At 64.2% G+C, this 57671-nt stretch carries 51 protein-coding genes and 3 tRNA genes (2 of these 54 running past the window's edge); 9 read left to right on the top strand and 45 right to left on the bottom strand.

Annotated features, from left to right (window positions below; genetic code table 11):
* Both ACFY5D_RS18355 and ACFY5D_RS18350 read left to right on the top strand, forming a co-directional pair.
* Nucleotides 1-1408, top strand: the 3' portion of a protein-coding gene (locus ACFY5D_RS18355; protein ID WP_387533202.1) for a hypothetical protein. 116 nt of this gene lie to the left of the window's left edge; only the last 1408 of its 1524 coding nucleotides appear in the window; its start codon lies off the left edge, out of view; it ends in the stop codon at nt 1406-1408.
* A 279-nt stretch (nt 1409-1687) separates the two neighbouring features.
* A complete protein-coding gene (locus ACFY5D_RS18350) occupies nt 1688-3196 on the top strand; it encodes an SGNH/GDSL hydrolase family protein (protein WP_387533199.1) in 1509 nt (502 codons plus the stop codon).
* 200 nt (nt 3197-3396) lie between these two features.
* Here ACFY5D_RS18350 and ACFY5D_RS18345 read toward each other — a convergent pair whose 3' ends face one another.
* The 6 genes from ACFY5D_RS18345 to rpsB all read right to left on the bottom strand — a co-directional run bounded on the left by ACFY5D_RS18345 (nt 3397) and on the right by rpsB (nt 8447).
* Nucleotides 3397-3981 carry a DivIVA domain-containing protein gene (locus ACFY5D_RS18345; protein ID WP_387533197.1) on the bottom strand — a complete coding sequence of 195 codons (585 nt, stop codon included), beginning with the start codon at nt 3979-3981 and terminating at the stop codon, nt 3397-3399.
* 139 nt (nt 3982-4120) lie between these two features.
* Nucleotides 4121-5053, bottom strand: a complete 933-nt coding sequence (locus ACFY5D_RS18340) for a phosphatidate cytidylyltransferase (RefSeq protein ID WP_387533194.1) — start codon at nt 5051-5053, stop codon at nt 4121-4123.
* Entirely contained in the window at nt 5053-5610 is a 558-nt protein-coding gene (frr, locus tag ACFY5D_RS18335; protein ID WP_209995866.1) for a ribosome recycling factor, read from the bottom strand. Before frr ends, ACFY5D_RS18340 begins: the two co-directional genes overlap by 1 nt.
* A 97-nt stretch (nt 5611-5707) precedes the next feature.
* Nucleotides 5708-6451, bottom strand: coding sequence for a UMP kinase (gene pyrH / locus ACFY5D_RS18330; protein WP_387533191.1), 744 nt, complete (start codon nt 6449-6451; stop codon nt 5708-5710).
* A 174-nt stretch (nt 6452-6625) separates the two neighbouring features.
* Entirely contained in the window at nt 6626-7465 is an 840-nt protein-coding gene (tsf, locus tag ACFY5D_RS18325) for a translation elongation factor Ts (RefSeq protein ID WP_387533188.1), read from the bottom strand.
* A gap of 130 nt (nt 7466-7595) precedes the next feature.
* Entirely contained in the window at nt 7596-8447 is an 852-nt protein-coding gene (gene rpsB / locus ACFY5D_RS18320; protein ID WP_387533186.1) for a 30S ribosomal protein S2, read from the bottom strand.
* Nucleotides 8448-8869: 422 nt separating this feature from the next.
* On the opposite strand from rpsB, the gene ACFY5D_RS18315 reads away from it, so the two are divergent.
* Complete coding sequence (locus ACFY5D_RS18315) at nt 8870-9400, top strand: M23 family metallopeptidase (protein ID WP_387533183.1); 531 nt, start codon at nt 8870-8872, stop codon at nt 9398-9400.
* A 93-nt stretch (nt 9401-9493) separates the two neighbouring features.
* Here the strand turns inward: ACFY5D_RS18315 and ACFY5D_RS18310 are convergent.
* From ACFY5D_RS18310 to ACFY5D_RS18245, 14 genes are all read right to left on the bottom strand, one after another.
* Nucleotides 9494-9567, bottom strand: a tRNA-Ile gene (locus tag ACFY5D_RS18310).
* Nucleotides 9568-9688: 121 nt separating this feature from the next.
* Nucleotides 9689-10876: a glycosyltransferase gene (locus ACFY5D_RS18305; RefSeq protein WP_387533180.1), complete on the bottom strand. Its 1188-nt coding sequence runs from the start codon at nt 10874-10876 to the stop codon at nt 9689-9691.
* A 90-nt stretch (nt 10877-10966) separates the two neighbouring features.
* Nucleotides 10967-11878: a DMT family transporter gene (locus tag ACFY5D_RS18300; RefSeq protein ID WP_387533177.1), complete on the bottom strand. Its 912-nt coding sequence runs from the start codon at nt 11876-11878 to the stop codon at nt 10967-10969.
* Nucleotides 11866-12504: a CDP-alcohol phosphatidyltransferase family protein gene (locus tag ACFY5D_RS18295; protein ID WP_387533175.1), complete on the bottom strand. Its 639-nt coding sequence runs from the start codon at nt 12502-12504 to the stop codon at nt 11866-11868. The genes ACFY5D_RS18300 and ACFY5D_RS18295 overlap by 13 nt, the downstream gene beginning before the upstream one ends.
* A gap of 113 nt (nt 12505-12617) precedes the next feature.
* Nucleotides 12618-13463 carry a phage holin family protein gene (locus ACFY5D_RS18290; protein ID WP_387533172.1) on the bottom strand — a complete coding sequence of 282 codons (846 nt, stop codon included), beginning with the start codon at nt 13461-13463 and terminating at the stop codon, nt 12618-12620.
* Nucleotides 13464-13665: 202 nt separating this feature from the next.
* Nucleotides 13666-13738: transfer RNA gene (locus ACFY5D_RS18285), tRNA-Asn, on the bottom strand.
* A 170-nt stretch (nt 13739-13908) separates the two neighbouring features.
* The gene (locus tag ACFY5D_RS18280) at nt 13909-14982 is read right to left on the bottom strand and encodes a glycosyltransferase family 4 protein (RefSeq protein WP_387533169.1); all 1074 of its coding nucleotides are present in this window, start codon (nt 14980-14982) and stop codon (nt 13909-13911) included.
* A 64-nt stretch (nt 14983-15046) separates the two neighbouring features.
* Nucleotides 15047-16729 carry an ABC-F family ATP-binding cassette domain-containing protein gene (locus ACFY5D_RS18275; protein WP_387533168.1) on the bottom strand — a complete coding sequence of 561 codons (1683 nt, stop codon included), beginning with the start codon at nt 16727-16729 and terminating at the stop codon, nt 15047-15049.
* Nucleotides 16730-16844: 115 nt separating this feature from the next.
* On the bottom strand, nt 16845-18269 hold the full coding sequence (locus ACFY5D_RS18270; protein ID WP_387533165.1) for a lipase maturation factor family protein: 1425 nt from the start codon (nt 18267-18269) through the stop codon (nt 16845-16847).
* Between the two features lie 147 nt (nt 18270-18416).
* A tRNA-Asn gene (locus ACFY5D_RS18265) sits at nt 18417-18489 on the bottom strand.
* Nucleotides 18490-18555: 66 nt separating this feature from the next.
* The gene (dnaG, locus tag ACFY5D_RS18260; protein ID WP_387533162.1) at nt 18556-20430 is read right to left on the bottom strand and encodes a DNA primase; all 1875 of its coding nucleotides are present in this window, start codon (nt 20428-20430) and stop codon (nt 18556-18558) included.
* 139 nt (nt 20431-20569) lie between these two features.
* On the bottom strand, nt 20570-21853 hold the full coding sequence (locus tag ACFY5D_RS18255) for a deoxyguanosinetriphosphate triphosphohydrolase (protein WP_387533159.1): 1284 nt from the start codon (nt 21851-21853) through the stop codon (nt 20570-20572).
* A gap of 8 nt (nt 21854-21861) precedes the next feature.
* On the bottom strand, nt 21862-23058 hold the full coding sequence (dusB, locus tag ACFY5D_RS18250) for a tRNA dihydrouridine synthase DusB (RefSeq protein WP_387533156.1): 1197 nt from the start codon (nt 23056-23058) through the stop codon (nt 21862-21864).
* Between the two features lie 214 nt (nt 23059-23272).
* Nucleotides 23273-23830, bottom strand: a complete 558-nt coding sequence (locus ACFY5D_RS18245) for a YceI family protein (protein ID WP_387533153.1) — start codon at nt 23828-23830, stop codon at nt 23273-23275.
* Nucleotides 23831-24058: 228 nt separating this feature from the next.
* Here ACFY5D_RS18245 and ACFY5D_RS18240 point away from each other — a divergent pair, with 228 nt between their 5' ends.
* The 4 genes from ACFY5D_RS18240 (at nt 24059) to ACFY5D_RS18225 (ending at nt 31540) form a co-directional block, all read left to right on the top strand.
* A complete protein-coding gene (locus ACFY5D_RS18240) occupies nt 24059-25081 on the top strand; it encodes an LLM class flavin-dependent oxidoreductase (protein ID WP_387533150.1) in 1023 nt (340 codons plus the stop codon).
* Between the two features lie 37 nt (nt 25082-25118).
* The gene (locus ACFY5D_RS18235) at nt 25119-25580 is read left to right on the top strand and encodes a hypothetical protein (protein ID WP_387533147.1); all 462 of its coding nucleotides are present in this window, start codon (nt 25119-25121) and stop codon (nt 25578-25580) included.
* A 1-nt stretch (nt 25581) separates the two neighbouring features.
* A complete protein-coding gene (locus tag ACFY5D_RS18230) occupies nt 25582-27210 on the top strand; it encodes a DUF5671 domain-containing protein (protein ID WP_387533144.1) in 1629 nt (542 codons plus the stop codon).
* 427 nt (nt 27211-27637) lie between these two features.
* Nucleotides 27638-31540, top strand: a complete 3903-nt coding sequence (locus ACFY5D_RS18225; RefSeq protein ID WP_387533141.1) for an endo-alpha-N-acetylgalactosaminidase family protein — start codon at nt 27638-27640, stop codon at nt 31538-31540.
* Nucleotides 31541-32045: 505 nt separating this feature from the next.
* Here the strand turns inward: ACFY5D_RS18225 and ACFY5D_RS18220 are convergent.
* From ACFY5D_RS18220 to ACFY5D_RS18185, 8 genes are all read right to left on the bottom strand, one after another.
* Entirely contained in the window at nt 32046-33038 is a 993-nt protein-coding gene (locus ACFY5D_RS18220) for an Lrp/AsnC family transcriptional regulator (RefSeq protein WP_387533138.1), read from the bottom strand.
* Nucleotides 33039-33095: 57 nt separating this feature from the next.
* Nucleotides 33096-34343, bottom strand: coding sequence for an amidohydrolase (locus tag ACFY5D_RS18215; protein ID WP_387533135.1), 1248 nt, complete (start codon nt 34341-34343; stop codon nt 33096-33098).
* A gap of 43 nt (nt 34344-34386) precedes the next feature.
* Nucleotides 34387-35118 carry a hypothetical protein gene (locus ACFY5D_RS18210; protein ID WP_387533133.1) on the bottom strand — a complete coding sequence of 244 codons (732 nt, stop codon included), beginning with the start codon at nt 35116-35118 and terminating at the stop codon, nt 34387-34389.
* Between the two features lie 25 nt (nt 35119-35143).
* On the bottom strand, nt 35144-35875 hold the full coding sequence (locus ACFY5D_RS18205; RefSeq protein ID WP_387533130.1) for a DUF5058 family protein: 732 nt from the start codon (nt 35873-35875) through the stop codon (nt 35144-35146).
* A 1094-nt stretch (nt 35876-36969) separates the two neighbouring features.
* On the bottom strand, nt 36970-37887 hold the full coding sequence (locus ACFY5D_RS18200) for a GNAT family N-acetyltransferase (protein ID WP_387533127.1): 918 nt from the start codon (nt 37885-37887) through the stop codon (nt 36970-36972).
* 4 nt (nt 37888-37891) lie between these two features.
* Complete coding sequence (locus ACFY5D_RS18195; protein WP_387533124.1) at nt 37892-39277, bottom strand: glycine--tRNA ligase; 1386 nt, start codon at nt 39275-39277, stop codon at nt 37892-37894.
* A 191-nt stretch (nt 39278-39468) separates the two neighbouring features.
* Complete coding sequence (locus ACFY5D_RS18190; protein ID WP_387533121.1) at nt 39469-40461, bottom strand: DMT family transporter; 993 nt, start codon at nt 40459-40461, stop codon at nt 39469-39471.
* Complete coding sequence (locus ACFY5D_RS18185) at nt 40458-41438, bottom strand: DMT family transporter (RefSeq protein ID WP_387533118.1); 981 nt, start codon at nt 41436-41438, stop codon at nt 40458-40460. The genes ACFY5D_RS18190 and ACFY5D_RS18185 overlap by 4 nt, the downstream gene beginning before the upstream one ends.
* 144 nt (nt 41439-41582) lie before the next feature.
* On the opposite strand from ACFY5D_RS18185, the gene ACFY5D_RS18180 reads away from it, so the two are divergent.
* Entirely contained in the window at nt 41583-41810 is a 228-nt protein-coding gene (locus ACFY5D_RS18180) for an RNA-binding S4 domain-containing protein (protein WP_209995825.1), read from the top strand.
* A 32-nt stretch (nt 41811-41842) separates the two neighbouring features.
* Here the strand turns inward: ACFY5D_RS18180 and ACFY5D_RS18175 are convergent, their stop codons facing one another.
* The 3 genes from ACFY5D_RS18175 to ACFY5D_RS18165 form a co-directional block, all read right to left on the bottom strand.
* A complete protein-coding gene (locus ACFY5D_RS18175) occupies nt 41843-42193 on the bottom strand; it encodes a GntR family transcriptional regulator (protein ID WP_387533115.1) in 351 nt (116 codons plus the stop codon).
* Nucleotides 42190-43251, bottom strand: coding sequence for a hypothetical protein (locus tag ACFY5D_RS18170; protein WP_387533112.1), 1062 nt, complete (start codon nt 43249-43251; stop codon nt 42190-42192). Before ACFY5D_RS18170 ends, ACFY5D_RS18175 begins: the two co-directional genes overlap by 4 nt.
* A 106-nt stretch (nt 43252-43357) precedes the next feature.
* The gene (locus ACFY5D_RS18165) at nt 43358-44014 is read right to left on the bottom strand and encodes an alpha/beta hydrolase (protein WP_387533109.1); all 657 of its coding nucleotides are present in this window, start codon (nt 44012-44014) and stop codon (nt 43358-43360) included.
* 203 nt (nt 44015-44217) lie between these two features.
* On the opposite strand from ACFY5D_RS18165, the gene ACFY5D_RS18160 reads away from it, so the two are divergent.
* Entirely contained in the window at nt 44218-45060 is an 843-nt protein-coding gene (locus ACFY5D_RS18160; RefSeq protein ID WP_387533106.1) for a tyrosine-type recombinase/integrase, read from the top strand.
* Here the strand turns inward: ACFY5D_RS18160 and ACFY5D_RS18155 are convergent.
* The 14 genes from ACFY5D_RS18155 to ACFY5D_RS18090 form a co-directional block, all read right to left on the bottom strand.
* The gene (locus ACFY5D_RS18155) at nt 45057-45311 is read right to left on the bottom strand and encodes a hypothetical protein (protein WP_387533103.1); all 255 of its coding nucleotides are present in this window, start codon (nt 45309-45311) and stop codon (nt 45057-45059) included. The genes ACFY5D_RS18160 and ACFY5D_RS18155 overlap by 4 nt on opposite strands.
* Nucleotides 45298-45525 (bottom strand): hypothetical protein, encoded by a 228-nt coding sequence (locus ACFY5D_RS18150; protein ID WP_387533101.1) that lies wholly within the window; start codon nt 45523-45525, stop codon nt 45298-45300. Before ACFY5D_RS18150 ends, ACFY5D_RS18155 begins: the two co-directional genes overlap by 14 nt.
* Before the next feature lie 12 nt (nt 45526-45537).
* Complete coding sequence (locus ACFY5D_RS18145; protein WP_387533098.1) at nt 45538-46068, bottom strand: LysM peptidoglycan-binding domain-containing protein; 531 nt, start codon at nt 46066-46068, stop codon at nt 45538-45540.
* Nucleotides 46069-46213: 145 nt separating this feature from the next.
* Nucleotides 46214-48214: an SGNH/GDSL hydrolase family protein gene (locus ACFY5D_RS18140; protein WP_387533095.1), complete on the bottom strand. Its 2001-nt coding sequence runs from the start codon at nt 48212-48214 to the stop codon at nt 46214-46216.
* Between the two features lie 7 nt (nt 48215-48221).
* Entirely contained in the window at nt 48222-49481 is a 1260-nt protein-coding gene (locus tag ACFY5D_RS18135) for a hypothetical protein (RefSeq protein WP_387533093.1), read from the bottom strand.
* Complete coding sequence (locus tag ACFY5D_RS18130; protein ID WP_387533090.1) at nt 49481-51631, bottom strand: hypothetical protein; 2151 nt, start codon at nt 51629-51631, stop codon at nt 49481-49483. The genes ACFY5D_RS18135 and ACFY5D_RS18130 overlap by 1 nt, the downstream gene beginning before the upstream one ends.
* Before the next feature lie 121 nt (nt 51632-51752).
* Nucleotides 51753-52076 carry a hypothetical protein gene (locus tag ACFY5D_RS18125; RefSeq protein WP_387533087.1) on the bottom strand — a complete coding sequence of 108 codons (324 nt, stop codon included), beginning with the start codon at nt 52074-52076 and terminating at the stop codon, nt 51753-51755.
* A 5-nt stretch (nt 52077-52081) separates the two neighbouring features.
* Entirely contained in the window at nt 52082-52465 is a 384-nt protein-coding gene (locus tag ACFY5D_RS18120) for a hypothetical protein (protein WP_387533084.1), read from the bottom strand.
* A 3-nt stretch (nt 52466-52468) separates the two neighbouring features.
* Nucleotides 52469-52891 (bottom strand): hypothetical protein, encoded by a 423-nt coding sequence (locus tag ACFY5D_RS18115; RefSeq protein WP_387533081.1) that lies wholly within the window; start codon nt 52889-52891, stop codon nt 52469-52471.
* A gap of 12 nt (nt 52892-52903) precedes the next feature.
* A complete protein-coding gene (locus tag ACFY5D_RS18110; protein ID WP_387533078.1) occupies nt 52904-53281 on the bottom strand; it encodes a hypothetical protein in 378 nt (125 codons plus the stop codon).
* Nucleotides 53278-53574 carry a hypothetical protein gene (locus ACFY5D_RS18105; protein WP_387533075.1) on the bottom strand — a complete coding sequence of 99 codons (297 nt, stop codon included), beginning with the start codon at nt 53572-53574 and terminating at the stop codon, nt 53278-53280. Before ACFY5D_RS18105 ends, ACFY5D_RS18110 begins: the two co-directional genes overlap by 4 nt.
* 2 nt (nt 53575-53576) lie before the next feature.
* Nucleotides 53577-55175: an HK97 family phage prohead protease gene (locus ACFY5D_RS18100; RefSeq protein WP_387533072.1), complete on the bottom strand. Its 1599-nt coding sequence runs from the start codon at nt 55173-55175 to the stop codon at nt 53577-53579.
* Nucleotides 55172-56236, bottom strand: a complete 1065-nt coding sequence (locus ACFY5D_RS18095; protein ID WP_387533069.1) for a phage portal protein — start codon at nt 56234-56236, stop codon at nt 55172-55174. The genes ACFY5D_RS18100 and ACFY5D_RS18095 overlap by 4 nt, the downstream gene beginning before the upstream one ends.
* 206 nt (nt 56237-56442) lie before the next feature.
* Nucleotides 56443-57671, bottom strand: the 3' portion of a protein-coding gene (locus ACFY5D_RS18090; protein ID WP_387533066.1) for a hypothetical protein. 241 nt of this gene lie beyond the right edge of the window; the window shows 1229 of its 1470 coding nt (coding positions 242-1470); its start codon lies beyond the right edge, outside the window — the gene reads right to left on this strand; its stop codon occupies nt 56443-56445.

Raw genomic sequence — 57671 nt, 5'->3', positions numbered from 1 at the left:
CGCCGCTGTGTCGCCGGCTTCCGCAACTAGCGCGGAATCGAAGAGGATTGTCACCTCGATCAACGGCAAGACCGGGGAGATCCTTGTAACGGAGTCCACCGATGCCGGCACGGCCGCTTTCATAGCGGATCCGGAGTCCCTGACCCGGACCGCGCTTTCCGAGGTGATTACCGGCTTGTCGGATCGCGGGGACCAAACGGGGTCCCCCGCCGAAGATGCCGACGAGACGGAACCGCTCCGTGCTGATGACTGGGTCGGGCGCATCGGGGCTAGGCTGGCCATCCCGACCCCGGACCCCATAACCAACGCGGGTGAAGCCGTACACCCCTCCGTGCTCTGTTTCCCCGAAAAGTGGAACGGGTACCGCTATTGGATGGGAGTCACCCCATACGCGGGTGGCCATGACAAGTATGAGGACCCGTGCATCCTGGCATCCCACGACGGGGACAAGTGGGTGGTACCCAAGGGGCTGACAAATCCCCTCGACAACGCGCCGGGCCGTCCCCAATACAATTCCGACCCCAACCTCGTATTCCACGACGGGAAGCTTCATCTTTTCTGGCGCTACCTCGACAAGAAAGCCACCGGAAGGGAGGAGAATATTTTCCTTCGCACCAGCACAAACGGTGTGGAGTGGACGCCCAAGGTGAAGGTCTACGGCTCCGACAAGAAGGTGCGCAGGCTGGTCGCCCCGTCCTTCCAGTTTGTCGATGGCGATTGGCACATGTGGGCGGTGGACATTGTCCCAGCGCGCAAGCCCCTGGTGCACCTGACCGCCGCTAGCCCCACCGGCGACTGGTCGATCCCCACGGTGTGCTCGGTACCAGTCAAGAACCGCAAGACCCCATGGCATGTGCACATCAAACGCATCGGAGACCAGTACGTGGGCTTGATGAACGACACGCTCGTCGGGGGCAAGGGCGCAAGGAAAGGCGACCTGTACCTGATCACTTCCAATGACGGCAACACCTGGAAGCGCAGTTCAAAAGCCATCATTCCGCGCAAGGGCCCGCACCACGACAACCTCTACGCCTCGACGTTCATCTGCACCCCCCAAGGGATCGACGTTTGGTACTCGGCGCGGCTCAACGGCCCACCCTACGTCTGGTCCATACTCCGTACACGCTTGATGCAGCGTGACGGCGGGACGCCCTACGCGACGGCGGCCGGGAGCGTGAAGCTCGGGACCGTGCCCGGAAATGGCGGCTCCGCCGAAAGGCACATCGCCTTCCCGCCAGGCTTGTTCACCAAACCCCCAACCGTCACAGCCACTTCGGACAACGGCCGTGTCAATCCGGGCACTTCAGGCGTTTCCAAGGCCGGATGCACTCTCAAGGGCTTCAATTGGACCGGCGTCCATGCCGCCGCGCCCACGCTGCATTGGACCGCCATCCAGATGAGCGACTGATGACCACGCTGGTCGGTTCCGGATCAATGACAAGCGCTTCCAACGGCTGGAAGCACTCCCCCGTTCCGTTGCAGCCAAGCACCCACGCCAGCGGCCAACACGTCTGCCGGTCCGTGGTCCACTCATGTTCCGGTCACGCACGACATTCATTTTCAGTGAATGTCTTTGCTGACCACCGATCCCACCTATTGTGATGCAATAATGACGGGCCGAGGGTATAAAGAGTTGATTAGGACCAAAGCTCGGGGAACATTCTCGATCAATAGCTAGGGGGGTCCCGTGATCAGGAAGCGACGAAACGACTCGGTTTCAGGCGAGCCGGACACCCATGTCCAGACGCCTGCCAGCACTGCGCGCCGCACCATCCTGGCCATTCCGCTCCTTGCAGCCTTGGGAGCCGCAGCTGCATCGCCGGTTGCCGGAAGCACCGTCGAACAGACCATGGGTGCCAAGACTTCCACATCGTCTGGTAACCCAAACGCCTTGGGCCAGACGGCACTGACCGAGGCATTCGCAGAACGGTTGGATCCGACAAAGAACCCTGCCCTGGGTGTCCTGCTTGCGGCATACACGCGAGCCCCAACCGAACCGATCACGGTCGTGGCGCTTGGGTCGTCGACGACTGCAGGCGTCGACGAGATTCCCGCGGACAGGTGGGTCAACAAGCTCTGCGCAGCAATGCAGTCACGGTATGCATCGGGTCCAGGTCGCGACTCGACCACCGGGAACCTGACCAGCCCGCGCAACACGCTGCCAGGGATCCACTTCTACAACGGCGGCTTGCCGGGCGCGAGATCCAACACGTACCTGAACGCCGCAATGGTCGGCCAGATCACGGCATTGGCTCCGAGCATCATCACGCACATGGTCGGGGCGAACGACGCGAAGGACGGCACCCCGGCCGCCACGTACCGGGAATACATGATCCGGTCGCTCGACGCCATCGACGCGGTGCTTCCGCAGCCACACGTGCACATCCTGATCCACGCGCATGAGCGCAGCGACCAGGACCTGACGGCACGCTGGAACGAGTACCGCGGGGTGTTGCAAGGCATCGCACAAGAACGCCCACGCAATGTGGCGCTAATTGACATCTCGCGCGGCTTCGAGTCGATCGGATTCCCGAAGAGCGACCCGATGGATTTCCTCAAGGACGACCGCATCCACCTGACGCCGGCGGGACACGACTTTGCAGCCCGCATCCTCTCCCAGGAACTCATGACGGCAGCACGCAACGTCCGAACCCCCATCTCGGATTCATTCGCCCGCGCCAACGGACCCCTCGGATCCGCCGATTCAGGACAACGATGGATCGGCACGCCCGGGTCGCTGTTCACGGTTTCCGGCGAAAAGGTCTCAATCGCCGTCGCCGGCAGCGCCATCGCCGACTCGTCGTTTTCCAACGTCGATGCATCCATGACCATCACGCATACCGGGGCAGACAACAATCCCGCCGGCGTTCTGGTGAGGGCCGACGCGGTGACCGGCGCGGGCATCGGCCTGTTCATCACGGCCGGAACGGGGCAGCAGGTTTCCCTCCACGTCAACGACGGGGCAACCAACCTTGAGATCTGGCGCGAGCCCAGGGCCGTTGCACCGGGTGATCACGAGGTTCGCTTGGTTGTCGTCGGAAACACCTGCGTCGCGTATCTGGACGGGGCCCTGGTGAAAGCGATTTCCCTTCCGGCCAGCGCGGCCGCGTTGGCCGGCAATACGGGAGCGGGCTTCGGCTGCGGAGCCTCCACGCCTGTGGTCGCCTTCGGTCGGTTCGTCGTGCGTGAGTCCTAGCGGCATTGGTCAATGGCCGGGGCGCTACCCCGGGTCGAGAAAGACCGAGCCGCCCATGTCGGGTGGCGCGGGATCCTTCGCCGGTGTTCTGCCGGGGCCAACGGCAGGCTCGCGTGGGCCGAAAGCGGCCAGACACCCGAAACCAGAAAACGCCAGGACCCGATCCGGGGTCCTGGCGTTTTCAGTGAAACAGGTTCAAGCTAGTCGATCGAGGCCATGAGTTCCACGACCCGGTCCAGAAACGCATCCACCTGGGATTCCTCGTAACCGTTGTCGCCCTCGGCACGGCGGAATTCCGCGCGGCGCACCGCGTCGACGCTCATCGGGACGTCCTTCTCAAAGTAGTCGATGAGCTGGGAGCAGAGCATGTCCACGTCCTGGACGTTGTAGCTGGAGGCATTCGCCCGCGACGGGCGGCGGAAGCGCTCCCCCGGACTGCGGTGCAGGCGGCCGCGGAGGATCGCCGAAAGCCGGCCGACCTGCTGCAGCCAGGCGTCCTCGCCATTGGTCTGGATCAGGGCATCGCGCTCACGCTGGGCGAACACGTCCTCGAGACGATCGAGCGCCGCATCAACCTCGCGGGCACTGTAGCCGCCGCGCTGGGCCGGGAAAACCGTCCGCCGAACCATGTGGCTGGTGACGATCGAATCGTCGTCCCCATCGCCGTTGAAGGTGGCGCGGGCGCGGGCGAGGAACACATCCACCTGTTTGGTGTTGTAACCGAACTCTTTCTCCGCCACATGCTCAAATGGGGCGGGGGCCGGCTGTGCCTTGTCCTGACTCACAATGCTTTCCTTGATCTTGATAATGCGTGCCGGAATCGACCGGCACTTCGGTGCTTGGGCTGGGCGTACAGGCAACGAAGTCCGAAGGCTTCCTGCCCGCACCCCTCATTACATTCTAGGGATTCTTTGGCGCCGGCGCTTACAGCACACCGGGCATGAGGAAAATGCCCAGGACGTATGCGACCGGGATGGCGAAGACCACGGAATCGAGCCTGTCCATCACCCCGCCGTGCCCCGGCAGGATATTGCTCATGTCCTTGATGCCGAGTTCCCGCTTGACCATGGATTCCGCAAGGTCACCGGCGGTTGATGCGGCCACAGTGGCGACTGCCAGCGGAATGCCCATCCACCACGGCATGCCAAGCAGGAAGACCGATGCCAGTATCCCGACGATCGTCGCTCCACCCACCGACCCGGCAAATCCTTCCCAAGACTTCTTGGGACTGATTTTCGGGGCCATGGGGTGTTTTCCGAAGAGCACGCCAACCAGATACCCGAAGGTGTCATTGGAGACAACCAGCAACAGGACCGTCGTTACCTTCAGGTAGCCCTTGTCTTCGTTGAAGACCAGGACCGCGAAGCTCAGCAACAACGGCACCCAGACCAGAACCAGGATTCCGGTCATGACCGAAGCCACCGATTTTGCTGGCCCCTCGAAGATCCGCCATAGGAAGACCAGGAGCGCGCTGGCCGCGAAGGCCAAACTCAGAGCTTCCAGCCCCCCGTAGTATGCCGCGAACGGCAGCGAAAGGCTCGCAACTGCCAGCGGCACCAAGGGCGTATGGACCCCGGCGTGGTCCAAGGCCCGGGAAATTTCCCAGCAGCCAATGCCCGCGAAGGCGGCGACGGTCGCAACGAAGGCAACCGGCAACCAGAACAGGCCTGTGAGGACCAAAGCCAGAAGAATCAGGCCCACGGCAATCGCCGCGGGTAGATCGCGCCCAGCTTTGGACCCCTTGACTCGTTTGGCGCTCGCGGAACGTCGGGTCACAGGTTCAAGCCCGCCGGTTTCCGGCGAAGGCTCCGGAAGGGCCCCGGAGGTTCCTTCGCTCGGCTCGGTGGGATTGGACATTAGACTTCCAGCAGCTCGGTTTCCTTGCGCTTAAGCAAATCATCGATGCTGTCGGTGTGCGACTTGGTCAGTGCGTCGAGTTCCTTTTCGGCACGAGCGCCGTCGTCCTCGCCAACTTCGCCGTCCTTGACCAGCTTGTCGATGCCGTCCTTTGCCTTGCGGCGCAGGTTGCGCAGTGCGACCTTGGCGTCTTCGCCCTTACCGCGAACGACCTTGACGTATTCCTTGCGACGTTCCTCGGTCAACACCGGCATGATCACGCGGATGGTCTTGCCGTCGTTCGACGGGTTGGCTCCAACCTCGGAATCGCCCAGGGCCTTCTCGATTTCGCGCAGGGCGGTCACGTCGTAGGGGGTGATCAGGATGGTGCGGGCATCAGGGGTGGCGAAGGAAGCCAGCTGCTGCAGCGGGGTCGGGGAACCGTAGTAGTCCACCATGACCTTGGCGTACATGCCCGGGTGGGCGCGGCCGGTGCGGATCGCGGAGAAGTCTTCCTTCGCGTTTTCGATGGTGCTGTCCATCTTGTCGGCTGCCTCGACGAGGATATCCTCAATCACGTTCTACTCCTTTGAGTTCGGCCAGCTTGTGTACGGTGACCGGTAATTTCTTGGCTTGTGAACAATCCTATGTCACGCCGGGAGATCCCGGCGGGCACTAGATGGTGACGCGGGTGCCGATCTTTTCTCCGAGGATGGCACGGGTCACGTTTCCGTCGCCCTCCATGCCGAAGACCATCATTTCCAGGTTGTTGTCCTTGCACATGGTCATTGCGGTCTGGTCCATCACGCGAATGTCCTTGATCAGCGCCTCCTCGTAGGTGAGGTGCTCAAGCTTGGTGGCGGTCGGGTCCGTCTTCGGGTCGGCGGTGTAGACGCCGTCAACACCGCTCTTGGCCATCAGCACCACGTCGGCGTCGACCTCGAGGGCGCGCTGGGCGGCAACCGTGTCGGTGGAGAAGTATGGAAGGCCTGCGCCTGCGCCGAAGATGACCACGCGGTTCTTTTCCATGTGGCGGATGGCGCGGCGCGGGATGTAGGTCTCGGCGACCTGGGCCATGGAGATGGCGGACTGCACGCGGGTGTCGACGCCGGCCTGCTCGAGGAAGTCCTGCAGGGCCAGGCAGTTCATGACGGTGCCGAGCATGCCCATGTAGTCAGCGCGGGAGCGGTCCATGCCGGATGCCGAAAGCTCGGCGCCGCGGAAGAAGTTGCCGCCGCCGACGACGATTGCGACCTCGACCTTGCCGACGGTTGCAGCGATCTGCTCGGCGATGCCGCGCACGGTGACCGGGTCAACACCGAGCTTGCCTCCGCCGAAAACTTCGCCGGAAAGCTTCAGCAATACGCGCCGACGACGGGTCGGGGTGCTGGTTTCGTTTTGCTCGAGTGTTGCGTCCATGGGTGTTCCTCCTGCTTGCGGGTCAGCGTCGCCCGCATTGATGCGTTTACTTGGGACACACCTACGGATGTGCCCCTTGGCTGGCAGGGAAAAGGGGCGGCCACCAGATGGTGGCCACCCCCTTTACCTTGGTTGGCAAGGTCTAACGTGCGTTGACCCGGCCGGTGTACTTAGTTAGGAGCCTACGCGGAAACGTGCGAAGGCGGTAGCGGCTACGCCGGCTTCCTCAAGCACCTTACCAACGGTCTTCTTGGCGTCCTTGGCGAATGCCTGGTCGACCAGAACCTGCTCCTTGAAGAAGCCGGTCAGGCGTCCTTCAACGATCTTCGGCAGTGCAGCTTCCGGCTTGCCTTCGGCGACTGCGGTCTCCATGGCGATGCGGCGCTCGGACTCGACGATTTCGGCGTCGATGTCGTCGCGGGAAAGCACGGTCGGTGCCATTGCAGCGGTGTGCACTGCAACGTCGTGTGCAACGGTGGCTGCGGCTTCGCCGGCGCCGTCCACTGCAACGAGAACACCAACCTGTGCCGGAAGATCCTTGGAGGTCTTGTGCAGGTAGGCATCAACCGATGCACCTTCAACACGGGACAGCTTGCGGACGATAACCTTTTCGCCCAGTACTGCGCCCTCTTCGGTGACGACGTCGGCAAGGGTCTTGCCCTCAACGTCGACGGCCAGAAGGGTTTCCAGGTCGGCTGCTGCAGAGGAAACTGCAACGTCCAAGACCTTGGCGGCCAGGGCGATGAACTTGTCGTTCTTTGCAACGAAGTCGGTCTCGCAGCTCAGCTCGATCATGACACCAACGGTGCCGTCGATGACCTTGGCGGCAATGAGGCCTTCCGAGGTCGAGCGACCTTCGCGCTTGGTAGCGCCCTTCAGGCCCTTGATGCGGATGAGCTCCATGGCCTTCTCGGCGTCGCCGTTGGCCTCGTCGAGAGCCTTCTTGACGTCCATCATGCCAGCGCCGGTGCGCTCGCGCAGAGCCTTAATGTCAGCAGCGGTGTAGTTTGCCACGTGCAACCCCATTCATAAGTGGTTTTTGAGCTTTTTCGCCGAAGGACGGGCCGCTTCAGGCCCGTCCTACGGTTTTTCCGGGTGTGGATCACCGATCAGGAGATCCACACCCGGATTTTGTTTTTGGTGACTACTCGGCGGAAGCGGCAGGCGCTTCTTCGGCTGCCGGAGCAGCTTCAGCAGCCGGAGCTTCTTCAGCAACCGGAGCCTCGGCCTTGCCGGCCTCGAGCAGTTCGCGCTCCCACTCGGCCAGCGGTTCGGCCGGAGCTTCGGTGTTGCCTGCAGCCTTGTTGTTGCGGGCGATCAGGCCAGCAGCAACGGCGTCGGCAACAACGCGGGTGAGCAGGTTGACGGAGCGGATGGCGTCGTCGTTGCCCGGGATCGGGAACTGAACTTCATCCGGATCGCAGTTGGTGTCGAGGATGGCGACAACCGGGATACCCAGCTTGCGTGCCTCATCGATGGCCAGGTGCTCCTTCTTGGTGTCAACAACCCAGAGGACCGAAGGGGTCTTCGTCAGGTTGCGGATACCGCCAAGGTTGGTCTGAAGCTTGGTCAGCTCGCGCTTGAGAAGCAGCAGTTCCTTCTTGGTGTGGCCCGAACCGGCAACATCCTCGAAGTTGATCTCTTCCAGTTCCTTCATGCGCGAGATGCGCTTGGAAACGGTCTGGAAGTTGGTGAGCATGCCACCGAGCCAGCGCTGGTTGACGAAAGGCTGGCCAACGCGGGTAGCCTGCTCCGAAATTGCTTCCTGAGCCTGCTTCTTGGTGCCAACGAACAGAACGGTGCCGCCGTGGGCAACGGTCTGCTTGACGAACTCGTAGGCGCGGTCGATGTAGGACAGCGACTGCTGCAAGTCAATGATGTAGATGCCGTTGCGCTCGGTGAAGATGAATCGCTTCATCTTCGGGTTCCAGCGACGGGTCTGGTGTCCAAAGTGAACGCCGCTGTCGAGCAGCTGGCGCATGGTTACGACTGGCATGTCGCAACTCCTTCCGGCAGTAGCTGGCCGATCCATCGCTGGACCGCGGTAACTGCCTTAGATATCGGTTGATGGTGCGCATCCGGATTTGGATGTGACCCCTGGCATGAACAGGCCGAGTATTCGGCCCGCAATGGCCCCTACCGACGCGAGTCGGACCGTGGAGCCGAGCGCCCAGCACGATTCACCACCCGGAAGGCGGTTCATCTGTGGATGTCTCATGCGCGAAGTCGGCTTCGTGGACCCCGTGAGACCAAATGGTCTTGAGGGCACACAGAACCGCGTGTTCCAGTGTACTACAGCCGGGGGCGCCCATCTGGACTGCTCCGCACAGCCCGCAGGTAAATGCATCACACCGAGGCACTCCCCCGCCCGTGCTTCGTCCGGGTGCAATTGTTCGCTGGTGGCACATGCTCGATGCCATGAAAGTCATTTCTACGGCGGCGTGCGGACTGCTCGGGGCCTCGCTACTTTTTGGTGTCGTCGGCGCTCCGCTGCGGCAGGTCCCCACGGCGCTCCGCCATGGGGACGGAACAAGCGGATGGTCGTGGCCGCTGGCCCCGGTCCCGAAAGTCGTGCGTGCCTTCGACCCACCGGCCCAACGCTGGCTCAGCGGCCATCGCGGCGCCGATTTGGGTGCGGACCCCGGAGCCGCGGTGCTGGCGCCGGTCGGTGGCATCGTTTCATTCGTGGGGGTCGTCGTTGACCGGCCGGTGATCGTGATCGACCACGGGGCGGGACTCCGGTCCAGCTTCGAGCCCGTGCGCAGCAGCCTCGGAGTCGGGGCCCTCGTCACCACGGGGGACGAAATCGGGATCGTCGGCACGGGCTCCCACTGCAACAGGCTGTGCATGCACTGGGGGTTGCGCTTGTTCGAGGAATACATTGACCCGCTGCTGACCATTCGCGACACGCGCCCGTCCGTCCTGTTGCCGAAGCAGGATCCCGGATGACGCGGCTCCATGGCAGGGACCCGCAGCGGGAACCAAAAACGCCCTGGACAATCCGGTTCGATGCGGGAATTGTCCAGGGCGTTCAGCGTCCTGTAGGGCGGGTGGGGCTTGAACCCACGACAAAAGGATTATGAGTCCTCTGCTCTAACCAACTGAGCTACCGCCCCATGACTGGGATGAATCCGTTGGTTTTCCCCCGGAGGGGCTAAACGAAAACATCCAAAATCATCCTAATGGATTCTTGCCGATGTTTTCACATCGCGAACATCCGCGCCTGGGAGGCGGGGATCAGCGCAAGAAATCTTCGGCCGGAGCACCGCGGTAAAGAGCCTCAAAGGTGTCCATGGTCTTGACGTGGCTGTGCTTCGCCGCCTTGGCGTGTCCCGCTTCTCCCATGATTGCCCGATCCGCCGGGCTCATGGCCAGTATTGCGTCCAACTTGTTTGCCAGGTCTTCGCGGTTTCCGGGTTCGAAAAGGTATCCGTTGACCCCGTTGTCCACCAAGTGCGGCAGTGCCATGGCGTTGGCCAGCACCACCGGCCTGGATGCGGACAGCGCTTCCAGCGTCACCAGCGACTGCAATTCAGCGGTACCGGGCTGGCAGAACACGTCCGCTCTCAGGTAGGAGGCGCGGAGTTCCGCGTCGTCCACATGCCCCAGCAACCGGACTCGGGATTCCACGCCTTTTTCCTTGGCAAGCTTTGCCAGGTAGGTTCGTTGCTCGCCGTCGCCCACGACCTCCAGGTGCGCATCGGGCACCGTCTTCATGAGGCTCAGTGCCTCGATGATTTCGTTGACGTTCTTTTCCACCGCAAGGCGTCCCGCAAAGAGGATGGTCGGGTAGGGATTGCGCTCGATGATCTCGCCGTCGGCCAACTCATAGTTGCTCGAATCGATGCCGTTGGACAGGGGCAGCACATTCTCAAGCCGGGCGTAATCACGCATTGCCCGCGCCGCAAGCGGAGTCGGGGTGGTGACAACGTTGGCCTTACCCATGATCTTGCCCATGTCACGCCAGGAATTTGTGGCAATGATCCGCTTGAACCACTGGGGGAAAGGCAGGAACGGGTCAAGGTTTTCCGGCATGAAGTGGTTTGTGGCAACCATCCGGATTCCGCGCTTGCCGGCGACGGACAAGACGCCCTGGCCAATCATGTAGTGGCACTGTGCGTGCACGACATCGGGCTTGATCTCGTCGATCAGCTTCTTGATTTCCGGGTTGATTTCCCAGGGAAGGCAGACTCGGAAGTACTCGTGCGTGGGAACCGAGTGCGAACGCAACCGGTGCACTGTCGCCTCCGGCCGCTTCTCCGTGATCGTGGGGCCTTTTTCGGGTCGAGTGGCCATGATGTGGACCTCGTGTCCACGTTCGGTCATGGCCGTGGCCAGACGGTAGCAAAAGACCGCGGCGCCGTTTACATCCGGTGGATAGGTGTCCGCCGCAATCACAATTTTCAAAGGTTTCTCGCCCGTCACAGGGGTGTTTCACTCCTCGACGCGGCCGCTTGGCGGCCACGGTTGTCGTTGCAATGTCTTATCTCGCGTGTTGCAGGATGGTTTGAAGGTCTAGTTTCTTTCCGAAATCTTCAATCGGCGCTTGGACTCGGCCTTGCGTTCGAGCACGTCGGGGTGGTGCCTCGACAGGAGAATCACACCTACGATAGCAACGCATCCGGCCCCGACCATGCCTAACGCCACCGACGGCTGGACATTAGGATCCAACTCACCAAAAATGCCGATGCCGATCCCGATGCCGACCATCGGATCGATGACCGTCAACCCGGCAACCACCAGGTCCGGCGGCCCCTTCGAGTATGCGTTCTGCACAAAGTACGAGCCCAGTAGCCCGGCCACGACCACGCCGACCACGGCATACCAGGAAACGTTGGCCAGGAAGAGCCCGTTGGGGTTCAGCAGCGACACGGAAATCGTGCGCACCAGCACCGCCACGAATCCGAAGAGCACGCCGGCGCCGACGATGTAGAAGAAGGCGTTGGTCCGGTGTGGCATGAAGGCCACAATGCCGCCGAAGAACGCCACGACCACGGCCAGCAGCAGGAGCGTAATCATTTCCTGCGGTTTCGTGATTTGATGCTCTTCGCCCGTGACCTGGATGGCCAGGAGGACAAAGACGATGCTGCCGGCCATGCAGGCAATGATGGCCAGGATTGTCGGCCGGTTCATCTTGATGTCGTGCTCGCGGGAGTTCACCACGGTGGTGATCACCAGGGCGATCGCCCCGATCGGCTGGACGACGGTGAGCGGTGCACTTGCCAATGCGTAGACGTTCAGGCTCATGCCGATGCCGAGCAATACCAGGCCGAAGACCCAACGCGGGGTCTTGAACAGGCGCAGCAGGCCAAGACCGTTGACGCTCAGCCCTCCGGCGCTGGCGCGAACCGCGCTGGACTGGCGTTGGGTGCCAATTGCCAGGAAGAACGCCCCGGCAATGGCGGCCATGACCGCTAGCCAGACCATTCGGTTCCCATCTTGAGCGCTTTGGCCTTCCGCCGGGCTTGGATGAAGTAGCCCACCGCCGCAATCACGTGGAGCAGGCAAGCCAAGGCCAGGATCCACGTCGAGATATGTCCGAGGATGGTACTGCTGCCCCAGTTGGTGTTGCCCAGCAAGAGCAGCGGCGTACCTGCCAGCAAGAGTGCCGTGCGGATCTTGCCCAGGTTGCTCACCGGCAGGTTGGGGCTGCCCTTGAAAAGCACCAGCGCGTTGATGATCAGGATGATGTCCGGAATCACGATGGCGAAAACAAGCCATGCGGGAGCGATCTTGGTCGCCACAAAGGTGCTGGCTATGACGATGAGCGCAACCCTGTCAGCGACCGGATCAAGCCACTTGCCGACCGTCGAAATCTGGTCGAGCTTCCGGGCGGCGTACCCGTCGATCCAATCGCTGCTTCCCAGGACCACAAGGGTCAGCGTGGCCCACCCGTAGTGAAGCGTTACGGTTTGCCAGACAAAGAGCGGGACAAGCAGGAAACGCAGCACGGTAATGACGTTGGGTACCGTCCAAAAGGTGGTGAGTTCGCGATACTCGAAGTTGTCTCGTGTACCTGCACCGATGATGCGCATCTTCTCCCCCTCTTTCATATCCGGTGGCGGTTCCGCTGTCCTCACAACCGCCGCTTAGATCCTGATCCCCAGTTGATTCCCCATCCGTCGTTGCCCGGTGGGCCGGGCCGGCGCTGGTGGCCGGGTTCTGCCTACTTGCGCAGGAGCTTACGCAGGAAAACGAAGAACATGGCCATCGAGCCGGCCATGACGGCCAGGGGCTGCCAACGTTCGCGCAGGGCTTCCTTGGCGTTTTCCCCTTCAAGTCCGCTGAACTCGACCAATTTTTCGGTCGCGGCCTCCACGCCGTCGTTCAGTTTTTCCGAAGCCGTGTTGGCAAAGTGGCGCGCTTGGGCGGCGGCCTTGGTGATGCCCTCGCCAGCCGCGTGGGTGGCATCCGAAATCTTTTCGCTGACTTGGAGCGGCACCTCGAGCTTTTGTCCCAGCCCATCGCGGTGCAAGGCGATCTGCTCGCGGCGCTCACGGGTGCGGATGATCAGTTCGTCGTGCGTGAGCTTGTCGGCCTTCGGCTTCTTCTCGGCGGTCTTCTTCTCGGCGGTTTCCTGGTCCGTCTTCTTCATCGAGAACGGTTCGTCCAAGGTCGAAACATCGAAGCTGCTGCCGTCCTTGATGATTCCGAGGTCGTGGCGGAAACCACGGATGGCTTCATCGGGAACCAGCGGCATGGTGCTCTTGACCCGCCAAACGGCAAAGCCGGCGAGGATCAGTGCCAAGACCAGGAATCCGGCCGCAACCACCAATGCTGCAAGCCATGGAGCCATCACCGTACCGAGACCCAGGATGAGGGCCACCACCAGGGCTATGACCACGAAGCCGAGCAGTGCCACGGCGACGATGCCGGCACCTGCCGCAACGCCGACATGGATGCCCTTTGATTTGAGGATATTCGCGGCAATGCGCGCCTCGTCAGCCAGCTGGCTTGGAATCAGGTGGCGCAGTCCGTCGACCTGCCCCTTGATGGTTCGTGGCGTAGACACGTACGGCTGTTGCGTACCTGTCGATTCCGTTCCAGACATGGTGTCTCCATTTCGTGTGGCCATGGCTCGGCCAACTCAAACCAAACTATCACTCGGACGTGCCCAAACCACTCAACCGGAAGGGGTACACCCAGGGTATGAGATGGGCCAGACACAAGAAATCCCCGTCCTCGTGAATGAGGACGGGGATTTCTTATTTGCGCTCCTCCGACTGGACTTGAACCAGTAACCCTTCGATTAACAGTCGAATGCTCTGCCAATTGAGCTACGGAGGAAGGAAGCAGGTAAAACAATATCAGAGTTCTTGAGCAATGCAAAAACGAGGGCCTGTGGCTCTCCCCTCACCAGCATGAGGGACCAAATCCGCCCTTGGCCAGCGGCGATTCAGACAGTTTCGACATGCCCAAGATCACCCCGCCCGGCCGGTGAGGAGTCGCTCTTTCGGCTACTTCCGCTTTTCCAGCACCGATTCGGCCAGCTCCAGCAGCTGCCGGGCCGAGGTCTGCCACGAATAGCTCTCGGCGCGCTTCAGCGCGGCGGCGGATGCCGCGCGCCAGGTCTCGGGTGCCGCCAGTTCCTCGACGGCAGCGGCGAAGTCCCTCGGGCTTTGGGGATCGACATAAGAGATGGCCTCGGCGCCGACCTCGCGGAAGATCGGCATGTCGGTGGCAACCACGGGAGTTCCGACGCTCATCGCTTCGACCAGCGGCAGCCCGTATCCCTCGGCCCGCGACAAGGACACCAGGGCCGTCGTGCGCTTGAGCAGGTCCTGGTATTCCTCGTCCGTGACGCCGTGATGGAACACCACGGTGCTCCCCCGGGGAACCAAGGCCTGGAGCTCGGCCTCGCGCTGCGGCGCGATGTTGCTCAGCAGGTGCAGGGAGAAACCCGGCAGGTATTCCATGGCCCGGATCAGCGTTTCGACGTTCTTATATGGCATGAATGAGCCCATGTACAAGAGCGTCGGCTCCGGATCCACTGACGCATCGCGGGGCACCGCACCGGGTGCCGGCGCGTTGGAAACGATTTCCACCGGCTTGCGCGAGAGCCTGTGCTTCTTGATGAGGTCCTTGGTCGTCTGGCTGACCGTTGCCACGGCGTCGGGACGGTTGAGCAGCATCCGTTGCGGCCAGTACATCTGGTGGAACAGGTACCAGCCGATCCGCACCGGCAGCGGCAGGAAGCCCGGGGCCTTGGGGTGTTCGTAGTAGATCAGGTCGTGCAGGGTCAGGATGAGCCCGTACTTCCGGCCCATGCTGCCCATCGTCTGCATCGGGGAGAACACCACGTCCGGGCCCAGCTTGTTGACCTTGCGGGCGACGAAGGGCTCAAGGGGGGAAAGCGGTGAATTGATCAACACGTGCGGCACATCCGGCAGCAGCTTCAGCTGCGCCGGGTCGTTGATGAGCATCGTGACGTCGGCGATCTTTGCGGTTTCTTCGATCAGGCACGAGGTGAAACGGCTGATGCCGTCGTGGTGCGTGGTCCGGGTGAACCGCGCGTCGATAATCAATTTCACTTTGGTCTTGCTTTCGGTCGTGGAGCCGGCGGGGCGTTGTGCGGTGCGGGTGTGGATGCGGGCTTTACCGCGCCCGCTCAACACGCTTTTCGTCCCACACGGGTTCCGCCGACTCGTAGACCTTGCCGTCGGAGCCGAAGACCAGGAAGCGGTCGAAGGACTTCGCGAACCAGCGGTCGTGCGTCACCGCAAGCACCGTTCCCTCGAAGGCGTCGATGGCGCGCTCCAGGGCCTCCCCCGAGTGCAGGTCGAGGTTGTCGGTCGGTTCGTCGAGCAGCAGCAGCGTGGCGCCGGAAAGCTGCAGGAGCAGAATCTGGAAACGCGCCTGCTGGCCGCCGGAAAGGGAATCGTACTTTTGCTCGGCCTGGCCGGCCAATCCGTAGTTGTCCAGCGCGCCGGAAGCAGCTTCGCGGGCCAGGCCCGAGCGGTGCTCGTCGCCGCGGTGCAGGATGTCCAGCAGCGTGCGACCAAAAAGGTCGGGGCGGCTGTGCGTCTGGGCAAAGAACCCCGGGCGGATGCGGGCGCCGAGCTTCACGGTGCCGGTGTGCGGCACGGGTGCGATCTCGAAATCGGAAACGGGCAGGTGCTCGCGCTCCGGATCGGTTCCGCCGGCGGCCAGGAGCCGCAGGAAGTGCGACTTGCCCGAGCCGTTGGAGCCGAGGATCGCCACGCGGTCGCCGAACCAGATTTCGTTGCTGAACGGCTTCATCAGGCCGGTCAGCTCAAGCTTTTCGGCAACAACCGCGCGCTTTGCCGTGCGGCCGCCCTTCAGGCGCATGTTCACGTTCTGTTCCAGCGGAATGGCCTGGGGCGGGCCGACCTCCAGGAACTTGGCAAGGCGCGTTTGCGCGGCCTGGTAGCGGTTGGCCATGTCCGAGCGGAAGGCTGCCTTGTTTTTGTACATGTTCACAAGCTCCTTGAGCTTGGCATGCTCTTCATCCCAGCGCTTGCGCAGTTCCTCGAAGCGTTCGTTGCGTTCGCGGCGCGCATCGACGTAGGAGCCGAAGGCTCCGCCGTGGATCCAGGCGGTGGCGCCGGAGAGCCCAGGTTCCAGGGTGACGATGCGCGTGGCGGCGTTGTTCAGCAGTTCGCGGTCGTGGCTGATGAAGAACACCGTCTTGGAGGACTCGTTAAGCGTTGCCTCGAGCCACCGCTTGCCGGGAACGTCGAGGTAGTTGTCCGGTTCGTCGAGCAGCAGGAGCTCGTCCGGGCCCTCGAAGAGCGCCTCGAGCACCAGGCGCTTCTGTTCGCCGCCCGAAAGCGTCGAGGCAAGTCGGTACTGGGCCCGGTCGAAGGGAATGCCGAGGGCCGCCATGCAGACCTTGTCCCAGGCGGTTTCCAGCTCGTAGCCGCCGGCGTCTCCCCAGTCGATGATGGCCTGGGCGTAGCGCATCTGGACTTTTTCATCGTCCGACTCGAGCATCAACGCTTCGGTCTCGTCCACGGCCTTGGCGGCGGCGGCGAGGTCTGCCGATGCGGTGGAGACCAGGAGGTCTCGGACGGTCGATTCGTCGCGGACCTGCCCGACGAACTGGCGCATGATTCCCATGCCCCCGGAACGGCTGACTGCCCCCTCGTCGGCTTTCAGGTCGCCTGCGATGATCTTGAAAAGCGTCGTCTTGCCGGCGCCGTTGGGTCCGATGAGCGCGGTCTTGGATCCCGCGGTGACCTTGAAGGTGACACCGCCAAGCAGCTGCGTGCCGTCGGAGAGGAAGTACTGGATGTCGGATACGTCGATATGAGCCACTGTCCCATCCTACTGACCCGCGGCCCGGCACCCCACCGGATCACGCCGAGGGAGGGGAAACGCACCCTGCGTCCTTTGCCATTTTCCATGTGGCCGGACCATCGGTGGCGGACGCTCATCGCAGGGTGAGAGGACCGAACACCAGCACCCGCTCGTCCCGCACCCAGTAGGCCCCGGTCCCGCGGCGCTGGGCCGCCGTGGCGAAACGGTAGCGGTAGGCCAGCACCCGGATGAAACGCGGAGGCCTCCCGGCAAACGGGTCGTGGCCCAACAGCGCCAGGGTCCGGGCGTCGGCCTCCAACAGCCTGGTGAGCAACACATGGAACCAGCGCTGGTGCAGCCCGTTCAGCGGCAGGAACCACATCATCCAATCCAGGCGCAGGTGGTAGGGGGCAAATTGGCGCGGGAGCCGGGACACATCCCCCGGTTTGCCCTTGAACCCGTACTCCAGCCATTTCGCTTCGTCCGGCGACTCGTCTTCGGTGCCCTCGATGACCACTTCGATCCGCTCCCGGGTGACCGACCCAAAGGCCCCGTAGGCGTTACCCAATTGCCATCGGTTGAAGGAGGCATTCATCAGCTGTCGGGAGGAGAACAGGTTGCGCAGCGCCGGAATGGAGAGCACCGCCAGCAGCAGCGTTCCGGCCAACGTGAGCACGATCCACCAGATTGGCGCCTCGGCACGCGCGCCCGTTCCGGCCGGCAGCCATGGCATGAGCCATCGCAGCACCGGGTCGCTGATCCGGCAGGAGGCCAGCACGATGGTGATCCAGTTCAGCCACGCGAAGTTGCCGGTGGCCACCAGCCACAGTTGCGTGCCAATGACCACGCCGGCCGCGATGGAAGCGATCGGCTGCGGCGCAAAGAGCAGGAACGGGATCACCAGCTGGGCAGTGTGGTTGCCCACCACCTCACAGCGGTGCCACCATTTCGGGGCCAGGTGGGCCCATCTGCTGAACGGTCCCGGCATCGGCTGGGTCTGGTGGTGGTAGTACATGGCCGTGAGGTTCCTCCAGGCCGGGTCCCCCCGCCACTTGATCATGCCCGCACCGAATTCCAGCCGGAACACCAGCCAGGCAACCAGCAGCAGGATGGTTTGCGGTGGCGGGACCTGACGGGATCCGAGCAGGCCCACGGTGAACCCCGCCTCGAGCAACAGCATTTCCCAACCGAAGCCGTAGAAGACCTGGCCCACATTCACGATCGACATGTACAGGCCCCACAGGGCCAGGAAGCCGGCCAGCGGCAGCCACGGGGGCCCTGCTTGCGGAAGCCCAACCACCAGCACCGCGGCGATGGCGATCCCGGCGGCACACACGGCCACAAGTTTCCGGTCCGAATACCCGATCCGGCTGAACAACGAAGGACCGCGGGCCCCCTGTCCTCCCAGCAGCCGGGGCGCGGGAAGCAACCCGTGCTCGCCGAGCAGGGCCCGGAACTGGTTGAGGGTCGAGATGAAGGCAACGAGGTAGATCAGCGCGACCCCGCGTTGCAGGATTTCACGGGCGATGCCGTAGTCGTACGCCGACAACCACTCCATGTCACCAGCGTAGATTCACCGTGGCGCCGCGGCCATGCCAGGCAGCCATCGGATTTTCGCCCGTGAATCGTTGCCTTGCGACAGCGGATTTTTAAGCAAAAAAGAATCCGTATTCTCACGGATGAGAATACGGATTCTTTATTTGAGCTCCTCCGACTGGACTTGAACCAGTAACCCTTCGATTAACAGTCGAATGCTCTGCCAATTGAGCTACGGAGGAATGCAACGAGAAATAGTCTACACATGATTTCGTGAAAACAAAAATCGGGGTCCTCCCCCGCCGGGATCACTCCTGGCGCAGGGCGCGGCGGCGCAGTTCCAGCTCCAGCAGCTCACGGTTGATCCGCTGGAATCCCTCGGGATCGCCCGCCGGGTCCATGCGCTGGAGCTGCCCCATCTTCTCGGCCTTCAGGTGCGTGATCTGTAGTTCGAAGAGCCTGTTGATGATGTCGTTGCAGTAGCGAAGCAATGCTTCGTTGGTGCTGGCGGGCAGCGGCGTGACGGCAAGTTCGGAAACGAAGGAGCGCAGCGGCTCCGGCACTTCCTGGCGGATCGCCTCGACCCACTGGGCCGGGGTCGCCCCGGCAAGGCCCGCGGCACGCACGCCGTCATGGACGGCGGCGTGGGCCGGCGCCAGGAACCTTGCATCGTAGAAGGCCTGCCACTGCTCGGGGGTCAGCTGTGCCGGCTGCTGCAACACGACCTCGAGCGCCTCGCGTTCCATGCGGGACACGGGGTCGCGCGGGTCGGGCCTGCTGAAGACCTGGGCGGCGGGCTGTTCCGGGGTCGTCTCGAGGGGGCGTTCGTGGGTCGTTTCGGTCTTGGGCATCCGGTTTCGGCGCACGGAGGCACCCACCGAGCGGTTGACGTCATCGACGTCCATGCCGAGCCAGCCGGCGAGTTCACGGGCATAGGCTGGGCGGATCGCCGAGTCCCTGATGCCGGCGACGATCGGTGCGCTGACGCGCAGCGCCTGGACACGCCCCTCGACGGTGTTGAGGTTGAATTTCTTCAGCCCCGCCTTGATCGCGAACTCGAAGAGCGGGCGCTTGGAATCGATCAGCTCGCGCACGGCCTCCGGGCCGCGCGTCTGGCGCAGGTCGCACGGGTCGGCGCCCGTTGGCTCGACGGCTACGTATGTCTGGGCGATGAACTTCTGGTCTTCTTCGAAGGCGCGCAGGGCAGCCTTCTGGCCGGCGGCGTCGCCGTCGAAGGTGAAGACGACCTCCCCGCCGGATCCGTCATCGCGCAGCAGCCGGCGGGCGATCTTGATGTGGTCGGCGCCGAAGGCGGTGCCGCAGGTGGCCACCGCGGTCCCGATGCCGGAGAGGTGGCAGGCCATCACGTCGGTGTAGCCCTCGACCACCACGATCTGGCGTTCCTTGGTGATCTCGCGCTTGGCGAGGTCAACACCGTAGAGCACCTGCGACTTCTTGTAGAGCTGGGTTTCGGGGGTGTTGAGGTACTTCGGGCCCTGGTCGTCCTCGTAGAGCTTGCGGGCACCGAATCCGATGGTGGCGCCGGAGAGGTCGCGGATGGGCCAGATCAGGCGGCCGCGGAAGCGGTCGTAGATGCCGCGGTTGCCCTCGGAGAACATGCCGGTGAGCTTGAGCTCCTCATCCTGGAAGCCGCGCCCGTGCAGGTGCTTGAGCAGGGCATCCCAGCCCTGGGGTGCGTAGCCGACGCCGAACTGCGCGGCGGCGTCCTGGTCGAAGCCGCGTCCGGTGAGGAATTCCTGGCCGGCAGCGGCACCCGGGGTCGCGAGCTGCTCGCGGAAGAACTCCTCGGCGATCTTGTGCGCATCGAGCAGGCGCTGGCGACGCCCGACCTCTTCGCGGCGCGGGCCGGAGCCGCCGTCCTCGTAGTGCAGTTCGATGCCGGCGCGTGCGGCAAGGGTTTCGACGGTCTCGGAGAAGGTGCTGTGGTCCATTTTCTGGATGAAGGCGATCACGTCGCCGGATTCGCCGCAGCCAAAGCAGTGGAACGTGCCGACCTGCGGGCGCACGTGGAATGACGGCGAGCGCTCGTCGTGGAACGGGCACAGGCCCTTCCACGAGCCCACGCCGGCAGACTTCAGCGTCACATACCCGTCGATGACTTCCTTGATGTCAGTACGGTTGCGAACTTCTTCGATGTCTTCACGTTTAATCAGGCCGGCCATACCCCTAGTCTAGTGACCGCGGCAAGCTCCGGCCGCCAGCCGGCGCCCAGGTGTGGACGAGCACGGGACGCCGGGCGGCCCGAGCCGTCGCCCGCGGGGAGCCACGGGGAAACGACCGAGGCGCACGGGACCTGAACGGTTAGAAGAGCCGTTCGTTGAAGCTCTTGCCCTCCACCAGCGTGGCGTGCCACTCGATGGCCGAGGCGTCGGTGAGCGATGCCACCTGGTCGATCACGGTGCGCAGGCGGTCCGCGTCGTCCCTCGCTTCGCGCCAGTCGGCGGCGAAGAGCGGATCCAGGTACTTGTCCCCCGTCTCATGCAGCAGCGTGACGAGTTCGGAGAGGATCTCGCTCTGCCGCGCGTAGATGGGCTTGCGCTCGTCGCTGGTCATCACGTACGCGGTGGCCAGGCCCTTCATGGCCGCGATCTCGTGCTCGGTGGATTCGGGCACGATCAACCGGGCGTTGAAGCGGGTGAGCGCGCCGTCGCCGTACCGCTCGCGGGTGGCGTCGATCGCCGACTGGCAGAAGCGCCCGATGAACTGGCTGGTCATGTCCTTGAGCGCGGCCATGGAACGGCGGGAGCCGTCGGTGTGCGGCACCCATTCGCTGGTCGCCTCCAGCCGCCGGATGGCTGCGTCGATGACGTCGTCCTCCACCTGCGGCAGGTACCACTGGCGGGTGAACTTGATGACCCGGGCGCGCTGCTCGGCGTCCTTGATCCAGCGCAGCTGGAAGCGGCCGGCGTTGATCGCGTCCTCGACGTCGTGCACCGAGTAGGAAATGTCGTCGGCCAGGTCCATGACCTGCGCCTCGATGCATGTCTGGCGCGGCTCGGCGCCGGAACCGGCCCGCAGCCAGTCGAAGACCGGGGCGTCGTCCGCGTACACGCCGAACTTCGAGGTCGTCTTGCCGTCCTTTTCCGGGGCGTCGGCCCGCAGCCACGGGTACTTGCAGGCGGCGTCGAGCGAGGCCCGGGTCAGGTTCAGCCCGGCGGAGGCTCCGTTGTGCCTGAAGGTCTTGGTCTCGATCCGGGTGAGCAGGCGCAGCGTCTGGGCGTTGCCCTCGAACCCGCCGATGTCCTTGGCCATCTCGTTGAGCGCGGTTTCGCCGTTGTGGCCGAAGGGCGGGTGGCCCAGGTCGTGTGACAGGCAGGCCGTGTCGACGACGTCCGGGTCGCAGCCCAGGGTCGCGCCGAGCTCGCGGCCGACCTGGGCCACCTCCAGGGAGTGGGTGAGCCTGGTGCGCACGAAGTCGTCCGAGGAGGGGGCCACCACCTGGGTCTTGGCGCCCAGGCGGCGCAGCGCCGAGGAATGCAGGACCCGCGCACGGTCGCGCTCAAACGCGGTGCGGTAGGCCTTCTTGGGCGGTTCGGGAACCCAGCGTTCCTCGTCCGCCGCCGTGTATCCGGGGATCTGCGACATGGACTGGTTTAGCCTCCGGAAACGTCGAGCTCGGCGGCCGAGATCATGGCCTTGTGGTTCTCGTTCAGGTCTCGCGTGGAAAGCCAGCCGTCGGGCAGGTGGGTCTTCTTGGGCGAACCGGCACGGCCGCGCTGGCCCTCGGCGTCCTTGCCCGGGTACGGCATGTCCAGGTCCAGCTGGTCCAGCAGCCCGCGCAGCACCTCGAGCGTGGGCACCTGGGCCAGGGCCGAGCGGATGTCCCCTCCGACCGGGTAGCCCTTGAAGTACCAGGCCATGTGCTTGCGGATGTCGCGCAGGCCCTTGAACTCGTCCTCGAAGTACTCGGTGAGCAGCTCCGCGTGGCGGTACACGGTCTCGGCGACCTTGGCCAGGCCCGGCTTGAAGCGGGTGTCGGTGCCGTCGAAGGCGGCCTGCAGGTCCCCGAAGAGCCACGGGCGGCCCATGCAGCCGCGGCCGACGACGATGCCGTCGACACCGGTCTGCTGGACCATGGCCACGGCGTCCTCGGCGCTCCAGATGTCGCCGTTGCCCAGCACCGGGATGTCCGGCAGGGATTCGCGCAGCTTGGCGATCGAGTCCCAGTCGGCCTTGCCCGAGTAGTACTGGCTGGCCGTGCGGCCGTGCAGGGCCACGGCCGCAACGCCGTGGTCGCGGGCGATCTTGCCCGATTCGATGTAGGTGAGGTGGTCCTCGTTGATGCCCTTGCGCATCTTGATGGTCAGCGGCACGTCGCCGCGGGCCGCCTCCGTCGTGGCCGCCTTGATGATGGCGGTGAACAGGTCGGTCTTCCACGGCAGGGCCGCTCCCCCGCCCTTGCGGGTGACCTTGGGGACCGGGCAGCCGAAGTTCAGGTCGATGTGGTCCGCGCGGTCTTCCTCGACGATCAGGCGCACCGCGGCGCCGACGGTCTTGGGGTCCACGCCGTAGAGCTGGACCGAACGCAGCTCCTCGTCCGGGTCGTGGGAGATGATGCGCATCGACTCGGGGTTGCGTTCCACCAGCGCGCGCGAGGTGACCATCTCGGTCACGTACACGCCGCCGCCGTATTCACGGCACAGGCGTCGGAAGGCCTTGTTGGTGATGCCCGCCATGGGCGCAAGGATCACCGGGGTTTGCACGGTGTGCTTGCCCAGCTGCAGCGGGGGCAGCTCGAGCTTGGCGCCGGACGGCACGGGGCTTACTGGGGAATCGGCAGTTACAGTCACTAACCCATTCTCTCAAACATGTGCAAATCGGGTACCGGTGCGGACTAAGTTGTGCATCACAGCCGCGGCCGGGCCCCTCCGCCCGCAACGGACCCGCCGCGGCGCGGCCGGGCGCACCCGCGAACGTGCGGGGCGTGAACCCGAGATGCGCCGCGACCGGCCGACACCCGGCAGCCCGTGGGCCCATGGCCCACGGGCTGCGCGTTTAGTCCGTTTAGGCCTGGGCATCCTTGACGGCCGAGATCTCGAATTCGAGCAGGACCCGCTCGGAGACCAGTACGCCTCCGGAATCAAGCAGCTGGTTCCAGTTCACGCCGAACTCGCGCCGGTCGATGCGGCGGCTGCCCTCGAAGCCGGCCCGCAGGTTCCCGTAGGGATCGGTTTCGACGCCGGTGAACTCGATCGGGACGGCAACCTCGCGGGTCGTGTCCTTGATGGTCAGTTCGCCGTTGACGATGAAACTGTTCTCTTCCACCTGGTCGATGCGGGTCGAACGGAAAACAATGTTCGGGTACGTCGGCGCATCAAAGAAGTCGTTGGTTCGCAGGTGCTTGTCGCGATCGGCGTTTCGCGTGTCGACGCTGGCCACCTTGATCGTGATCTCGACGCCGGACTTGGAGATGTCCTCCACGTCGACGTTGATCACTCCCTCGACCTCGTTGAAGGCGCCCCGCACCTTGGTCACCATGGCATGGCGCGCACTGAATCCAATGCGCGTGTGCGTCGGGTCAAGTCGCCACGTACCGGCATATGACGGTTCGAGCTTGGTCATTGTTTCCCCTCTGGTTGTCATGCGGGCCGATAGGTCCCCAATAAAAGTTCAGACTACACAACGCAATCGGCGCTCGTCCTCAAGGTTTCAAAAACTTTTGTGCAAACTTCGATTGCGCCGCACGCCGATTGCGGGGCGGCGGGCGGCGTGCATCACGTGCGGGAATAGTATTGCCCCGGAATTGGCTGTACCTGAAGTACATAGTTTTGCATGCATAGAGGGTGGATCGTGAAGAAAATTGGATTTCTGACCTTTGGCCATTCGGGAGGCTCCAGCAGCTCCCCGGTGCCCACGGGTGCCGACGCCGTGCGCCAGATGGTCGACCTGGCCGTGGCGGCCGAGGAATCGGGATTCGACGGGGCATGGCTGCGCGTGCACCACTTCGGCAACTCGATCTCCACGCCGTTCCCGCTGATGGCCGCCATGGCGGCCAAGACCACGACGCTCGAGGTCGGCACCGGGGTGATCGACATGCGCTACGAAAACCCGCTCTACATGGCCGAGCAGGCCGGCGCCGTCGACGCCATCAGCAGCGGACGGTTGCAGCTGGGAGTCAGCCGTGGTTCACCCGAGCCGGCCCGCGACGGCCAGCACCAGTTCGGCTACGACCTGGAACCGGGCAACAGCTGGGCCAACGAGACGCGCGAGCGCACCGCACTGTTCCGCAAGGCCATCTCCGGGGCGGGCATCGCCCACCCGGTGCCCGGCGGGCACCACCACAACGGCCAGGACGAGCTGCTGCCGATCAACCCGATCTCCCCGGGCCTGGAAAACCGGATCTGGTGGGGCGCGGCAACGATCGGCTCGGGCCTGTGGACCGCATCGGTGGGCATGAACCTGCTCTCCTCCACGCTCTTGCTGGAGGACGACGGCCGGCCGTTCCACGTGCTGCAGGCCGACCAGCTGCGCCAATACAAGGAGGCGTACGCAGCAAGCGGCCACACCACCGGCGGCATGACGGCCGTAACCCGCAGCGCGTTCCCGATCACCACGGACAAGGACGACCTGTACTTCGGGCGCCGTGAACGCGGCGACTCGGTGGGCTACCTCGACGGCTCGGTGGCGCGCTCGGGCCCCACCTATTCCGGCTCCCCCGAAGAGGTCGCGCAACAGTTCATGGACGACGAGGCGATCAGCGAGGCCGACTACGTGCTCTTCGCCCTGCCGAACCAGCTCGGCGTGGACTACAACGCCCACGTCATGACCGAGATCGCGAACATCGCCCGCGAAATCGGATGGAAGGCCGGATAGGGCAGCCGCGCCGCGGTTTCCGCTGCATAATTGATGCATGAAAAGCCTACCCAAGGCCGGGAAACGCACCTCGCTGATCCTGCTCGGCGCTACGGCGCTCCTGGTTGTTCTGGCGTTCGTGTTGGTGCTCACCCGCGGGGCCGGCGCCCCGGTGGATCCGCGCTCCCCCGAGGGCGTCGTGCAAAGCTACGTCACCTCGTTGCTGGCCGGCGACCAGGAACAGGCCGCGGCGCTGCTGACGACCCAGGCAACCAAGGACTGCCCGTTCGGGGCGAACCCCGACCGGACGGATCTGCGCGTTGCGCTGCTCTCCACCAAGCTGACCGGCACCGGCGCCACGGTCCTGGTCTCGATCACCGAGACCAGGGTCCGCGGCCCCTTCGGGCTGGGCGAGTCGGGATACGAGGATTCCTTCGTACTGGTCCCGCGGCAGGACAGCTGGGCCATCAACTCCGCGCCCTGGCCGCTGCTGGCCTGCACGGCCCCGGCGGTGAAGTGAGATGACCACCCCCGCACAAACATCGGGCGCACAGGCCACGGGCGCACTGCCCACGGTGCGGCGCCTGGTGCTCTACATCCTCTTCTTCACGCTGGTGTCCATCGCGGCCTCGGGCGCAGCGGGGTTGCTGGCCATCGGCCTGGATCCCTCGGAGCTGACGGGGACCGATCGCACCTCGGCCCTGGCCAGGTCGATCGCCTTCCTGGTCATCGCGGGCCCGCTGGCGCTGCTGCTCTGGCGGTGGCTGGCCAGGAGGCTGTTACAGCCGGCCGAATCCGGGGCGCCGGCCTGGGGCCTCTACCTGGCCGCCATGTACGCCACGGCCCTGATCGCGGCAAGCACCGCGCTGTTCTCCCTGCTGGGCAACCTGGCCTCCGGACGCACCGACGACTGGGCGCGCGACCTCGCCGGGGCGCTGGTCTGGGGCGGGGTCTGGTGGTGGCACCAGCGAATCTGGCGCGACGCAGTGCGCACGCCACGGTTCCTGCCGAACCTGCCGGGGATCCTGGGCAGCTGGTACGGCTTGCTCGTGGGAGCCACCGCGGTGGCTTCGGCGCTGTCCGTGCTCTTTTCCGCCGCGCTTGATACGTTCTTCCCCGCGCCCTCGGTCGGCAGCCCCTGGTGGCAGGGCGTGCTGGCGCAGCTGCCCTGGATCGCCGGCGGCGTGGCCGTGTGGTGGTGGCATTGGGTGCGCAGGGGCATGGGAACCGTGCGCGGCGGTTTCGCCGACGTCGCGCTGGTTCTCGTGGGCGCCCTGGCCGCGGGCTCGGCCACCCTGGGCGGCACCGGGTACTTGCTGTACACGCTGGGCAATGCGGCACTGCGCGGACTCTCGTTGCAGCTGCTTGCACCCGCGCCGCTGGCGCTGGGCACCGCGATTGCCGGCGCCCTGGTCTGCAGCCTCGCGCCGTCCTGGTTCGCCGGACGTTCGGCAGCCACCGTTGAGGCCGGCCGACAGGTGGTCTCCGGGCTGGGTCTGGCCGCGGGAGCCTCGGGGCTCGGGGTCTGCGTCAACGCATCGCTTGCCTCGCTGACTCCCCCGCTGGCAGGCAACAACACCCGGAGCCTGCTGCTGGCCGGCGTGATCTGGCTGGTGCTCGGCGCACTGACCTGGTGGCGGGCCTGGCGTCCCGGGCAGCCTGCGGATCCGCGCGGACGCAGGGTATACCTGGTGGCGGTCTTCGGCATCAGCGCCGTGGTCGCCCTGATTGCCCTGCTGGTGGTGGGGTTCCGGCTCATCGAGTTCTTCCTGGAACCCGGCAGGCTGGCCTCGGGCCTGCTCGAGTCGGTCCGCGCACCGGTCGGGTTGCTCACCGCCACCGCGCTGGTTTCGCTCTACCACTTTGTCGTCTGGCGCGCGGACCGAACCGTGCTGGAATCCACCGACACACAGCGGGGCGTCGTCCTGGATTCGATACTCCTGGTGGCCGGCGGCGACGCCGGTCCCCTCCGCGCCGCCCTGGCCAAATCGACCGGTGCCCGGGTCAAGCTGCTGGGCCGGGCCGGGGACGGATTCCAGGCCACCGAGGAGGACCTGGCCGCGGCGATCGCCTCGGTGGACGGCACGTCCCAACGGATCATGTTGCTCGTGGAGGGCCCCGGCTCGGTGCGGGTCATCGAGCTGGATTAGCACCCGCCCAAGGCGAAATCGCGGAAATCACCTGCGGCGCCGCCCGGATCCCCTTTTCAGGGAAACCCGGGCGGCGCCGCTTTGCGCGGTGGGCGACGTATTGCCCGGTCGCCGTCCACACGGTGGCCTCGGTCATGGCATGCCGGGACGACCGCGGACATTACCCACCGCTCTGGGTCCGCCCCCGGGAATCCGCAATCCACCGGACCCACCAACAGCGCCAGCCGTCGAGCTGTTGATATGGATCACAATTTTGTCAAGGTGTACAAAAGTACTGAAATTTGGCATTTTTACAGAATTACTTTACCAACAACTATGAGCCATGCCACACTCTTGTTGTTATCCATAACATGATCGTGCGGTTCGGCAATGCGTTGGGTGGGGACGTCGCGTGGGCCGGGGCCGTTCGCAATTAACTAGGAGCACGATGCGAAGTTCACCACGTAAGTTCCGAAGGGCCGTCGGCCTGACCGCCATCGGTGCCATCACCGCGTCCGCACTGGTTCCCTTTGGCATGACAGGGGCAACGGCCCTGCCCCAGACCACCGAGGGATCAATTGGAACCATTTCCTCCCAGGAACTCGAGGTCACGGTCTCACGCGACTTCCCACAGGTCCTTAAGTACACCGAGGCGGCCACGGCGGCATCCATCGACGGCAGCACCGCTCCGATCGACGAGATCAAGGTCAATGGCGAGACCCACAAGGTCGAGGTGACCTCGACCCCCTCGGGCGGCTCGGCGATGGACTACCGGATCACCGTTCCGGGGATTCCCGGCGCGGTCATCGAGGCGCGCATCAGCGTCGAGGACTCCGTCATGACGTTCCGCGTCACGGGCATCACCGACGGCACCGCCACCAAGATCCGCACCCTCGGCATCCCCGGGAACAACCTGGTCAGTGTCTCCTCGACCAGCGCCGGCGCACAGGTCGCCACGGCCAACCTCTCCGTGGACCGCGCGAAGTCCGGCGACACCTTCACGAATGTCACCGATTCCACCCCCGTCGACGCTGCCCCGAAGGAGTCGGCATTTGCGCTGGCCACCACCGGCGAGCTTGCGGCAGCGCTGGAATCGAACTCCTTGTATGACACGTCCTCCGGCTCCGGCTACCGCAGCCAAGGTCGCTTCAAGCGCCAGGCCGTGAAGGACGGAGAACACGTGCGCGTCGGCATCGCCAGCGGCGACTGGCTCTACCGCGCCAACGAGTCGAACGAAACCGAGGAGCTGCCGTGGTCCAAGGTGAAGATCACCGCGGACGCCAACGGCGACGCCTCCGTCAACTGGCAGGACGCGGCCATAGCCCTGCGGGACATCGCGGTGCTTCCCAACCGGGGCGACGACGTCAAGGACAAGGTTGTCCAGCGCATCCCCTTCAACTTCGCGTCCCAGGCCACGCACCCGTTCCTGCGCACCCTGGACGACACCAAGCGCATCGCGCTGGCCACCGACGGACTCGGCCAGTCGGCCATCCTCAAGGGATTCGGCAACGAGGGACATGACTCGGCCAACACCGACTTCGCCGACAACTACAACACCCGCGCCGGCGGCCTCAAGGACCTGAACCAGCTACTGGAGGCCAGCAAGAAGTGGAACGCCTCCTACGGCGTCCACATCAACCAGACCGAGGCCTACCCGGAATCGAAGTTCTTCTCCGACGACCTCGTGGACCCGAAAGCCAAGGGGTGGAGCTGGCTGGACCAGTCCTACTACATCAACCAGCGCAAGGACATCCTCACGGGCAACCTCGCCGACCGCGTCAAGAAGTTCCGCGAGCAGACCGACGAGAACCTGGACATGGTCTACGTCGACGTCTACTACCAGTACGGCTGGCTGGCCGAGCGCCTGCAGAAGGAACTCGTCAAGAACGGCTTCCGGGTCAGCTCCGAGTGGGCCCACTCGCTGGACCGGAACAACACGTGGTCCCACTGGGCCACCGACGAAAAGTACGGCGGATCCAACAACAAGGGCGTCAACTCGGACATCATCCGCTTCGCGCTCAACTCGCAGAAGGACACCTGGAACCCGCACCCTCTGCTCGGCAACGCGAACATCGTCGAGTGGGAAGGCTGGACTGGCCAGACCGACTACAACGCCTTCTACCAGAACATCTGGAAGAAGAACCTCCCGGCCAAGTACCTGCAGCAGCAGGAGATCATGAACTGGCAGGACGACCGGATCGACTTCACCGGCGGCATTTCCGTCACCGGAACCTCGGCTGCGCACCGGGTCATCACCGACGGAGGCGCCGAGGTGCTGCGCGGCGACACCTACCTGCTGCCCTGGGCCGCCGACGGCACCTTCGACGCCAGCGGCAAGGAAGCCAGCAAGCTCTACCACTACAGCGCCAAGGGCGGCACCTCCACCTGGAACCTGCCGGAGCGCTTCCGGCAGAACGGCGGCTACAAGCTGTACAAGCTGACCGACACCGGCCGCGAGCTGGTCGAGCAGCCGCGGGCGAGCAAGGGCAAGATCACGCTGACGGCCGAGGCCGGACAGCCCTACGTGCTGGTGGGCGACGCCCGCCCGGCACTGCCCCAGAAGCCCGCATTTGGCGAGGGAACCCCCGTCTCGGATCCCGGATTCAACGCGGGTTCACTCAAGGCCTGGGACCCCTCCGGCTCGGCAACCACCGAGCGCAACGCCAAGGGCCACACCGTCGCGGTCCTGGGCGAAGGCCCCTCGGCGATCACCCAGCGACTGGGAAAGCTTGAACCGGGGACCTACTCGGTGAGCGCCTGGGTCGAGGTGGAACCGGGACAGACCCGGGAGACGACCCTGTCCGTCGAGGGCAAGGGCACCGAATCCGCCGCCAAGACCATCCGCAGCTCGAGGGCCACCAACTACGTGGCCGCCGACGAGAAGCACGGCACCAATTTCCAGCGCCTGCGCGTGCTCGTCGACGTGAAGGAATCGGCCACCCCCACGCTGCGCATCGCCGCCGGCGAGGGTGCTGCCAAGGTCCGCATCGACGACGTGCGGGTCGTCGCCACCTCAAAGGTTCCCACCACCGGCGTCATCTCGGAGGACTTCGAGGACATCGACCAAGGCTGGGGCCCCTTCGAGAAGGGCAACGCCGGCGGGTCCACCGACCCCCGCACGCACCTGGCCGAACTCAACGCGCCCTACACGCAGTCCGGCTGGAACGGCCAGAAGACCGACGACGTCATCGACGGCAAGTGGTCCCTGAAGTCCCACGCCGAAAACAAGGGCCCCAACGGCGGCCCGGGACTGGTGTACCGGACCTCGAACTACACGGTCCCCATGACGCCGGGCCACGAGTACCGGGTCAGCTTCGACTACCAGAACGCCCTCGCGGGCGAATACAACTGGGTCGGCGGCTACGCCTCGGCCAACGGCACGGTCAAGACCCAGACCAAGGCGCTGCCGCGCCAGCTGGACACGGCCCGCTTCAACGACACCATCGTTGCGGGCGGTTGCGGCGACACCTGGGTCGGACTCGAACGCGTCGGCGGCAACTCGGAAGCCGACTTCTCCCTGGACAACCTGCTGGTCGAGGACCTCGGCAAGGCGGAAATCATTCCCGCCTGCGGCCAGGTCTCCGTCGCGCTGGAGGGCGACGTGATCAAGCAGGACCAGGACAACACGTTCACCACGACGTTCACCAGCGACGAACCCGCGGAGATCAAGGACCTCGAGGTGGCCCTCGAACTCCCCGAGGGCTGGACCGCCACGGCGAAGACCGCAAACACCGCGGCCACGCTGGCACCGGGCCAGAAGCTGAAAACCACCTGGACAGTGGTGCCGCCGGCCTCAGCCGACGGCGACTACACGGTCGGCACCACCGCGTCCTACACCACCACGGCTGATCCGGTGGGCGCACGCACGGTGTCCGACGACGTGGCCGTCTACACGCTGCCGGCACCGCCAACCGGCACCGTCTACGCCAGCGACCACCAGTGGGTCAGCGCGGACAACGGCTGGGGCCCGGTGGAGAAGGACAAGGCCAACGGCGAAAACGGGCAGGGCGACGGTCCTGCCATCACCCTGAACGGGGTCGTCTACCCCAAGGGCCTGGGCGCGCACGCGCCCAGCACCGTGCGCTACTACACGGGCGGCAAGTGCACCTCCTTCACGGCGCAGGTCGGCATCGACGACGCGCAGAAGACCCTGGGCTCGGTCGGCTTCACGGTGCGGGCCGACGGCAAGTCCGTCGCCAGCTCGCCGGTGATGCGGGCAACCAGCACGACCTTCGCGTTGAGCGCGGACATCACCGGCGCCGAGTACGTCGACCTGGTGGCCGACGTCGCCGGGGACGGCAACGGCAACGACCACGCGGACTGGGCCGACGCCAAGTTCACCTGCAAGTAGGCGATCGAAGCAAGGCGGTTGGGGCCCTGGCGCCCGGGATTCCATCCCGGGTGCCAGGGCCCCTTTCCATGTCACAGGCCGTCCCCGCAAACAACACCGCAGTGAAACAACGATGGCGCCGGATGACTCCCCCGCAGGGGAACGTCCGACGCCATCTGCGTTGTTGACCGGCATTGTTGCCTACTGGCTATGCAGTGGCCACGATCGTCGTGGTCGAGATGGCCGTTGCGAGGTCCGCCCCGACCAGCGCGTCAACCATCATGGTTACCGCACTAGCAGTCATGGCACTTGCTTGGACCGGGTTTGTTTCATTTTTCCCGGATGGCACGATTCGGGTGGGTGAAGCCGAATGTTCCGAACAGTTGGGCGACCAACTCGTCATGGGCGTGCCCATCTGCGCTGGATACTAGGGTGTTCCCGCCGCGTGAACTGGGAGCGCGGGTTCTTGTGGCACGGGCGAAAGAACGACAAGGATCAGGGTAACCCCGGTGTTTCACCTGCTCTTTTACCCACGGAAATACTGCGCGGGAAGCTTGCCCTTCTGGTAGGCGACCGTGCTGCGCTTGTAGATCTCAGCGAAGAGCGAGATCTTGATGTCACGCACTCCCTCCTGAGCCGCGATGGTCTCCGTGACCTTCCGCAGTTCCGACAGATTCCGGTTTGCACTTTGCACCAAAACCGCCCCGGAAACGTTGGCTGCCCAACGCGTTGTGGAAAGATCCGCCAGGTAGCGACCCAAACCATCAACCTTGCCGGGCGCGATTTGCACCGTCAGCAGGCTCTCCACGGGATACCCGATGGTTCCGGGGTCAAGGATCGCCCGGACATGGATTGCGCCTTCGGCGATGAGCGTATCCAGCCGGCGGCTCGCGGTGGTCTTGGATACTCCGAGATCCGTGGCCATCTCATCGATCGTCACGCGGCCATTGCTGCGCAACAACTCGAGCAGGATTCGGTTCTGGCTGTCCAGCGGTGACATGCCCAGTTCCGTATGGCGGGTGATCAGCTCAGGCGCTTCGCTTGGGCTGAGTCGTTCGTACTGTTCGTTGGAGAGGATGTCCGGACGCCACCCCGAGACCGTACGGTAGTAATCGAAAACCGGCTCGAGCGAAAAATCCCGCACGCCCTCAACCCGGGCGAGCTCTTCGTAGAGGAATGAACCCACGCGTTGTGGTTCGAGGAACAGCTCAACGATGCATTCGCTGGCACCGGCTAGCGAGCTGATCCAGTGGGTCTCCCCCCGGCCGGCCAACCACGTGGCGACGGCATCCATTTTGGCGGGCACGGCGTCCACGCGCAGCATGTATAGATCCACCGGGGCCACGGCAGTGGGACTGGAAAACGACTGGACCCGCACGTTGCCCGAAGCCAGCAACTTGTTGGCGCGGCGGGCCACGGTGCGCTCCTGCTGACCGAGCACCTCGGCGATGAGCCTGAACGGGGCCCGTCCATTGCGGATCAGGGCGGCAACGATCTGGCGGTCAAGGTCGTCGATCATAGCTAATATCTTGCCATGCGCGGCGGCGGTGCCCGCACCGCCGCCGCGCCGGTACGGCTACTTGCCCAGGTATTCGAGCAGGACCGCCAAGGCGGCGCCGGTCCCGTTGATCACTGACAGTTCTGCATCCGGTGCGAACTGCGGCGAGTGGTTGCCGGCCGGGCTGGCACCGTCGGCGAAGGCCTGGTCGGCAAATGCTCCGAAGGACCAGAACACTACCGGGACGCCGATGGCGTCGCCCAGCCAGCCGGCATCTTCCGACCCCATGCCCAACGGCGCACTGATGACCGATCCCTCGCCGAATCCTGCCTCCAGGGCTTTGGTCGCGCGGACGGTGTGCTCTGCGTCGTTGAACAGGCGCGGGAAGCGGTTGATTTCCACGATGCCCGGTTCACCGATGCCAGAGGCCTGCGCCTCGGCGGCGACGATGCGGCGGATCGAGGACAGGACCTTGGCGCGGACTTCCTCGTCCGGGGTGCGCACATTCAGGCTGAACTCGGCGGTTTCCGGGATGATGTTCTCCTTCAGTCCCGCGTGGAAGGTGCCGACGGTGACCACGGCAGGGGTCATCGGGGCCAGTTCGCGCGAAACGATGGTCTGCAGTCGCATGACCATCGAGGCGGCGGCGACGATCGGATCCAGCGAGTTTTCCGGCTGTGAGCCGTGGGCCTGACGACCGCGCACGGTGACCCTCCACGAGTCGGCCAAGCTGGCCATGTTGCCCGGACGCAGCCAGAACTTGCCGGCCTGCAGGGGCATCACGTGCTGGGCCAGGACAACCTCGGGACGTGGGGCCTTGTCCCACAGCCCGTCGTCAACCATGGCCTTGGCACCCCAGGCGGTTTCTTCGCCGGGCTGGAAGATGAACACCACGGTGCCGTGCCACGCGTCGCGGCTTTCGCTCAAGTACTGGGCGGCGGCCAGAGCCGCGGTGATATGGGTGTCATGGCCGCAACCGTGCATGGTCGGGGCTTCCTTGCCGTCGGGCAACGTGCCGGTGGCGGTGCTGGCGTAGTCCAGGCCCGTTTCCTCGGCGATGGGCAGCCCGTCGGTGTCGGCACGGAATCCCACGACCGGACCTTCGCCGTTGGTCAGCAGGCCCACCACGCCGGTTCCGCCCGAGCGGAAGTGCTCGATTCCCAGCTCGTCGAGTCGGGCCTCGATTGATTCGGCCGTGCGGTGTTCCTCCGAGGAAAGTTCCGGGGCACGGTGGAATTCCTTGTACATCTTCACGTGCTCTTCAACGAAGCTGGCAGTGGTTTCGATGCCTTTGGCGAGCTGAACGGTGCGCTGGGAGTCGGTCATGGGGGTCCTTCCGGATCAGGTGGATATTTTGGTCGTGTAGTTGTTAGTGACCGACGGCCGGCGGTGCAGCGGGTGCTTGCGTCGTCTCGGTGCGCTTGCGCGCGAACCAGGCGATGATGATCACCGAGACCACGCTGATTGCGGTGGCGACGTTGGTCAGTGACGGGGCGGCCTTGACCACGCCGAAGACCACGACGGCCGAAACGATAGCGGCGATCAGGGTGGTCCGTAGGTTCTTCATCGCAACCACCGTCTGGATGGTCACCGCACCGAACACCGCGGCAAGGATGTAGAGGCGGGCCACGGTGATGACCGATGCCGGCAGCAGGCCCAGCAGCCAGGTGCCGAGGATGCCGACGAAGATGATCAGCGTGACAATGTGAACCGTAGCGGCGCCGATGATGGCGGCGCCGGCGATCAGTTCGGCGCGACGGGTGCCCGGCTTCTCGTTCAGGTCGGTCTGGGCGATGATGGCCGCGGGCAGGAGCTTGTTGGCGATGTTGCCGATCATGAACGCCTGGTACATGGCCGAGCGTCCGAGGATCGGATAATAGGAAATCGGTTCGACGACGGCAATGATGCCGAAGGTGGCGAACACGATGCCGAAGGCCGCCCACAATTCATGGCCGGTGATGCCCAGGCCCGTTCCGAACGCGGCGAACAGGGCCGCTCCGAGTGAGATCAGGAAGCCGAGCCCAAGGGTGATCGGCCCCCAGATGGAGGTGGTGCGGTCAAACTGGGCAAGCCCTGTCAGCGTTGAGTTCTGAGTAGTCATGAGTTCTTCTCCTGGCCTCGGACGGTTAGGCGGTAACTAGGAAGGCGGCGGCGAGGGCAACGAAGATCGAGATGCCCAGTCCCCATTCACGCAGCCAGGGTCGTTTCAGGTACTTCGCGGCGAGGATGCATAGCCCCATGACGGCAGCGGAAACGATGATGGTGAGCACGTGCACCCCTGACTTCACCGTTTCGCTCAGTGCGAGGGTGAAGAATGCCGCCAGGATCGCGGCGGTCGGAACCACGGTCATGACCGCCGGGTTGACCTTGCGCAGGGTCTTGTCACCCTTGGAAAGCAGTGGGGTGAGAATCAGCGCAGTGAGCATCCAGACCAGGCCACCGAGGGTCATTGCGGCAAAGCCGATCGCGAAGACCTTCTGGGTGTAGCTCGGGCCACCCAGTTCGGCACCCTGGCTCTGTGCGGCCAGACCCGCGGCGGCCACGTCGAATGCCGCCGATCCAACCAGTCCGATGCGGGTCAGTACGGCAGGGGTTCCGAACAGTGGCAGCAGGGAAATCGCGACCAGGGCCACGGCCAGGGATGGGCCGATGGCGGCGATTCCACCGCGGCGTACCGAGCCCAGGACCTGGGCGTCGGTCAGGTCGGCCGCGGAGGCCGCCTTGCGGATGGCTCGTAGGTAAACGATCGACTGGAGCACAATGACGGCGAAGACCGCAGCCGCACAGATCCAGAGAACAGGATGGAAGGACACTGGGCTGAGGTCAGTGGAACCCGGGTCTACGGCGAAGCGAAGCATTCGCACTCCTTTGGAAGTTCAGGTGGTGATTCTGGTGCAACACACACTACATCAAGTGTGACGCCCGTCATGTCAAATTAATACAATATGAACTCACAGAATGTCCGATAGTCAATTCTTTTTCGCATAAATGTCGATATTCACCGTTCAGTGGTCGCCGAGAGATGCCCCGGGGTGCCGTCCGCGGCCTTGGCGCGGGAAAAACAGCGGGCCGCTGTGAGGGTGCGAGCGGCGATCGAGACGATGCCGGGCTGCGCAACGGCGGGCCGCTCGATCCGGGGTGTGTCCCCTCATATGGGATTGTCGTGCACTGTGTATGTCGGGGAACCCGGCAGCGCAAATCAGTGGATGCCCCCGATCGTGCTCCGGAGCATCGCGGCCATCATGCGGTTCTTAGCCAGGGTCGTGGTTGTGTGAATCGTCAACTCAAAGTAGGCCTTTCCGGTGCCAAAAAGTAGGCCACCCCGGCATCTATTCAGGCCATTTTGGTGTCTCACCATCTCATCGGGGCAGTCGCCACCCGATGGGACTCGGCACGGAACCGCAACAGCCACCCGCGATGAACCCGCCGACAGATGACGGCAGCTGCCGAGGTTCCATCAGCGGACACGACTTCCCGACGAGAATTCCACGTTGGTGGCCTTGGCGTGACAGCGTTTCGCAAGGCCATCGGAGGTGATGCGGAAAAGGCGTCCGGCTCCCCCGGTATTGATTGGCCGGCATCCGGCGAGGCCTCCTCGGCTATCGCACCAAGACCCGGCAGGGCAGCAGTCGAGGAAAACGGCCGCAGCCGACACGGACGGTACTCGGCAAAACCCGCCGACGCGGCTCACGCGGGACGTGGAATTGCAGCGGGCGGAGCCGGTTTGCGGTGTCTCCCGCCGCTCATTGCGATGCCTGTGAACAACCTGTCATCGAGTCGGCAGTTCCTTGGATGGGGGCGGAATCGACCTCCTCTTCGGGGCAGTGCGAAGTGAAGCGAGCCTTTGCGCTCCGCTCGCGAAACCGTCAGGTGGGTAGCTCCAACGAACATGGCGCCGGCTGGTTCCCCTCAAGGGATCCGGCCGGCGCCATGGTTGTGTGCGTCGCGGAGGCTACGCGGTGGCCACGATCGTCGTGGTCGAGATGGCCGTGGCGTGGTCCGCCCCGATCAACACGTCGACCAGCGAGGACAGCACGACCATTGAACCGTCGACCTCCAGCTTCACCGGGTACTGGTGTGCCAGCATGGCGAGCATGCCGCGGATCGGCTCGGCCGATTCCTCCTCGCCCAGCTCCGGATTCCAGCCCAGCAGCACGTCGGCGGGCGCATCCACGCGCGCCGGGGTGTAGCTGATGGCGAAGGAAAGGATCTTCCCGCCCTTGGCCTTGGGCTTGTCGCGGAACACGATGACGCCCTGGGCGCCGGTGGCGTCGTCGAGCAGCATCTTCTGGGCGCTGCCCAGCGTCATCTCCGCGTCGTCCCACTGGTGGGTCGCGTTGTAGAACTCGACGACCAGCTTGGTCAGCTCCACCGAACCGGTGGCGATGTCCTCCAGGGTCAGCCCGTCGTCATCGAAGACCGGAAGCGCCAGGGCCCCGGGTTCGACGACGACATCGCGGGCCACCTGGATCTGCTTCATCCCCAGCGACTCGCAGAACCCGGCCGCCGCGGCGGCGTCGGTTCCGGCGGTCCGCGTGTAGCGGGACTTCAGCTCCGGGGTCTGCCCGGCAGGGACCAGCGCGCGCAGGCGTTCCACCAGCTCGGTGGCGACACCGGTGCGGCGGTGCTCGCGGGCGACCTCGACGTACAGCCACAGGCGCCGCGGGTGCAGCGTCGAGGCAAAGACGACGCCCGCGGCAACCGCGATGCCCTGGTCCGTGGCCACCAGGCAGCGCCCGAAGGGCGCGTCCGAGTCGGCACGGAACATGGTGCGGTCCTGGTGGGCGTGCGGGGACGCCGGGTCGCCGAAGATCTCCAGCAACGCCAGGTCGTCCCCGTCCCGCCAGGGCCGGAATTCAAGCTCTGCCATGTGACTAGGCTCCGTTGAGGCGCTCGGCCAGGTAGCTGCGCACCTGGTCCAGTGCCACGCGTTCCTGCGTCATGGTGTCGCGCTCGCGGATGGTCACTGCCTGGTCCTCGAGGGTGTCGAAGTCGACGGTGATGCAGAACGGGGTGCCGATCTCGTCCTGGCGGCGGTAGCGGCGGCCGATGGCGCCGGCGTCGTCGAAGTCGATGTTCCAGCTCTTGCGCAGCTCGGCGGCAAGAGCCTTGGCCTTCGGGGACAGGTCCTCGTTGCGCGAGAGCGGCAACACCGCGGCCTTGACCGGGGCCAGGCGCGGGTCGAGGCGCAGCACGGTGCGCTTGTCCACGCCGCCCTTGGCGTTCGGGGCCTCGTCCTCGACGTAGGCGTCGACCAGGAAGGCCATCATCGAACGGGTCAGGCCGAAGGACGGCTCGATCACGTACGGGGTGTAGCGTTCGCCGGTGGCCTGGTTGAAGTAGGACAGTTCCGTGCCCGAGCCCTTGGAGTGACTGGTCAGGTCGTAGTCGGTGCGGTTGGCGACGCCCATGAGCTCGCCCCACTCCGAACCTTGGAAGCCGAAGCGGTACTCGAAGTCGATGGTGCCGGCCGAGTAGTGCGCGCGCTCGTCCTCGGGGACGTCGAAGCGGCGCAGGTTCTCTTCGTTGATGCCGAGGTCCAGGAACCATGCCCAGCAGTCCTCGACCCACTTGTCGAAGAACGCCGGGGCGTCCTCGGGAGCGGTGAAGAACTCGATTTCCATCTGCTCGAACTCGCGGGTGCGGAAGATGAAGTTGCCCGGCGTGATCTCGTTGCGGAAGGCCTTGCCGATCTGGCCGATGCCGAACGGCGGCTTCTTGCGCGAGGCGGTGAGCACGTTGTTGAAGTTCACGAAGATGCCCTGGGCGGTCTCCGGGCGCATGAAGTGCAGGCCGGCTGCGGTGTCGACCGGGCCGAGGAACGTCTTGACCAGGCCGGAGAAGAGCTGCGGTTCGGTGAACTGGCCCTTGGTGCCGCAGTCGGGGCAGGCGATTTCGCTCATGCCGTCGACCGGCTGGCGCTTCTTCTTGGCAACGAAGGCCTCGATGAGGTGGTCTTCGCGGTGGCGCTTGTGGCAGGAGGTGCACTCGACCAGCGGGTCGGTGAACGTCGCTACGTGGCCCGAGGCTTCCCAGACGGCCTTGGGCAGGATGATGGAGGAATCGAGGCCCACCATGTCCTCGCGCCCGCGGACGAAGGTCTGCCACCATTCGCGCTTGATGTTTTCCTTGAGCTCGGTGCCGAGGGGTCCGTAATCCCATGCCGAACGGGAGCCACCGTAGATCTCACCGGCCTGGAAAACGAAGCCGCGCCGCTTGGCGAGGGAGATGACTTGATCGAGCTTGGACTGAGGCGCCATAACAACTCCAATGATTCACGAGGCCGCTGGTTGCGGTCCGTAGGGCGAAAAACATACTCGATAAGCCTAACGTGAATAACCGCCCACGCCAGAGTGTTTCCCTCGGGGCCAAATCATGACGTTGGGCACGGGCTTAATGCCTTGCCGGGTTCGGGGTTCGGCCGTCGAGCGCAGCATGGTGCGCACCCACGTCAGCGACGAGGTTTCGGGCGCTTGCTTCCGGCCATCGATGCCAGAGCGACGGCGCCCAGCGTCAGCAGCGTGCCGCCCACGGTCGCGGCGTTGACCAGTGCGCCCGGCGCAGGCAGGACCAGGTCGATCAGCAGCGAGCCAACGAGTTGCCCGCCGATCATGCCCAAGCCCGTCAGCAACACGCCCAGGTGCTTGACCAGGAATGCCGAAAGGCCAATGAATACGCAGCCCAGGGGCCCTCCCAGGTAGTACCACCATTGCGTGGGCAGCGGGTTGGGAACGCCGGTGAACGGCAACCGAACAAGGAGGATGACGCCCAGCATGATTGCCCCCACCGCGAAGTTCATGAGCGTTGCCGCAACCGGGGTTCCGTAGGTCTGGGCCTGCACGCCGTTCATGGCGGACTGGAAGCCCATGAGGAAACCAACCACGACCGGCAGCAGAAGCGGCACCAGCAGGGTCGCGATGGCTTCGCCGCTTGCCATGCGCGGGCTGACCGCCCACAGCACCCCGACGATCGCGAGGACGGCACCCACGGCGCGCAACGCGTTGATCTTCCGGCGCCCGCCGGGGCCGAACCCGATGCCGTCCACCAGCATGGATCCAATCGTCTGCCCCGTAACGAGCGCAACGGTAAACAGTGCGACGCCGACCAGCGGGACCGTCAACGACTGGGTGACCACAACCATCGCGCCGACGCCGCCGGCGACCAGGTACCAGCGCGGAAAACGACGTTCACGCAAGGCCACGGGAATCAGCTTCGCCCCGGCTCGGGCACTCGGCAGGAAGATCGAAACCGCGACCAGCAGGACCAGCCCGGTGGTGAAGCTGACCAGTGAAGCGGCCACCGGGTCGCCCAGGTGGGTGCCCAGCGCGCCGTTGACGCGGCTTTGGATGGGCATGACCAGACCAGCCAGAATTGCGGCCAGCAGATAGACCGGGCCGAGGCGTGCCTCATTTTTTGTTGCGGCCACGGACAGGGAAGTACTCACGATGACTTGCTTGCTTTCCATTGTGGGCGCCCGTTGGGGCGCCATGAGGCGATGAACACTGCCACGAGGGTCAGCAGGGTTCCGACGATTTCGCTGGCGCCGACGCGCTCGGGCTCAAGCAACAGGTCCATCAGCAGCGAACCCACGAGTTGCCCGGTCACCAATCCGATGCCCAACACCAGGGAACCGAGCTTCGGAACCAGGCTGACGCCAGTGACGACAAAAAGGATGCCGAGCGGACCGGCAAAATACATCCACCACTGCGGCGCTTCGGCAAAGCCGAAGGATTCGACGCCCAGCAGGGCAACGACGGCCATCGCCAGCAGCAGCCCGCCGACTGAGGCCAAGTAGTTGATGGTTGTTGCTGTGGCAGTCGACCCGTAAGCCTGCCCGGCCCGCCCGTTCATTGACTGCTGGAAACTCACCAACAACCCGGCGACGATGGCCACGACCAGCGCAACCGGCGCCATGGGGTCTTCGGCGGCGCGCGCACCTGTCCCCCACGCGGCTATCGATGCGCCGACTACCAGGAGGCCGGCGCCGGCCAGGCGCTGCCGGGTGATGGGCTGGCGCCCCGCGGGGCTGAAACCGATCACGTCGATGAGGATGCTCGACAGCGTTCTTGCCCCGACAACCGCGACGGCAAAGAGCGCAAGCCCGATGCTCCCCACGCTCATGGCCTGCGCGACGATGTAATAGGCTCCGATCAAGCCCGCCAAAACGAAGTAGCGGGGAATACTGCGTTCGCGCCACACCGTACCGGCTTGCTTCCAGCCCCGGCGGGCGGCCGGGATCGAAACACTGGCGAGGAGCATGCAGGCCAGGGCAGTCGATGCACTGAGGATCGCTGCCGGCAGGAATCCTCCCAGTGGCCCAGCCGCACTCGAGGTGATCAGGGCCTGGAGTGGCATGAGCATGCCTGCGGAGCCGGCCAGGGCCAATGCACCGGCGACTGCGCGGGGTTCTGGACGTGCCACTCTTCTCCTTGGAACGGGATGCCTACCTAGAGAAACGTACTCCCACCATTCGCGGGGCTCGGCATTCTGTCAGCTACGCCACAAACATTGGCGTCATCATCACTTCATGCACATCGCATCCGGATGATGCGCGATGATTGATGCATGGCAAATTCCGAGGTATTCCACATTCAGATCCGCGACGAATCAATCCGTCTGGGACAGCTGCTCAAGCTGGCGTCCCTGGCAGAGGACGGCTTGCACGCCAAGCAGATGATCGAAGACGGACTGGTGAAGGTCAACGGCGAGATCGAGACCCGTCGCGGTGCCCAGATCCGCAATGGCGACACCGTCACCGTAAACGGCGAATCGGTCCAGATCGAAACCGCTTAGTTCCCTTTTCAGAACACGCCTTGTGGCGGTCCCTAGGATTTCCAGGCGGCCGCCACAAGTCTTTGAAGTTCGTCAAGGTTCAGGCCGGCAGACCGTGCCTTGCCGGTCAGCGCCCGCACCTCTTTCAGCAGGGGCACGTCCAGCACCTGCCCCGGATTCACGCGCGTCCCGTTGGCCCTGCCGGCGCGGACCAACCCGGCGGTTTCCAGTTCTTTGTAGGCCTTGGCCACGGTTCCCGCCGCGACTCGAAGGTCGCCGGCGAGTTGCCTGACCGTAGGCAATCTTGCATCGGCGGCCAGCTCGCCCGATTGGATCATCGCGGCGAGTTGGGCCCGGATCTGTTCAGCGGGGCCGCTTGGGTGGGCCGGGTCCAGCGTGATCACGCGGTTGCGCTTTCGATGGACTTTCGACGTATCGGCATGATCGTAGCCCCGATCCACCCAACAAGGTTTGCCAGCAGCAGAACCCCGGTGACACCAAGCAATAATCCGACACCGGCGAGCGACATCGCCAAAGCTGCGTGGGCAGGGTCAAGAACGGAATCGGGAATCGCGTCGTCGTCATAGACCTGCCCGATCGCGTACATGGTGTTGTAGCCGGCGTTAACGATGGAGGACGCCGACAGGACCACCAGGGGCACCGCCTGGAAACACAGTAAAGCACTCAGTCCGGTACTGAGGACGTATCCGTTATGGGTGCGAACGGCATGATCGAATCCCTGTAGTCCGGTGCTTCGCAGTCGCGGACGACGTGCATTGACGTTGAGTGCCCACAACGTGAGGATGCCCGCAATGACCAACAATCCCATGACGGGGAGGCCGTAATACCAGCCTGGGAACGGACCAGTTGAACCATCGGACATGTGTATTTGAGTCACAACCGAGTTTTCATCCAACTGCGCACCATTCATGGAAACATATGGGAGGTCACGGTAGAGGCCCTTCTCGTCGGGACCCGAAAACATCCCCGCAACGAGCAATCCCCCAAGCGTTCCAATCAGCAACACTCCTGGCAGCACAATGCCCCATGCCGGTCCAAACATTCCGGTCGAGCGCGGCGTTAGGTCCGCGCTGATGCGTCCCGACGGAGCTGGATCAGCGGTCGGGAATTCATGGGGAATCCGCCAGAAGGCATAGACAGCGGCAGCGAGCACCGCCATGATCGCCGGAGCCGCGACCATTAGCAGGCCATAAGTTCTGGGGAACGCTTCCGTGAAAAAAATTGCCACGGCCGCCCCAAACGCGGCTGCGCCAAGCGCCGCCAAGTTGCGGGAGCGAAGCGTCCGCAACACCTTACCGACGACCACTGCCTCGGCGTCGGAGCTCGCGGCAGCCAAGGCGGCCAGGTCGTCACGCCGCTGGGACAGGACCCTTCGGCGAACCAGCATGAGTACGGCTATGCAAAAGCCAAGCAGCAGGAGCATGGAGAGCAGGTTTAGCATGCGCATTCCTCAGAACGGAGGGAAGCACAAAAACCTCCCACTTGTATCAATGAAACAATACAAGCAGGAGGTGCATCCTTGTGTCAACAAGATGATACAAGGCGTTTTAGACGGAGGCACCCTTCAGCACCACGTGCGTCAGGAACTCGTGCACGTGCGCCATTTCCTGCGCGTTCACCGAATGCAGCATGTTTGCATACAGCACCTTGGTGACATGCACGTTTTCGGTGGCCCAGGCATGGGTGTACTCAACCTTGTCGTGCGTGATGACGGGATCCGCCTGGTCGCGACCCCAGAACATCGGCGTCTTGATGCCCGCAAGTTCCTCTTCCTTGAAGAATCCGGAATCATCCCCGGGCACCGCGAAGCCCGAGAGACCAATGACGGTAGAGATCGCCTGCGGCTGGTGACGCAGCAACGAAGTTGCCACCGCCATGCCCATGGAGAACCCAAGCAGGCTTACGGAGGAGTGCTGCTTGGCGACGGGCTCCAGCCAAGCCCACAAGTCCGCAACCGATTTCTTGACCGCATCAAACGAATAGTCCAGGTCCTGCATGAGCGGGAACCAGGTGAAGCCAGGGCCAAGGGCCTGCGGGGCTCGCACCGAGACAACGGTGAATTCGTCGGGCAGCATGGGAGCCAGCCCCATGAGGTCTTCCTCGTTGGACAGGTATCCGTGCAAGAGCACCAGCAAGGGCGTTCCGGCTCGCTCGGATTCGGGGCGCGACCAGATGACAGTGGGGTTCCAGGTATTTTCACTCACCCATCAAGTCAACCAGAATCCATGCACCCTTGGTGTCGCCACGTAACCTACGCTTAGGTATCTCGACACCAGAAGTCGCGGGATGCATGGTAATTCACAGTTCAAGGTGGCTGTGTAATCGCGTGTCACGACTCGCAGGACGGTTCAATTACAGTTCGGAAAAATCCGACCAAATCAGCGTAGAAAATAGTACTGATTAGGGCATGGAAGATAATCACTTGCTCGATGCCTGGGGGCACTGGCAACGGTCGGCAAACCACACCGCGCAGACGATCATCAAGCGCCGTGAAGCCCTTGAACACTTCTGCCGATTCACCGGGACTACGCTCCACGGGTACACCACGCACGACGTGGTGAAATTCCTATCCCGCGACGGGCTGGCACCGAACAGTAGGGCCACCTACTACCGGCATCTGAAGTCGTTCGCGTGCTTCGCCGTCGCGGCTGGCCACCGAAAAGACAACCCCGTATTGGCTGCACCCAAACCACGGCCCAAGGCCACGTTGCCCCGGCCCGTCACGCCGGCCGGCCTGCAAGCCCTCCTTGACCACGCCGGCAACCCCAGCACGTACATGATGGTGCTGCTAGCAGCATTTCAGGGCATGCGCGTGCACGAGATCGCAAAGGTGCACGGCCGTGACGTGGACAGGTACGCCGGCAGCATCGAAATCTCTGGCAAGGGTGGTAAACACGCGATTCTGCCGCTGCACGCTGAAATTGGGCGGCTTATGGATCTGCATGCTGACAAGTTTCCCGGGACCGGCTATTGGTTCCCCTCCCCTACCCGCCCCGGTCTGCACCTTCACACCTTGAGCGTGTCTGCGCGGCTCAAGCGCGCCATGGACGCGGCCGGCATCATAAACCGAACCCCGCACAGCCTGCGGCACTACTTCGGCACCACGCTGGTGCGTAACAACGTGAACATGCGAGTGGTGCAGGAGCTCATGCGCCACTCGTCGCTTCAATCCACGCAAATCTATGTGGCCGTAGACGACGAAGAGCAGCGTGCCGGAATCGACACGCTGCTACTCCCCCAATCTGCCTAGCCGAACTTGAGCAGCAGGCCCACGGCTGCGACTATCAGAGCGCCTATGATGGTGCGGCCAGCCCACTTCACCCACGACTCTAGGGACGCTATGCGCTTCTCGAGTGCGGTTTCGATGCGCTTGAGGTCGGCCCATTCGGGCCGGCCGGCCACGGCGTTGGCGAGGTTAGTAACCTGCTCGGTGAGCTTGATCAGGTTGCGGTTTACTTCGCCCAGGGTGACTGTCTCGGCCTCGGTGCTAACCGGCGACACGCTTGCCGCTCCCCGGTCGCACGAGCCAACCGCCCAGTGCGGCGCCACCGCCGGCCAGCAGCACCGGGATAGCTCCCTCCACGAGCGTGGGCACGTCGATGCCGGTGGTGGCTTCGAGAATCCAGACCAGCACTATGCCGGCCGCGCCGGCCGTGGTGGCTCCGGTGGTGGCTCCCTTGCTGACGGGGCCGTAGGTTCGAGGTTGTTCTGCCATGGTGGTGCCCTCCTAGAGCTTGATCTTCTGACCCACGCGGATCAGGTCGGCATCTTCGATGCTCGGGTTCTTCTTCATCAGCTTCGCCGTGGTGGTCTTGTTTCGCACGGCAATGGCACTAAGGGTGTCGCCGGCCTTCACGGTGTAAACCTTGGACGGGGTCGGCTTGGGGGCCGTGTAGACGCGTACGCCGTTCAAGTCCTCCGTCCAGCCCAGCAGCTTGTGCCCTGGTAGCGGCACCGGCACGGTTTCCACGGTGCCCTTAGCGGTCACGTTGGTTCGCATCTTCCCGCCGCCCAGATACAGGGCCACGTGGCCGGCTGGCTCCCCGCGCACCTCGAAATGGATGGGCACGCCTGCAGGGATGCCGGCGAGTCGGTTGGTTTCGTGCTTGTACTGGGCGTTGGCCCACGACTTCGCGGCCGTGGGGTATTTCGCGCCGATGCCGAAGCATGTGCGGACAAAGACAAGGCACAACCCGGCGTAGCCGCGCGTGATGGTGTTCGCGTGGGCAATTGCCTGTACGGGGGTTCGGGTGCTCATGATGGGTTCCTATCTTCTGGGGGTTCGGTTTCCTGCGGCACATCTGCGCAGATTGCACAGGTGCCGGTGGGAATGAATGGGTCTATGTCCACGTGGATGGGTTCGCCGGCTTCGTCAATGGCGTGGCCCTCGGCCCTGTACTTGCTCATGCTGGGATGCTCCCTACTGCGGTTCCCGGTAGCGTCGTCGGCCACACTTCATCGGTCGTGAAATCAAGGGTTCCCTGCAGAGCGTTTAGGCCCGTGCCCGGGACGGTGGGGCCTACTCGCAAGCGTGAAGTCTGATAAACAGAAATTTCGTAGTTTATGGGGCCGTTGACGTTTGCGAGATAGTGTTTCTTCCGCTCCGAATACCACGTCCTGAATCCTGGGGGCAGGAAGTTTGCCGGTGTGAGGTAGTTGCCGGCAGGTGCCCCGGCAAGGAATCCAACACCCTCAAACCGCACGTATACCGTGTTGTTCACGCGCCGGTATTGGATAGTGCCGGTGCCGTCCGTCCATAGCCCATCGACAGCGCCCTGACCCACTGGGGGTGTGGTGGTTCGCCATCCGGTGTCTCCATAGATCAGTTGCTCGCGGTTGTTGAGGTAGTCCCAGATTTTGACCACGCGGCCAGATGACTGGTCGATGGTGTACTTCTGCGGCGGGCTGACCACGGGGCGGGTGATGGCGGCGGCCTTGGCAGTGGAACCGGCGGTGTTGGTGTGGGTGCCGTCCGCGTTGAAGTCGGTTCGTATCGTTTCGTCATCGTCGGATACGGCCGCTGACTGGTCGAACAGGTCATGGATGCCCAGGGGCATGGTGCGCAGCCACGTGTTGTAGAGCCGGCGCAGCGTCTCGTCGCCCGTGTTGCGCGGGTGGATGGTCACCGCGTAGATGTTGCGGGAAATCACCTGTGCGGCAATGCCGGCCACGATCACGGCGTTGGCCTGGATGTCGGGCAGGCTGGCCCCCGCCGTGTACAGGTCGTTGGAACCCAGCGAGAGAATCAGCGCGTCGGCCCGGTCGTATTTGGCCCACTTGCCCCACTTGTGGTGGGCAGGGTCGTTCCACACCGACAGCGTGGTGCCGGGCTGCGCGTAGTGCACCGGCAACGCGGCCACGCTGCGGCAATGGATGGACAGCGGCGAATCCAGCATGGGCAGGGTGGCACCCACGCCGGCGGCACCCGATGAACCGAGTTCGGCAATCACCGGCGTGGCTCGGGGAACCTCGGCTTCAATCCACACGCTGAATGGCGCGGTGGTGGAGCGGGTGAGCGTCGGGGCCGTTACGCCGGCATCACCCGGCGTGGTGTTGCGGAAGCACCCGGCAGTTGACTGCGTATTGGGTTGGGCGGCGGTGTTCGTGAACCCCAGCGAAAGCAACTGGGCTTGGCCGGCGGTGAGTTCCGAAGTAATCCACGGCCCCACGTACTCGCTGCCGTCTGCCGGCGTCGTGAACGCATTCATGACCTTCTGCGGGGAGCCGGTGAACGTCCCGTTTGAATGTGAGCCGGCACCCGTCCACGCGCCGGTAAACGAGACAGCGCCCGGGTAGACGGTGCCGGAGCGGTCGTTGATGTTCTGGACGTGCAGACGCCAGCGGCCGATAGGGACAGCGAACTTCAGCGGGTAGCGCAGCGTCGCGGCCGAAATGGTTTCGGTACTGCTGGCGTTAGCCGGGGCCGACAGTGCCAGAGGCACGGCCTTGAACCCGGCGGTCGGTGTCGGAGCTTCCTTCACATCGCCCTGGAAGAGATGCTTTTGCCATGGTGTCCACCCGGTGCCGCTGGTCGGGGAACTGTTGCACACGTAGGTGTCTGACCGGTACACGGTGATTGTGGTGAGTTCAAGCGTGGTGGTGGTGTTGAGCGTGCGGACGGTGAGCACGAACGCGGCCGGGGCCGCTGCCACCTCTTGGGGCAGGTTCGGCAGCGTGGCGGCGGTCGAGGACAGCAGGCAGGCATACACGCCGTCTTTGCCGGCTCCCTCGTAGCTGTAGAGGTCGGTGTTGGCGGGGATGGTGCCGCGCTTGAACTTGTTGGCGTTGATCAAGTCAAGGGTGGTCTTTGCGTTTTCCCGCACAGCGTCGTCGCCATACTTGATGTAGTCGCTGCCCTGGGGCATGGTGAACCCCGCGGCGACGGCTTCGGCATCGGTGGCCATGTTGCTCCTAAATTTGGTTCCAAGTGCGGGATTCGGATTCCCACGGGTATGTTGCTGATTCCCACACGCGGGCCGGCACGACGGGCGTGGGGGTGTCCCCCACGGCGTGCGCGTAGGGCACCAGTGAGAGTTCCAGACGCCATTCGTTGTGGGTGATGGTTTCGGTGATGCCCTCGGCAAAATGCGCACCGCGCAGCGCTTCGGGCCAGTCACCGGAGAAGAACACCGGGTCGCCGGCTTCCAGTTCCAAGAGTTGAGCGGCCTGCCGGCGGTGGTACTCCCTGTCGGAGCCGATCAGGTACAGCAGGTCGATGGTGATGGAGGGAACCGAGAAAACCCGCGTGCTCGAGGAATGGACGACGCCGTACGCCTCGCGGTACAGCTGGTTATCCACGCCGGCAACCTGCACATACGACCAGTCCTTTTCCACGGTTTCGCGCAGCTCCCCGGTGGGGTTGCTGGTTGACGCGGAGCGGGTCGCAATCCCCCCAGTGTTGTTGGTGATCTTGTAATCGACCTTCACCGCCGGCCGCTCGTTGGGCTGCTCCCACGCGGCGGGGCTGATCGCTTGCGAGCGGGTCAGCGGCATTTGCGTGGCCAGCTTCGCGGCCGCGTTGCTGATGCGCCACAGGTGCCCGAACACGTTGGTGCGCCCGTCGCGGGTTTCCTGTAGCAGGATCCCCAAATCGGTGGCGTACTTGCCCAGCCCGTCCCGGCAGAGCGTCTTTTCCTGATCGGTGGCGATAATGTCGGAGGAACCGAACAGATTGACGTTGATGCCGCGCGCGGCGTTGGCTGCGTCCAGCAGACCGGCAATGACCGACAGGACGGGTTCACCGGTCAGCGGGGTGTAGTGCTTGGGGCTGTAGTTCATCTGGGCTATCCACGACGCGGCGGTGTAGGTCGTGATGAACCGCTTCCCGGTGTCCTCCACGCTGGTGGCTCCCAGCCGGCCGGTGAACCGTCGTTCGATCACCGACGCGGTGGTGCCAAGGTGCGCGGCCAACGTCGCGGCCGGGGCGGGTCGCATGAAGAACCGCGCTTCCCGGCCGGACACGGCCGATGAGTATTGGCCCTTGACGCCGATCTCCATGGTGGAGGGGTGCGACCCGCCGCCGCGTTCGGACTTGCCCCGGCGTATGGACACCCCCGTGATGTCGGAATCGTAGAGGGTGCCCAGCGGCTCGGAATACAGGGCGAACGCGGACGATGGCATGCCCAGCTTCTTGAACGTGCGCCACAGTCGCCCCGGCTTGTATGTGGCCACTATCCCTCACCCACCAAACGTGCTTCGTCCCGCAACAGCTTCTTGATTTCCCGGGCCACGCCGATGCGGTCGGTCACCAGCCCGTTGAAGTTGATGACGATGTTGCGCGGTGCCTGGGGGGCCGTCCGCGTGCCGGTGTCGGTGGTCGGGGCAAGCTTCGACTTGCTGACCTTGGGCAGCGCGGGCACGGTGCCGGCCTTGGATGCGTCCTTGGTCTTGTCCTTGAGCTTGCGGCGCTTCATCTCGGCCAGTTTCATCTGGTTGGCCTTCAGCATCTGGTTCTCGACCTTCATCGCGTGCTTGGCCTGCTCGAACTTTTTGCGGCGCATGAACTCGTCCTTCGAGTGCATGCCCGGTGACTTGAGCAGGCGGCTGTCGATCCCCACGGCCCGCCGTTGCTCGGCCAACCACTTGGTGAATTTGCCCCTGAACGTCAGGTCTTTGCCGGTGCCGGCGGAGGGCCGGCGGTTCATGCGCGGGGTCGCGTCCAGCGAACCGATTTCGCGGGTGACTCCGCGCAGGAACTTGGTCAGCTTCGGCTTCTCGTCCTTCATACTGCCCACCAGCCCGCCCATGATCGCCTTGCCGGCTGGCCGCAGCAGGCGGCGGTCGTAGCTGATCGGGCCCTTGTGGTCGGCAATCCACTTGCCGATGCCGCCGATGAAGTCTTTTCCGGCTTCCCACGCGCCCTTCAGCCCGCCAATGAACCCGTCGATGATGGCACGCCCCGCGCCTGTGAGCAGGTTGCCCAGACCGCCCAGCGCGGAGCCGATCAGATCGGGGATGCCCCGGATGATGCCCATCACCAGATCGACGCCGCCCTGGGTGATGTTCTTCAGGCCTTGGAACGCCAAGTCCCAGTTGCCGGTGAAGATGCCGGTCGCCACCTGAATGACGCCGGTAATGATCTGCATTGCTGATTTGATCAGGCCGGCGACGATGCCGAACACGGTGGTCACTACCGGAAGCAATGCTTGGATGGCCGGAACGACCAAGCCGACGATGGTGGACACAACCGGCATCAGGGCCGCGACGATGCCGGCGAACGCGGTGATCACCGGGGGCAGCACCGTGGTGGCCAAGTTGGTGATGATCGGAATCAGGGCACCGGCAATCTGGGTGATCAGCGGCGATACGGTGGCGATCACCGACTGCACCACGGGAATGACGGCACCGAAGATGCTCACGAGGGCCGGCCCCACGACGCCGGCAATGGTCTGGAACATGGCGATGATCTGCGGCAGCAGCGGCAGCAGCGACTGCCAGACGATGGAAAGCGGATTCATGATGGTCAGCACCGTGGAGATGGCCGGCCCCAGCATCTCAAAGGCACCGCCCATGCCGCCGGCCCCCAGCCCGTTCACAAGGTTGGAGACGGCCGGCAGCACGGTGGAGTTGATAAACCCGAACGCGGCGGTGACGATGGGCAGGAAGATGCCGCCAATGGTGGTCGTGATGTTCTTCCACGTGGCGGCAGCGCGCTGCTGCTGGCCTTGCAGGGTGTTGGATTCCTTGGCGAAATTGCCGTGCGCGTCGGCGGTCTGCTTCATGATCAGCGAGAGCGTGGCCGCTTGGTTCGCCTCGGCCGACAGCGAACCGCCTACCTTCGTGAAGCCCAGGGCAGCGGCTTCCGCGTCGATCTTTGCTTGGTTCAGCGACACACCGTATTTCTCGATGGGGTCGCGTTCGCCCTTCAGCGCGGAGGACAGCGCGGCCACGGCATCGGCAGACGTGCCGCCGAACATCGAACTGAGGTCAGCGCCCAGCCCGATCAGGTCGTTCGTTTTGCCGCCCAAGTCCTTCATGGCGGTGCCGCCGTTCTTCAGCTGCGTGCCAATGAGGGTGCCCAACTCGTTGTACTCGTTCGCGGTCAGGCCCACGTTGGTGGCCGCTTCCTTGGCGAACTTGTGCATCTCGGGCGCGCCGGACTTGAACACCGTGTCAATGGCACCCATCGACTGCTCAAGGTCGCCGGCAGCGGTCACCGCTGCCTTGCCCCACGCGATCACCTTGCCCACGGCGAAGAACGCGGCGGCAGCACCCACGGCCTTGCCCATCATCCCGGCCGCGCTACTGGTGCGCTTCATGCCGGCGACGGCCTGCTTCTCGTCGGAGAGAATTCGCAGCGAGAGGATCGCGGTTTTAGCCACTAGTTGTTCTCCATGTCTTCCGCTTCTTCTTCAATCAGGTCAATCGCCGTGGCCAGATACGCCGGCTCCATTTCTTCCCAGACGGCCGGCGGGATGCCGGACCGAATGGCAAGAATCGTGATTAGCCGGCCAAGGCTGCCGGCTGGGTAGGGTCTTCGGAGTCATCCCCGATCACGTCGGCGTCCTTCTCCAACTCGACAACCTGGGCATCGAACACCGCCTCGTTGTATTCGTCCCACGAGAGGTCGTGCAGGCCCGCGGCCTTGGCGGCGTGCCATGCCATGAAGCTGGTGATCTGGGATGCGTCGCGTTCCTCGTCCCAGTTGTTCGCCCGCGCGCTCTTGGTGGACTGCAACTTCGTTTTCAGGCCCACGCGGAACGGGCCGATCACGCGGCCGTCCTCGAACTCGATGAACCCGACGAACTTCTTCATTTCCTGCGCCATGTTGGTTACTTCCCTTGAACTTGGTTGAGTGCTTTTTGGACGCCGGCTTCGTAGACCGGCAACCAACGGGATTCGGAGGACGTTGCGCCGTCGCTCATGAACTCGTTGGCCTTGATGCTGCGTGCCGCCCATCCCCAGTGGATGGGGCCGGCGTAGGGCACCGATTTGTACCCCGAACGGACGATGCCGGCGGTGGTGGTGCCCGATGACCGGATGGAGCGAATGAGCCGGCCCGTTGGCCCCATCGGTGCCCTTGCCCTGGCCGCTTCGGCGGCGATTGATGCCGCGTCGGCGTGGGCTTCTTTCATCACCGACAGATCGTGGCCGGCCTTGCGGAGGGTGGAGCGCAGCCGCTTCGCACCCTCCACGGTGACCAACTGGTCACCCATGGGTTAGCCGGCCGGCACGGCAGAGGGAACCCAGTCGCCGATGCCCTTGAACTCGAAGTCCGTGGTGTTGCGCGTCTTCACGTCGCCGCCGATGGCCACGGCCCGAATCTTCACGCTGCCCTTGATGGTCAGCCCGCCTGCGGTGGACGGGGTGAACTCGAACGGCAGCACCTTGCCGGCGTTGGTCTTGCACCACACCAGCAGCGAGGTCATCCCGCCGTAGTCCTGAAGGAACGAGCCGGTCAGCATGTAGCTTTCCGTCTCGTCGCCTTCCAGTTCCTCACCGGAGAGAACCGGAATGTTGTCTTCCTCGTCCACGGACGGTTCCAACTTCACGGCCGTGCACTGCGAACCGAATTCCTGAAGAGATGCCGTTTCCCCGAACTTGAGGAAACCGGGGCCAAGCTTGTGCGATTTGATCGCCATGGGGTGTGCTCCTTAGCTGTCGTGCTGCTCGGTGAAAGTCAGCACATAGGCGGCATGCGGTTGCATGCTCGGGTGTTCGTAGTTGGCCGGGTCGGCCTTGTCTATATCCATCGGCACGCGCAGCGCTTCAATGACTTGGTCAATGGACGTCCAAGCGGTGAGCCGGTCGGCCGGCGGGCCGGCGATCACGAACAACTCCCACTCGGCTTCCTGCGTGTTGTAGGTGATGAAGGTGAGCTTCGGCGGCTGCACGGCCACCACCGGGCCGTTGGGTAGCGCACCGGGAATTTCGACGGGGTTCGCCGTCACGGTCACGTCGTCAAGGCCCGCAGCGGCCAGCACTTCGCGCATTTCCTCCACCAGTTCGGCGGCGCGTTCCAGCCGGTTCATGCGAGGGCCGGCCCCGTGTAGGGGCGCAGAATGTCGTACGCGGCCTTGAGCGGGTCACGGGCAATGCGCATGGGGGCCATGTCCAAGCCCTGCATATCGGCAATGCCGTTGCGTGACTGCCGGCGGTGGAACAGCTCGGCCCCGACTTCGAGCACCGCGCGTTCCAGTACGGCCGGCGGCACGGTGACCTCGCCCAGATGCGTGGCCACCATGGCTGCGGCTTCGGCCGCACACTGGGTGGCGTACGCGTCGTTGGCCGGAGCCTGCACGTAGGCGGCCAGTGTCACGCCCACGGCTATGCGCCCAGCTTGACCGGCAGCACCGCGTCGGGGAACGGGGTGGTGATGGCCACGTAGCCGTACAGGCTGGCCGTCTTGGTCAGGTTGATGATGTTCTCATCCTGAAGCTGGAACGGTGCCCCTGGGGATTCGAGGGTTTCGAGAGCCACCGAATCATAGAAGGCCAGACGGCCAGTGGTGGCGCGGGTGCCCACGAGCGACACCGGCAGGTTGGCCAGCGAGCCGTCGGCGCGCTTCAGGTTCAGTTCTCCCACCATGTTCATGCCGGTGCCGTACACGTTCATGAGGCGGTTGCCGTTGCCGTCGGTGAGTCGGTTCAGGCGCTTGAACTGGTCAACCGATGCGTGCAGCCCCTCGGTAACAAAGCCGCGCTCCTCGTAGATCAGGGCCGCGTCGATGATCAGGTCAAGGAAGTCGTTTGCATCGGCATCAGCGGCAAGGTTCAGCGCAGCGTCGGGGTTCTCGACCTGATTGCCAATGAGCGTGTCCATGAGCGCGAAGTACTCGGCGCGGAACCGAGTTTCGGTGCCCTTGGCGTACTTCAGCATCATGGCTTTCCACAGCGTGTTCACGGTCGGGATGGTGGCGCGGGTGATCGACTGGAACGACATGTTCGTGTAGCCGCCCACGGTGTGAACCGACGCCGAATCAATCTCAAGTTCAACCTTGCCCGGGCCGGTGAGGTCGTCGCCCTCTGCTGCCTGTTCGCCCACGGCGGTGGTGTCCGACTTCAGCTTGCCGAACTCCACCTTCATGCCGGTGGCCGGCAATGCCTGCTTGCCGAAGGTGTTCACGAGCTTGCGGCGGTCTTCCACGAGCTTGATGTACTCGCCCAACCATGAATCCTTGACGATGGCATCGGCCAGCACGTTGGCCGGCGCTGCGCGGTCGGTGAACTGTGCGTGGAAGTTCAGGGCTGCTTCGTCGCCCTCGGCCACGGCGCGCACGAACTCGCCCATGTTGCGGAACTCGGGAATGACGATGGCCGGCGGGGTCGGCTGCTGGCCGGCCCGAAGCAGGGCAAACGCGCGTTCCATTTCGCTCTGGCCGTCCAAGAGCGGCTGAAGGTCGGCGCGGGTCAGGGTATCGGTATCCATGGGGGTGCCTTTCGTGGCTGGTTGTTCTCGAATTTCGGTGATCTTTGCCGCTTCGTAGGCCGGGTGCGGCACAAGCGAGACTTCACGAACGAGCACCTTGGTCATGACCACGGTGCCGTCTTCTTCCTGCCGGTATTCGATGGGCTTGAAGCCAACCGATAGCCGGTCGATGCTGCCGGCCTTCAGCAGCGCATACGCGTCACGGCCAAGGCTGGTGTCGGCAATCAGGCCGTCAATTTCCCACCCGGCGTCCGAGTCGCGGTTGGCGGCTAGGTGGCCGATGATTTCGCCGTGGCGGTAGTAGACTTTTGCGCCGTCCGAATCCTGGACTGCACCGCGTGCGAACGATTCGATGTAGCTGCCGTCTCCGTACAGGTCGATGGGTGTATCCCACGGAACGGCAATGCCGGTGAACGAGCGGGCTTCGCCGGCAGCGGCGCGCACGGCCATTTCGCGGACGATTAGCCCGTCCTTGTTGATCAGCTTCTCGGGGTTCATGCGGATTCCTCCTTGAGGGCCTGGGCCGGCTTCGTGGTGTTCATTTGCTCCCGCTGCTTCTTGGTGAGCGGGGCGCGGCCTTCCATGGCACGCACTTCGTCATCGGTGAGGAATCCGGCGTTCATGCCAAGCTGGTGCGCTTGGTATCGGGTCAGCGTGTCGGAGCGCAGCAGCGAATCGACATTGAACTTGACCTTCTGGCCGCGCACGGTCAGCCCGGTGAGTGCGTCCTCGATCTTGCGCAGGTAGGCCATGAGCGTGAAGCGCACGAACCCGATCCAGTCCTGCTCGATGTTGGCGTAGGTCATCGACCCGCCTTCGACGGCCGCAAGCATCAGGGATGCCGGCACGCCGAACAATCGGGCCAGCTGCGTGGTGGTGAACTGGCGGGATTCGAGCCACTGCGCGTCGGAGGGCTTGAGCATGATGGGCGTGTAGGTGGTGCCCTTGCCGAGCACCTTCACGCCGCTGGGGTTGTCGGCCGGCTTTTCGTCGGTGCCGTTCCAAGCGGCCTTGAACAGCTTCGCGTCGTCGGCGGTGAGCACCTGATCACTGGTGAGGATGCCCGATGGAATCTTGCCTTCGCTGAACCACAGGCTTGCGTAGTCGCGCAATTCGAGCGCGCCGCGCAGCTCCACTTGGGTGGCCTGAATCGGGCCAAGGCCGCGCGGGTCGCCCGGCAGCTTCATCAGCGACACTTGCACGATCTGGCTGGCCCGGTAGACGTTGGCCCGGTAGTGGTACGTGACGACGTTCGTCTTGGGATCCTTGCGCACGGTCATCTCGTGCGGGTTCAGGATTTCAAGGTTCTGGACGGTGCCGGCCACCTCGTGCTTCAGCCAAAAACCGTCGCCGGCGGCGAACATGCTCATGACCGTCTGTTCAAAGAAATCGGCTGGACTCATGTCCAAGCACGGTGTCTTGATCAGTGACGGCGTTTCGGAGTCGTCCAGGCGCAGCCCACCGCGCTCCACATGGTGGGTCACTTGCAGGGTGGCGGTGGTGATGATCTGCATGGCCCGGTACACGTCTGACAGGCTGGCGGCATCACGCGTGGACACGAACGTATGGGAGTCGGGTCGTGGCGGCAGCGTGATGCCGGCCGATGGTGCGGTGCCTGAAACAGTGCGGGGAATGATCCCAAGGGCTGCGGCTACTCGCTGAATGATCGGCATGGCTAAGACTCTGGGTTGACCACAGCCGACGCGCCAAGCGGTGCGCGCGGTTGGCCGTGGTTACTCGCAGTTACTCGCGGTTACAAGCGGCCCTAAAAAATCTGAATACCTGCCACTTCGGGCATGTGGTCGATGCCCCACGTGCCCAGCGTTGCGGCTTCGAGCGCGGCCGTCGAACCCACCGACGCGCGCCGGCCCCATACCCACGCGCCGTCGCCCACGCTGCGCTTCGCTGCCACCTCGGCCGCGTCGTCAAGGGCGTTCCACTGGTCGGGGCGGTGCAGCCAGATGGCCGGTTCGTCCTTGCGCGCCACGCCGGAATAGACCTGGCTGCATGCAGCGGAAACGGAACTTGTCTTGAGATCGATCAGCGGGATGCCGGCGCGCTTGCACTTGTCGTGCAGGTCGGCCGACGGGCCGTAAGAGTCGATGGCGAACGGTGCGCCGTGCTTCTCGTACAGCTCCATGCAGCGCCTGAACGCGTGGCCGCTGCCGGGTCGCCAGTCCACCACCTCGCTGATCTTCTTGCCGTCCACGATGCCGGTGGCAGTGATGGCGGTGTCTATGCCGTCCATGCCCACGGCGGCACCGAAACAGACCGTTGCCGGCAGCTTGGTGACGGTGCTCGCGGCGTTCCAGTCCGCTTCGGTTATCACGCGCTCGGTCGCGCCTGTTCGCCGGTTGCCGTAGGCGCGCAGGAACTCGGACAGGCCAAGATCGGCAAGGAACCCATAGAGGTCATCCATCTCGAACAGGAACCCGTAGCCGGGGTGCGCGGCGGCGATTTCCTTCATGAACGCCTTGAGTTCGTCGGGCTTGTCCACGTTTGGCGTGGGAATGCTCGGGTCAATGCCGAAGTCGAAGAATGCGGTGCCTGGGGGGCACGCTTCGCGGCACTGGGCCAGCAGCGCATTGAGGTACTCGGATTCAAGGGTTCCTTCGGTGGACAACACCCACAGTTGCGGGCGGTGCCCGGTTTTCTTGCGCCGGGTGGTGGTGGTCGGCACGATGGCCTGTTTCAGCGCGTTGGCTTGCAGGTTGTTGAAGAACCAAGCTTCGTCGATGGTGTTCTTGTCCGACTGCTTGGAGTGCAGCGAATCGGCCGTGGGCGGGTGGGGGCGTACCGTGCTGCCGTTGTGGAACGTGATCATCTGCGTGCCGTTGGAGCGGCGCACCCGGCCCATGTGCCTGAAGGGTGACTTCTCGAACGCTTCGGCCATTTCCAGCCATTTGTCGGATGCGTGCTGCCCCGACTGGGCCGTGTACCAAACGCGGCGCTTCGGCCCCATCAAGCAATTTTGAATGTCGTTGGCAAGGTCAA

The sequence above is a fragment of the Paeniglutamicibacter sp. NPDC012692 genome (genome assembly GCF_042901625.1).
GTDB lineage: Bacteria > Actinomycetota > Actinomycetes > Actinomycetales > Micrococcaceae > Paeniglutamicibacter.
Note: the sequence above shows the minus strand (reverse complement) of the source record. Positions and strands in the feature narration are given on the sequence as shown.

What these genes read in the sequence shown, in the direction of transcription:
- ACFY5D_RS18340 (WP_387533194.1), bottom strand. Translation starts at nt 5,053, where the DNA reads ATGTCCAATCCCACCGAGCCGAGCGAAGGAACCTCCGGGGCCCTTCCG.
- pyrH (WP_387533191.1), bottom strand. Translation starts at nt 6,451, where the DNA reads ATGGACGCAACACTCGAGCAAAACGAAACCAGCACCCCGACCCGTCGT.
- rpsB (WP_387533186.1), bottom strand. Translation starts at nt 8,447, where the DNA reads ATGCCAGTCGTAACCATGCGCCAGCTGCTCGACAGCGGCGTTCACTTT.
- ACFY5D_RS18315 (WP_387533183.1), top strand. Translation starts at nt 8,870, where the DNA reads ATGAAAGTCATTTCTACGGCGGCGTGCGGACTGCTCGGGGCCTCGCTA.
- ACFY5D_RS18300 (WP_387533177.1), bottom strand. Translation starts at nt 11,878, where the DNA reads ATGGTCTGGCTAGCGGTCATGGCCGCCATTGCCGGGGCGTTCTTCCTG.
- ACFY5D_RS18295 (WP_387533175.1), bottom strand. Translation starts at nt 12,504, where the DNA reads ATGAAAGAGGGGGAGAAGATGCGCATCATCGGTGCAGGTACACGAGAC.
- ACFY5D_RS18270 (WP_387533165.1), bottom strand. Translation starts at nt 18,269, where the DNA reads ATGGAGTGGTTGTCGGCGTACGACTACGGCATCGCCCGTGAAATCCTG.
- dnaG (WP_387533162.1), bottom strand. Translation starts at nt 20,430, where the DNA reads ATGGCCGGCCTGATTAAACGTGAAGACATCGAAGAAGTTCGCAACCGT.
- ACFY5D_RS18255 (WP_387533159.1), bottom strand. Translation starts at nt 21,853, where the DNA reads ATGTCGCAGATCCCCGGATACACGGCGGCGGACGAGGAACGCTGGGTT.
- ACFY5D_RS18245 (WP_387533153.1), bottom strand. Translation starts at nt 23,830, where the DNA reads ATGACCAAGCTCGAACCGTCATATGCCGGTACGTGGCGACTTGACCCG.
- ACFY5D_RS18235 (WP_387533147.1), top strand. Translation starts at nt 25,119, where the DNA reads ATGAAAAGCCTACCCAAGGCCGGGAAACGCACCTCGCTGATCCTGCTC.
- ACFY5D_RS18230 (WP_387533144.1), top strand. Translation starts at nt 25,582, where the DNA reads ATGACCACCCCCGCACAAACATCGGGCGCACAGGCCACGGGCGCACTG.
- ACFY5D_RS18225 (WP_387533141.1), top strand. Translation starts at nt 27,638, where the DNA reads ATGCGAAGTTCACCACGTAAGTTCCGAAGGGCCGTCGGCCTGACCGCC.
- ACFY5D_RS18220 (WP_387533138.1), bottom strand. Translation starts at nt 33,038, where the DNA reads ATGATCGACGACCTTGACCGCCAGATCGTTGCCGCCCTGATCCGCAAT.
- ACFY5D_RS18215 (WP_387533135.1), bottom strand. Translation starts at nt 34,343, where the DNA reads ATGACCGACTCCCAGCGCACCGTTCAGCTCGCCAAAGGCATCGAAACC.
- ACFY5D_RS18210 (WP_387533133.1), bottom strand. Translation starts at nt 35,118, where the DNA reads ATGACTACTCAGAACTCAACGCTGACAGGGCTTGCCCAGTTTGACCGC.
- ACFY5D_RS18205 (WP_387533130.1), bottom strand. Translation starts at nt 35,875, where the DNA reads ATGCTTCGCTTCGCCGTAGACCCGGGTTCCACTGACCTCAGCCCAGTG.
- ACFY5D_RS18200 (WP_387533127.1), bottom strand. Translation starts at nt 37,887, where the DNA reads ATGGCAGAGCTTGAATTCCGGCCCTGGCGGGACGGGGACGACCTGGCG.
- ACFY5D_RS18195 (WP_387533124.1), bottom strand. Translation starts at nt 39,277, where the DNA reads ATGGCGCCTCAGTCCAAGCTCGATCAAGTCATCTCCCTCGCCAAGCGG.
- ACFY5D_RS18180 (WP_209995825.1), top strand. Translation starts at nt 41,583, where the DNA reads ATGGCAAATTCCGAGGTATTCCACATTCAGATCCGCGACGAATCAATC.
- ACFY5D_RS18170 (WP_387533112.1), bottom strand. Translation starts at nt 43,251, where the DNA reads ATGCTAAACCTGCTCTCCATGCTCCTGCTGCTTGGCTTTTGCATAGCC.
- ACFY5D_RS18160 (WP_387533106.1), top strand. Translation starts at nt 44,218, where the DNA reads ATGGAAGATAATCACTTGCTCGATGCCTGGGGGCACTGGCAACGGTCG.
- ACFY5D_RS18150 (WP_387533101.1), bottom strand. Translation starts at nt 45,525, where the DNA reads ATGGCAGAACAACCTCGAACCTACGGCCCCGTCAGCAAGGGAGCCACC.
- ACFY5D_RS18145 (WP_387533098.1), bottom strand. Translation starts at nt 46,068, where the DNA reads ATGAGCACCCGAACCCCCGTACAGGCAATTGCCCACGCGAACACCATC.
- ACFY5D_RS18140 (WP_387533095.1), bottom strand. Translation starts at nt 48,214, where the DNA reads ATGGCCACCGATGCCGAAGCCGTCGCCGCGGGGTTCACCATGCCCCAG.
- ACFY5D_RS18125 (WP_387533087.1), bottom strand. Translation starts at nt 52,076, where the DNA reads ATGGCGCAGGAAATGAAGAAGTTCGTCGGGTTCATCGAGTTCGAGGAC.
- ACFY5D_RS18120 (WP_387533084.1), bottom strand. Translation starts at nt 52,465, where the DNA reads ATGGGTGACCAGTTGGTCACCGTGGAGGGTGCGAAGCGGCTGCGCTCC.
- ACFY5D_RS18115 (WP_387533081.1), bottom strand. Translation starts at nt 52,891, where the DNA reads ATGGCGATCAAATCGCACAAGCTTGGCCCCGGTTTCCTCAAGTTCGGG.
- ACFY5D_RS18110 (WP_387533078.1), bottom strand. Translation starts at nt 53,281, where the DNA reads ATGAACCGGCTGGAACGCGCCGCCGAACTGGTGGAGGAAATGCGCGAA.
- ACFY5D_RS18100 (WP_387533072.1), bottom strand. Translation starts at nt 55,175, where the DNA reads ATGAACCCCGAGAAGCTGATCAACAAGGACGGGCTAATCGTCCGCGAA.